Annotated in this window: 41 protein-coding genes; 26 read left to right on the forward strand and 15 right to left on the reverse strand. The window is 40.2% G+C overall.

The annotated features are described in order from the left end of the window. Nucleotides 1–161 precede the first annotated feature (161 nt). On the reverse strand, nucleotides 162–1,217 hold the full coding sequence (gene cobD, locus IM319_RS01125) for a threonine-phosphate decarboxylase CobD (protein WP_287734300.1): 1,056 nt from the start codon (nucleotides 1,215–1,217) through the stop codon (nucleotides 162–164). A gap of 233 nt (nucleotides 1,218–1,450) precedes the next feature. After that, on the reverse strand, nucleotides 1,451–1,753 hold the full coding sequence (locus IM319_RS01130; RefSeq protein WP_002778840.1) for an HU family DNA-binding protein: 303 nt from the start codon (nucleotides 1,751–1,753) through the stop codon (nucleotides 1,451–1,453). Nucleotides 1,754–2,301: 548 nt separating this feature from the next. On the opposite strand from IM319_RS01130, the gene IM319_RS01135 reads away from it, so the two are divergent. Together IM319_RS01135 and ureE are read left to right on the forward strand one after the other, a co-directional pair. Beyond that, nucleotides 2,302–2,787: a DUF4168 domain-containing protein gene (locus IM319_RS01135; protein WP_287734323.1), complete on the forward strand. Its 486-nt coding sequence runs from the start codon at nucleotides 2,302–2,304 to the stop codon at nucleotides 2,785–2,787. Nucleotides 2,788–2,864: 77 nt separating this feature from the next. Next, a complete protein-coding gene (gene ureE, locus IM319_RS01140) occupies nucleotides 2,865–3,341 on the forward strand; it encodes an urease accessory protein UreE (protein ID WP_079207696.1) in 477 nt (158 codons plus the stop codon). 482 nt (nucleotides 3,342–3,823) lie between these two features. Here the strand turns inward: ureE and IM319_RS01145 are convergent, their stop codons facing one another. After that, nucleotides 3,824–4,471, reverse strand: coding sequence for a Uma2 family endonuclease (locus IM319_RS01145; RefSeq protein ID WP_002759554.1), 648 nt, complete (start codon nucleotides 4,469–4,471; stop codon nucleotides 3,824–3,826). Between the two features lie 241 nt (nucleotides 4,472–4,712). On the opposite strand from IM319_RS01145, the gene IM319_RS01150 reads away from it, so the two are divergent. Then, nucleotides 4,713–4,994 carry a hypothetical protein gene (locus tag IM319_RS01150; protein ID WP_287685147.1) on the forward strand — a complete coding sequence of 94 codons (282 nt, stop codon included), beginning with the start codon at nucleotides 4,713–4,715 and terminating at the stop codon, nucleotides 4,992–4,994. Nucleotides 4,995–5,017: 23 nt separating this feature from the next. Here the strand turns inward: IM319_RS01150 and IM319_RS01155 are convergent, their stop codons facing one another. Further along, nucleotides 5,018–5,998: an aspartate carbamoyltransferase catalytic subunit gene (locus IM319_RS01155; protein ID WP_149976693.1), complete on the reverse strand. Its 981-nt coding sequence runs from the start codon at nucleotides 5,996–5,998 to the stop codon at nucleotides 5,018–5,020. 83 nt (nucleotides 5,999–6,081) lie between these two features. Here IM319_RS01155 and IM319_RS01160 point away from each other — a divergent pair, with 83 nt between their 5' ends. From IM319_RS01160 to IM319_RS01210, 11 genes are all read left to right on the forward strand, one after another. Beyond that, nucleotides 6,082–6,684 carry a GUN4 domain-containing protein gene (locus IM319_RS01160; protein ID WP_286826246.1) on the forward strand — a complete coding sequence of 201 codons (603 nt, stop codon included), beginning with the start codon at nucleotides 6,082–6,084 and terminating at the stop codon, nucleotides 6,682–6,684. A gap of 113 nt (nucleotides 6,685–6,797) precedes the next feature. Further along, complete coding sequence (locus tag IM319_RS01165; protein ID WP_287734301.1) at nucleotides 6,798–8,255, forward strand: efflux RND transporter periplasmic adaptor subunit; 1,458 nt, start codon at nucleotides 6,798–6,800, stop codon at nucleotides 8,253–8,255. A 5-nt stretch (nucleotides 8,256–8,260) separates the two neighbouring features. Beyond that, the gene (locus tag IM319_RS01170; RefSeq protein WP_287734302.1) at nucleotides 8,261–8,755 is read left to right on the forward strand and encodes an ureidoglycolate lyase; all 495 of its coding nucleotides are present in this window, start codon (nucleotides 8,261–8,263) and stop codon (nucleotides 8,753–8,755) included. A gap of 443 nt (nucleotides 8,756–9,198) precedes the next feature. After that, nucleotides 9,199–11,397, forward strand: a complete 2,199-nt coding sequence (locus IM319_RS01175) for a VWA domain-containing protein (protein WP_287734303.1) — start codon at nucleotides 9,199–9,201, stop codon at nucleotides 11,395–11,397. A gap of 19 nt (nucleotides 11,398–11,416) precedes the next feature. Further along, nucleotides 11,417–11,809, forward strand: coding sequence for a hypothetical protein (locus tag IM319_RS01180; RefSeq protein ID WP_287734304.1), 393 nt, complete (start codon nucleotides 11,417–11,419; stop codon nucleotides 11,807–11,809). A 23-nt stretch (nucleotides 11,810–11,832) separates the two neighbouring features. Further along, nucleotides 11,833–13,215 carry a vWA domain-containing protein gene (locus IM319_RS01185; RefSeq protein WP_287076170.1) on the forward strand — a complete coding sequence of 461 codons (1,383 nt, stop codon included), beginning with the start codon at nucleotides 11,833–11,835 and terminating at the stop codon, nucleotides 13,213–13,215. 77 nt (nucleotides 13,216–13,292) lie between these two features. Then, a complete protein-coding gene (locus IM319_RS01190; protein WP_287734305.1) occupies nucleotides 13,293–13,847 on the forward strand; it encodes an FHA domain-containing protein in 555 nt (184 codons plus the stop codon). Between the two features lie 64 nt (nucleotides 13,848–13,911). Continuing rightward, the gene (locus tag IM319_RS01195; RefSeq protein WP_287734306.1) at nucleotides 13,912–15,735 is read left to right on the forward strand and encodes a PP2C family protein-serine/threonine phosphatase; all 1,824 of its coding nucleotides are present in this window, start codon (nucleotides 13,912–13,914) and stop codon (nucleotides 15,733–15,735) included. 31 nt (nucleotides 15,736–15,766) lie between these two features. After that, complete coding sequence (locus IM319_RS01200; protein WP_287734307.1) at nucleotides 15,767–16,741, forward strand: hypothetical protein; 975 nt, start codon at nucleotides 15,767–15,769, stop codon at nucleotides 16,739–16,741. Between the two features lie 32 nt (nucleotides 16,742–16,773). Next, on the forward strand, nucleotides 16,774–18,891 hold the full coding sequence (locus tag IM319_RS01205) for a protein kinase domain-containing protein (protein WP_287734308.1): 2,118 nt from the start codon (nucleotides 16,774–16,776) through the stop codon (nucleotides 18,889–18,891). Nucleotides 18,892–19,266: 375 nt separating this feature from the next. Continuing rightward, nucleotides 19,267–21,318, forward strand: a complete 2,052-nt coding sequence (locus IM319_RS01210; RefSeq protein ID WP_287734309.1) for a trypsin-like peptidase domain-containing protein — start codon at nucleotides 19,267–19,269, stop codon at nucleotides 21,316–21,318. Between the two features lie 5 nt (nucleotides 21,319–21,323). On the opposite strand, the gene IM319_RS01215 is transcribed toward IM319_RS01210, so the two are convergent. From IM319_RS01215 to IM319_RS01235, 5 genes are all read right to left on the reverse strand, one after another. Further along, the gene (locus IM319_RS01215; RefSeq protein WP_287734310.1) at nucleotides 21,324–21,800 is read right to left on the reverse strand and encodes a hypothetical protein; all 477 of its coding nucleotides are present in this window, start codon (nucleotides 21,798–21,800) and stop codon (nucleotides 21,324–21,326) included. Continuing rightward, entirely contained in the window at nucleotides 21,791–22,252 is a 462-nt protein-coding gene (locus IM319_RS01220) for a DUF6932 family protein (RefSeq protein WP_287734311.1), read from the reverse strand. The genes IM319_RS01215 and IM319_RS01220 overlap by 10 nt, the downstream gene beginning before the upstream one ends. 51 nt (nucleotides 22,253–22,303) lie before the next feature. Continuing rightward, nucleotides 22,304–23,170 carry a hypothetical protein gene (locus IM319_RS01225; RefSeq protein ID WP_287078807.1) on the reverse strand — a complete coding sequence of 289 codons (867 nt, stop codon included), beginning with the start codon at nucleotides 23,168–23,170 and terminating at the stop codon, nucleotides 22,304–22,306. Nucleotides 23,171–23,263: 93 nt separating this feature from the next. Next, nucleotides 23,264–24,187 (reverse strand): DUF1822 family protein, encoded by a 924-nt coding sequence (locus IM319_RS01230; protein WP_287734312.1) that lies wholly within the window; start codon nucleotides 24,185–24,187, stop codon nucleotides 23,264–23,266. A gap of 18 nt (nucleotides 24,188–24,205) precedes the next feature. After that, a complete protein-coding gene (locus IM319_RS01235; RefSeq protein ID WP_287734313.1) occupies nucleotides 24,206–24,913 on the reverse strand; it encodes a sigma factor in 708 nt (235 codons plus the stop codon). A gap of 68 nt (nucleotides 24,914–24,981) precedes the next feature. Here IM319_RS01235 and IM319_RS01240 point away from each other — a divergent pair, with 68 nt between their 5' ends. The 9 genes from IM319_RS01240 to IM319_RS01280 all read left to right on the forward strand — a co-directional run bounded on the left by IM319_RS01240 (nucleotide 24,982) and on the right by IM319_RS01280 (nucleotide 35,185). Further along, the gene (locus IM319_RS01240) at nucleotides 24,982–25,119 is read left to right on the forward strand and encodes a hypothetical protein (protein ID WP_190722274.1); all 138 of its coding nucleotides are present in this window, start codon (nucleotides 24,982–24,984) and stop codon (nucleotides 25,117–25,119) included. A gap of 114 nt (nucleotides 25,120–25,233) precedes the next feature. Beyond that, complete coding sequence (locus IM319_RS01245) at nucleotides 25,234–26,001, forward strand: hypothetical protein (RefSeq protein WP_159252911.1); 768 nt, start codon at nucleotides 25,234–25,236, stop codon at nucleotides 25,999–26,001. A 19-nt stretch (nucleotides 26,002–26,020) separates the two neighbouring features. Then, a complete protein-coding gene (locus IM319_RS01250; protein ID WP_287734314.1) occupies nucleotides 26,021–26,866 on the forward strand; it encodes a hypothetical protein in 846 nt (281 codons plus the stop codon). Further along, a complete protein-coding gene (locus tag IM319_RS01255) occupies nucleotides 26,853–27,767 on the forward strand; it encodes a hypothetical protein (protein ID WP_287734315.1) in 915 nt (304 codons plus the stop codon). The genes IM319_RS01250 and IM319_RS01255 overlap by 14 nt, the downstream gene beginning before the upstream one ends. Nucleotides 27,768–27,771: 4 nt before the next feature. After that, the gene (locus IM319_RS01260) at nucleotides 27,772–30,396 is read left to right on the forward strand and encodes a hypothetical protein (RefSeq protein WP_287734316.1); all 2,625 of its coding nucleotides are present in this window, start codon (nucleotides 27,772–27,774) and stop codon (nucleotides 30,394–30,396) included. 32 nt (nucleotides 30,397–30,428) lie between these two features. Then, nucleotides 30,429–31,535 carry a hypothetical protein gene (locus IM319_RS01265; protein ID WP_287734317.1) on the forward strand — a complete coding sequence of 369 codons (1,107 nt, stop codon included), beginning with the start codon at nucleotides 30,429–30,431 and terminating at the stop codon, nucleotides 31,533–31,535. A gap of 13 nt (nucleotides 31,536–31,548) precedes the next feature. Further along, nucleotides 31,549–32,829 (forward strand): vWA domain-containing protein, encoded by a 1,281-nt coding sequence (locus IM319_RS01270; protein WP_287734318.1) that lies wholly within the window; start codon nucleotides 31,549–31,551, stop codon nucleotides 32,827–32,829. Between the two features lie 29 nt (nucleotides 32,830–32,858). Next, entirely contained in the window at nucleotides 32,859–33,713 is an 855-nt protein-coding gene (locus IM319_RS01275; RefSeq protein WP_287734319.1) for an ARC6/PARC6 family protein, read from the forward strand. A gap of 95 nt (nucleotides 33,714–33,808) precedes the next feature. After that, complete coding sequence (locus tag IM319_RS01280) at nucleotides 33,809–35,185, forward strand: serine hydrolase (protein WP_287734320.1); 1,377 nt, start codon at nucleotides 33,809–33,811, stop codon at nucleotides 35,183–35,185. A gap of 344 nt (nucleotides 35,186–35,529) precedes the next feature. Here the strand turns inward: IM319_RS01280 and IM319_RS01285 are convergent, their stop codons facing one another. The 4 genes from IM319_RS01285 to IM319_RS01300 all read right to left on the reverse strand — a co-directional run bounded on the left by IM319_RS01285 (nucleotide 35,530) and on the right by IM319_RS01300 (nucleotide 38,423). Further along, nucleotides 35,530–36,408, reverse strand: a complete 879-nt coding sequence (locus IM319_RS01285; RefSeq protein ID WP_287734321.1) for an SDR family oxidoreductase — start codon at nucleotides 36,406–36,408, stop codon at nucleotides 35,530–35,532. A 3-nt stretch (nucleotides 36,409–36,411) separates the two neighbouring features. After that, nucleotides 36,412–36,720 (reverse strand): hypothetical protein, encoded by a 309-nt coding sequence (locus tag IM319_RS01290; protein WP_002737657.1) that lies wholly within the window; start codon nucleotides 36,718–36,720, stop codon nucleotides 36,412–36,414. Nucleotides 36,721–36,832: 112 nt separating this feature from the next. Next, a complete protein-coding gene (locus IM319_RS01295) occupies nucleotides 36,833–37,894 on the reverse strand; it encodes an ABC transporter permease (protein ID WP_287675454.1) in 1,062 nt (353 codons plus the stop codon). A gap of 10 nt (nucleotides 37,895–37,904) precedes the next feature. Continuing rightward, a complete protein-coding gene (locus IM319_RS01300) occupies nucleotides 37,905–38,423 on the reverse strand; it encodes an adenine phosphoribosyltransferase (protein ID WP_008197822.1) in 519 nt (172 codons plus the stop codon). Between the two features lie 98 nt (nucleotides 38,424–38,521). Between IM319_RS01300 and IM319_RS01305 the strand changes: the two genes are divergently transcribed. Together IM319_RS01305 and IM319_RS01310 are read left to right on the forward strand one after the other, a co-directional pair. Continuing rightward, on the forward strand, nucleotides 38,522–39,148 hold the full coding sequence (locus IM319_RS01305) for a DUF3038 domain-containing protein (RefSeq protein WP_002799452.1): 627 nt from the start codon (nucleotides 38,522–38,524) through the stop codon (nucleotides 39,146–39,148). Between the two features lie 2 nt (nucleotides 39,149–39,150). After that, on the forward strand, nucleotides 39,151–39,804 hold the full coding sequence (locus IM319_RS01310) for a DUF4335 domain-containing protein (RefSeq protein WP_287734322.1): 654 nt from the start codon (nucleotides 39,151–39,153) through the stop codon (nucleotides 39,802–39,804). Between the two features lie 10 nt (nucleotides 39,805–39,814). Here the strand turns inward: IM319_RS01310 and IM319_RS01315 are convergent, their stop codons facing one another. Both IM319_RS01315 and IM319_RS01320 read right to left on the reverse strand, forming a co-directional pair. Continuing rightward, nucleotides 39,815–40,168 carry a HigA family addiction module antitoxin gene (locus IM319_RS01315; RefSeq protein WP_271971324.1) on the reverse strand — a complete coding sequence of 118 codons (354 nt, stop codon included), beginning with the start codon at nucleotides 40,166–40,168 and terminating at the stop codon, nucleotides 39,815–39,817. Nucleotides 40,169–40,183: 15 nt separating this feature from the next. Next, entirely contained in the window at nucleotides 40,184–40,468 is a 285-nt protein-coding gene (locus IM319_RS01320; RefSeq protein ID WP_149107350.1) for a type II toxin-antitoxin system RelE/ParE family toxin, read from the reverse strand. A gap of 233 nt (nucleotides 40,469–40,701) precedes the next feature. Between IM319_RS01320 and speD the strand changes: the two genes are divergently transcribed. Then, nucleotides 40,702–41,109, forward strand: coding sequence for an adenosylmethionine decarboxylase (gene speD / locus IM319_RS01325; protein WP_002759529.1), 408 nt, complete (start codon nucleotides 40,702–40,704; stop codon nucleotides 41,107–41,109). Nucleotides 41,110–41,371: the final 262 nt, after the last annotated feature.

Genomic DNA, 41,371 nt, shown 5'->3' on the forward strand with positions numbered 1-41,371 from the left:
CGGCTGACATTAGGTATCCCAATGACTTAGGAATATTAAATCAAGCCAGAGAACAAACCGAAGAAATTATCGACTCCCTCTACGAACCCATCAAAGACAAATTCCCAAAAAAACCGAAAACTTACCGAGAACAAGCCAGATAGGAAATTTATTTTGCACGACTACTTATCAGACGCGGCTAAAATACTCTCTAAAGCCGATAATAATCGTTGATTTTCTGCCGGTAAACGGACAGCGACCCGAAAATAATTGCTCCCCAATTCGGGGAAACTGAGACAATCGCGGATGAAAATTCGATGATATTTTAATAAAGCTTCCTGTAGGGGTAAACAGGAAGATTGAGATTGTACTAAGAGGAAGTTAGCGGCACTGGTTTGGGGCTGTAATTGCGTAAAATTAGCTAATCCCTGCCATAAATCCTCACGGGCCTCTGTTAACCAATCCCAAGTTTGTTGTTGAAAATCCCTATCTTCAATTCCCGCAATAGCGGCAACCACGGCCAAATTATTCACCGACCAAGGATCGCGCCATCTTTGCCATTGTAACAGGCGATCGGGATGGGCGAGGACGTATCCTAGACGTAAACCGGGGAGACTGTAAAATTTAGTTAGGGAACGCACAATCACGAGATTGGGATATTCCGGCAAGAGAGATATTAAACTCTCCTGTTGTTGCGGGGGTAAAAAATCCATAAAAGCTTCATCCACTACCACCAAACCAAATTGCGATAGATAGGGACGAATGGCCGCCACCGTCCAGAGTTTCCCCGTGGGATTGTGGGGATTATTGAGTAATAAGCCTTGTTTTTCGGGATTAACCGGCTTTAAACTGGTTAAATCTAGGGAATGTTTGCAGATTTTCCCACCAAAACTTTTTAAAGCCCGTTCGTAATCATTAAAAGCGGGTGTTAGTACATAAACACTATCAAATGCTGCTAATTCCCGACCGGCCCAGGTTAATAACTCAGCCGCACCATTGCCGGGGAGAATCCAATCTGGCCCGATATTGTGCCATTGGCCGAGGGCAGAACGCAACTGCCAATACGCGGGGTCAGGATAACGAGTCAGACTGGTTAAATGGCTTTTAATAGCGGTTAGGGCGCTTTCCGGCGGACCGAGGGGGTTGATACTGGCAGAAAAATCGAGAATAGAGGAAACCGGACAGCCGGCAATGGCGGCCGCCCAGTCAAGATTACCACCATGTTTAGGTCTAGGCAAAAGACTTACAGCGATCGAAGCTCAACAGTAATTAGGGTTTGCGGCAAAAAGTTTTCCCTGGGGGCAGGGTGTGGGGTGTGGGGTGTGGGGTGTAGGGTTTTACCTATTTTCAGGTGGTCAACTACCTAATTTTCAGGGAAAAAGTCCCTGAATTTTCCCCCCGATCACCCCTGGCTAAGGCACTCTTTGATGGGAAAAAAGTCTAAAAGTCTTATCCAACAAGGTTTTTAGATTTATTCAGCCAGCCCTAATTCTTCCTTATCTGGGGCCACTCTGTCTTTAAACAGTTTACCCGCCGAGAAAGCCGGGACGCGAGTGGCCGGAATCTCCATCTTATCGCCGGTTTTCGGGTTGCGTCCTTCCCTGGCCTGACGTTCCCGGGCCTCGAAGGAACCGAATCCTACTAGGGTTACTTTGTCCCCCTCAGAAACCGCTTCGATAATGGTTTCGATGGCGGCAGTGAGAACAGCATCTGCTTGTTTTTTGGTGACAGAGGCTTTGAGAGCGATTTGATCGATTAATTCACCTTTATTCATGCGCTAACTCCTTGTTTTGCGGTTTTTCTGAGTTTAGGGTGGTTGTCAGTAGTTTATTATGGTTCCCCTGTGGAGGACTCGCCAGGATCGAGATCACTAAATAATGCCTCAAATCCTCATTGGCTATATATTCCACTGCATTATTCTAAGCGGGAATTGTCTCGATCGGAATCGCTGAAACCTTTAATTTATCTAGATTTCCTCCTGATTCCTCGCCACTGGAGACACAAAAAGGAATAAGCGAGAGATTAACAGCGATATAAGCTAATAAAAAGAGATTAGGGGGCTAAATTGCCGATAAATATTCTCTAAAAGCGATAGGCATCCTAACTTCCCAAAAATCGTTCATCGGTTCTCTCCAAGATTTTTAACTAATTTTGCCCCTAGAAACGTTAAAAAAGTTTACCAAAGCAATTTCTGCCCAAAAATTAAGGTTCGGGCCCAGGAGATATTGGCTAGAATTGGAACTTATGATCGTTAAAAATATTCAAAAAAGCAGGATTTAACTGGAAAGTTTGCTATCATTATCTATTCAGCGACAAACTCGCATGGTGATTTACTGCTATCCCCTAGCCGATCTAGGTCAAAGCTTAAGACGTTCTTTTATTGTGACTTTTTTGGCAGTAATCGCCATTCTTGGCGGTGTGATTCCCGAATTTTCTTGGACGACGGAGGTAGTTAGTTTCCGGTCTTCCGCTTATACTCAAGATTTTACGGCTGACCAAATTAAACGTTATGCCAAAGCAGTTTTGTTGATCGAAACCGAAAGAAAACAAGCTTATCAGGCAATTTCGCAAATTTTAGGCAAAAGTCCCCCAGTAATTACCTGTAACCACCGGGAAAGCTTTAATAATCTTCCAGCTGATGCCCAAAGAATTGCCGTCGATTATTGTAATAACTCAAAAAAGATTGTCCAAGATAGTGGCTTCACCGCAGCTCAATTTAACGCCATTACTAACCGGATTCGTAGCGATGATAACTTGAGACGACGGGTGCAAAATGAGATGATTCGTCTGCAACGGGAGAATAAATAGAAAAAGTTCCTCAGTTTTTCGGGTCAAGCTGGAGTCAGGGCTACAATTAAGAATGTTTTTTCCCATTGACTACTACCATGTTAACTTTTACCGAGCGCTTACCCCCCCGTCATACCGCTAGTCCACCTCCCCCAGAAACGGTAGTTTTTAGCCTTCTACTTACGGCCGAAGAACGCACTCGCAGCCGTTATCGTCTCGACAGTCCCGAAGGTTTTTCCCTCTGTTTTCGTTTACCCCGCGGCACAATTCTACAGGATCGCGATTTCCTGCGGGGGGAAAACGGCGAAATTATTCAAATTATTGCTAAACCAGAACCAGTTATCACTATTACCGCCCCTTCAACCGATTTACTCCTCAAAGCTGCCTATCACCTCGGTAATCGTCATGTAGCCCTAGAAATTAATCCCGATTATCTGCGTCTGGCCCCCGATTCTGTCCTACAAGCAATGTTAGAAGGTTTGGGATTAACTGTAACTGAAGAAATCGCCCCCTTTAACCCCGAAATCGGCGCTTATCAGCATTATCATGACCTGGAAGAGGCAAAAAAGGGATAGTTAGCTAATCTTGCCCAATGCCCTTTCTGATTTAGAGTAAGCAAAAATCAAACTCGGTTTCGACTTACCTCTTTTCCTACCATAAATTGTAGTTTTTGGGCATTATCTTAACAAAATTTAACTGACAAGAAAACAGTAACTTTTTAACAGCCTCTACGGGATATTTTCTTAATCAAGAGGCTCTCATTCTGCTAGTTTCTAGAATTTTAATCGGCCTCGGTGAATTGATTAATTATCAAAGTAAAAATCGAACTACGAGGAATGAATAACCATGGTACTTTCAGAACTAGCACCAACGGCTGTAACCTCTGTCCTGTCTGATTTATCCACACCCACTGAGGTTAAAAAATCCCCTGCTCAAAACAATGATCTAATCTATTTTTGTGAACTAGATTCTAGTAACAAACTGAATCATTGAACCGCAAGAAGTTTATACAACTCTCGACGGACAAATTTATCTAAGTCAAAAATGTTAGGATTTTTCAACTATTATCTATATTTTCCGTCAGCCAATTTTTAAAGTTTCTGATGGCTTCACTTCTCCCCAGTTGTTGACTTTGTTTAACAAATTGATTAATTAATTCAATAATCGGAATCTGAGGAAAATTGGGACTGCTTAAAGACTCAATATATTCTCCTTCTTGTAATAAATTAATCTGTAGGCCACTTTGAGTATAACGCCACAGTTCGGGAACACCTAACTGTCGATAATTATCTAAATAGGTACGGGAAGTAATATCAATTTCTAGGACTAAATCAGGGGGGGGATCACTTTCTAAATTAAGTCTATTTTTGCCAATAACGGCTTGATAGTTTTTAATATAAAAACAGGCATCAGGTTCAACCGCTTGATTCATCCGCTCGTTTTTAAATGTTGTTGATCCTAACGGTTCAAAATCAATATTGAGTACTTCTAACAAAAACTGAACCATATAACTAATGATTTCTTTATCTTTTTCATGTTCGGGTAAAGGTACCATAATTTCTAATATTCCGTTACTGTAGGATAACCGAGAAGCACGACTTTCTCCTAATTCTGATAATATTGTCTCAAATTTTTGCCAGTTAAGCTCTTTTAAAAGTAACTGTTGACCGGGATTGACGATAATTTGTTCTAAGGCTAATTGCATGGCTTTAGCTGAAAATGTTGATTTCTTAGTTTAATTATACCCTTCCCTTGAGAACGGAATTCGGTATCGGTCAAAGTTTCTAGAAAAGCCCTAGGGGTAGCTTGAGTATTTATACTTATTGCAAAATAGGTATGCTTCCCCTAAGATAAAGTTGACTGGTAATCGTGCCGAACTAATTACCGAAAACTTGGGTCTAAAACCCTTGGAATGATGTTTTTATTGTATTCAGGAAGTTGAAAAAATGAAGACCAAATCGATCATAAGCTTACTATCCCTTAGTATTATGGGAATGTCAATCTATGCAGGTCAAGCTAATAGTAGTGATTATCGAGCTTTGACCGCAGAAGAAAAATCGCAGTTGACTGATACTTTGTTAAAACAGGGTTGTAGGAATCCTAGAGCGATGAAATTTGATGTTGAGACTAACCTATTTGAAGCAGAAGATGCTGTGTGTGACGGAGGAAGAAAGTATGATATTTACCTTGATAGAAACTTTAGGATTGTTTCAATGAAACCAGACTAAAAGAGCAAATCCCTGAGAAGCTTTTACTGGTCGCTGCGAAGATTACCGATGAGGTATAACAAAGCCATTCTGACAGCGACACCACTGGTAACTTGTTGGGAAATCAGACTAAAATCGGGATCGTCCATTAAATCGGAACTAATTTCCACTCCCCGATTCACAGGACCGGGATGAAGTACCTTAACCCCCGGTTGACAGGATTGCAAACGAGGACGAGTAATGCCAAAACTTTGATGATATTCCCGTAAACTGGGCAAAAGATTGGCAGTCATTCGTTCTTTTTGCAGTCGCAGGGTCATCACAAAATCGGCCTTTTCTAAAGCTGGTTCTAAATCCCAGTGGAGAAATAGGCGATCGCACAATTCCCCAAAATATTTCGGCAGTAGGGTGGGGGGTGCGGACAAATGTACTTCCGCCCCAGCCGTGGTTAAACTCCAGATATTAGACCGAGCGACACGAGAATGGAGTATATCCCCAACAATAGCGATTTTTTTGCCCTCTAACAGTTCTAAACGGGGATTTTCCTCATCTAACAGACAACAGATCGTAAACAGGTCTAAAAGTCCCTGGGAGGGGTGTTCGTGTTGACCGTCTCCAGCATTAAGAATACTGACCCCCGACTGCAAACGATCCATTTCTGCGGCAATTAAATCGGGAACTCCCGACTGTTGATGTCGAATGACAAAGATATCCGTACCCATGGCCACATAGGTTAAAGCGGTATCGAGAATCGTTTCCCCCTTAGTCAAACTGGAACTACCCGGGGCAAAATTGAGAACATCGGCCGAGAGACGTTTGGCCGCTAGTTCAAAACTACTACGGGTGCGGGTGGAAGGTTCAAAAAAAAGATTTGTCACCACTTGACCTTGTAGGGCCGGCACTTTCTTGGTACGTCGGGAAAGAACTTCACGAAAACTAGAGGCCGTTTGTAGCAGGGTTTGGTATTCTTCCGGTTGCCAGTCTTGCAATCCCAAAATGTGGTGTCGGATCCAAGTGAAAGCCATAGGAGTTAAGGAGGCGGTAAAAACGGCAAATTTCGTCTATGCTATTGTAGGATTTCTTTGCATCAGGTTAATAAATAGGGTTTATGAGAATTAATTTTTCCTTGTGTCAGATCACTCTTGCGATCGCTTTATTTCTCAATCCCTTGCCGGCGATCGTTGCCCAGACTGCCACCTCTGGGGAAATGGTATCACCGACCACGGGCATTAATTACACTCGCCTGAAAAATTTCCTCGCTCAACAAAATTGGCGACAAGCTAACGATGAAACCCGTAATTTAATCCTGAAAGCAACCGGACGGGAATTACAGGGCTGGTTTACCATGGAAGACCTGCAAAAATTGGCCTGTTGGGATCTGCAAAAGATGGATCAACTCTGGAAAGAAGCTTCCGGGGGTCGTTTTAGTTTCAGTACCCAATTTCGCATTTTTATCGAGACAGGTAATCGACCGGGCCGCTTAGTGGCGATCGAAAATTTTCAAACTTTTGGCGATCGAATCGGTTGGCGTAAAGATGGTGATTGGATTATTTTTAAAGAAAATCTTAACTATACCCTCAATGCTCCCGTCGGTCATCTGCCGGCGCCCCGGGACGAATACCAGATTGCCGGTGGTCGCCTAGAATACACCACCCTCGCCCAAAGATTAGTTACCTGTAATATTGTTAGCTTAGGGCAAAGCAAACAGTGATCACGGCGATCAATTCTGTAGAGTAAAATTTAAGGAAAAGCTTCTCTCCTCATCTTCATCTTCTTTTTCCGATTTACTAGCACTTTTTCTGCCAAAAACCCCCAAATTTAACAATGATTAAACGATCCGTTAACGTATCGACAGCGATCGGTTCGTCGATCGCCGTTTCCCTAATTGTAGCTGGTTGCGCCCCCCAAACCCCCCAGGCCACAGGACCGGCGGCTGTTCCCGTCAAACTGCAAACCCTCGGCACCGACAAATTAGTGCAAAGTAGCGAATTTGTGGGTACTTTGATCGCCCAACAGCGTGTTAGCGTCTCCCCTCAGATTACTGGTCGGATTCGGTCTATTTTCGTTAAATCTGGCGATCAGGTAACTCAGGGACAAAAAATCGCCGAATTGGATCCCGAACAACAACAGCAACAGGTAAACGCCGGCATCGGCCAGGTAAATTCGGCCAAAGCGAACCTCAATGCGTCTGAGGCGGATTTAAGGCAAAGACAAGCGCAAGCGAGGGCAAATCAAGCCCAAATTGCCCAGAATCGGGCAAATGTGGCCAATGCCGAAGCTAATGTTAAAAGTCAGATCGCCACCTTGAGCGCCGCCGAAGCCGATTTACAGAGAGCGAGAGCTAATTTAGATTTAGCGGAAAAAAACCTAAAAAGAGCCGAATTTCTGGTCAAACAAGGGGCACAGCCCCAACAGGACTTAGATGATCGTCGCCGCGACATTCAGGCCGCCAAGGCAGAAGTAGAAGCCCGATCTAAAAATCGTGATGCGGCCCGTCAACAGGTGACGGCGGCTAGAGCTACCCTACAGGCAAACAAAGAAGCATTAAATATCGCCATTCAAAACGAATTAGCGTCACAGCAACAGGTGGCGGCGGCAGCGGCAACGGTGAACAGTCGTCAAGCGGCGGTAGCCAGCACTGAGGGGCAATTAGGGGCGACGCGTCAGAATTTAGTTTTTAACACCATTACCGCCCCGATTGATGGTTTTGTCGGCGATTTTAATCAAAGAAAAGTCGGCGATATTATCTCCCTGGGTGAAGAATTAACCTCGTTGACTAACAATAAAACTTTGGAACTAAATGTGCAGATTCCCGTGGAATTACAACCGCGTCTGCGTGTCGGGTTGCCCGTGGAAATTATTAATCCTGATGGCAGTGCGGGGGTTCGCGGTCAAGTAACTTTTATTTCCCCCACCGTTTCCCAAGCTACCCAATCGGTTTTAGTGAAATTTTCCTTTACTAATGATGGCAGTCTTCGCAATAATCAATATGTGCGGGCGCGGGTAATTTGGGATCAAAAACCGGGGGTATTAATCCCCACCACGGCAGTGACTAGCATCGGGGCGCAAAATTTTGTTTTTGTGGCCGAAAAAGAAAAGGCTAAAGAAGGTCAAGAAAATGCCGAGGAGCGTTTAGTGGTAAGACAAAAACCAATTCAAGTCGGCACAATTCAAGGGCAAGCTTATCAGGTTATTTCTGGAGTAAATGCCGGGGAAAGAATTGCCGTTAATAATATTCTTTCTCTCCGAGATGGTACAGCTATAACTGTTAGTCAGCAGTAATTTTTATGAGTAATTCGATTACCATTCGTCCCCTGGCATCGCAACTAATTACCGCCGAGAGTTTCCGTCCCTACGGTCAATTAATAACCCCTAGTCATGACGGGAAAATATTTGATGAAAGCGATGCACAACTGCATTTAAAAAACGGTGTGCCGCGCTTTTATATTATGCGTTTACAGACTCGCGGACGTAAATTTAAGCGAATTACTCGTCATAGTCAATGTACCCAATGTCTTGGTTCTTTGGGGGGACAAGAGTGGTTTTTAGGAGTGGCCCCCCCTAGTCCTCAGACTCAACCGGATTTAGAAAAATTAAGGGTTTTTCGCATCCCCGGCGACTGTTTTATTAAATTAGAGGTGGGAACTTGGCACGCTGGCCCACTTTTTGATCAACCAGCGATCGATTTTTATAATCTCGAATTGAGCGATACCAATATTATCGATCATTTTACCTATAATTTTGCCCAAGAGCAGTCAATAGAATTTGAGATTGTTGATTGAAACAATTAATTTTTTTACCTAGGGCTTGCTGAATATCGGTGAAAGCTGACAGGGGTAAAATGTGAGTTCGATGCAGTTTAAAAAAGGCATAAGTTAGAGCAGGTAAGCTTTTTGCCTCTAAATGCAGAGAAGGCTTAATAGGATTATAAGTGTAAGCAATGAGACCCCCTAAAATGTTAACTAGAAAATTCCAGATACTACTTTGAATTGGCAATATTTGTCGATTAAGTCTGAAAACGATGACATTAGTTACGAAAAACTGATTACTTTACAAAGCTCAATTACGAGTAGTTTAGAAACACAAATCCCTGTAGAGGTTGAACAATTTACTCACTAATTGACTGTTTATTCAGCCATATCCTTTTTTTGTGTACTTTTGTGACAGCTTTGGCGTAAATCACAGGTCTTCTGGCGAATAGATAATATACTCCCCCGAAATTAAAATGCAGAACTTATTGGGCCAGATCAGGCGAAATCTCAGAAAACCCCTAATTTTTGGATTATGTGGTGCGGGAGGATGTCTGGTAGCGGCGATCGCGCTAGGAGAGGTTTTTCTCACGGTGACTGAACGTCCGCCAATTGTCGAACAGAATCCTCAATCTGTCGTAATGTTGATTGATACCTCTGGCAGCATGAACGATGACAATAAATTACAAGAGGCGAAAAATGCCGCAAAAGCCTTTATCGAGCGACAGGATCGGTCGTTTAATCGCTTTGCGGTGGTTGGTTTCGGCAGTCAGGTTCAAATTGGCACAGGACTAACTTCAGATTTAGCCACCCTCAATCAAGCCATTGACAATTTATCTGATGGTGGGGGGACAAGAATGGATTTAGGACTGGCAACGGCGATTGAGCAACTAGAGTCTGCCACATCGGATCGTCATATCTTGCTGTTTACAGATGGACAACCCGCCCCGGCTCCTTCTCCAGAACAAATTGATATTATGATTGTTCTCGACGTTACTAGCAGTATGAATGAGGAGATCGCCGGAGTACAACAAGGCATCCAAAACTTTGCCCAAGAACTCAAAAAACGGAAACTTGATGCTCAAATAGGCCTAATCGCTTTTGGCGATCGCTTATTTGGCGAAGAGCCACAAATTCTCAACTTTGATGGTTCTGTATTCACCCCTGATAGCGATCGCTTTAGTGAGCAAGTCGGCAGCATTCAACAGGTTAACGGTAATGATCCGCCAGAAAGTAGCTTAGATGCTTTGGCATTAGCTGCCCGTCAGCCTTTCCGTTCCCATGCAACCAAAGTCGTACTGCTGATTACCGATGCTCCTCCTTTAATACCCGATCGAGAAATTCCTTCTTTAGAAGCAACCACTAATGTTTTAAAGGAAAATCAAATTGCTCAACTGCACTTAGTCATTCAACCTGATGATCGCGCTACTTTTGAACAACTGCAACTCCCCGCACCTGGAGAAACCTTCTTAATCGGTGAAACCGCCGCAGGACGACAAGGATTTGAAAGTGTACTCCCCACCATCGGTAAAGCCATCGCTGAAACAACCCTGAAAGAAGAAGATCGCCAACCGATTGTAGAGGCGACGCTAAACATCGGTCAAACTGCTCTGAGCCAAAAAATCAATATTATTGCCGTCGGAACGGGAGATGCCGATCAAAACTTTCTGACTCAACTGACGGGAGAAGATAAAAAAGTCTTCTATGCTAATTCGGGAGAATTTGACCAAGCCTTTCAATCTGCGGCAAAACTCATCTATGATTCGCAGCTGATCGGAGAACAAAAGCAAAATCAAGGAATTTTATACACTTTACTCAGCCAATCTCTTCCTAAAAACCAACTGCAAACCCCTCAATTTAGATTTATCTATGATGCTTTGCGGACAGGTGGCTGGACGGCTATCCTGTCTGTGGGTGCTTCTTTAGCGTTAATTGTCGGTCAGAACCTCTATCAACGTCGTCGCCGCCTTCTTTCCCTGGGCGAGACAAGCATCGGTACGGTGGGGGGAATCGTTGCCGGATTGGTTGCTGGTAGCTCAGGACTCCTTGTCTCTCGTTTTCTCATTCAAAGCATTCCCACCCTGACCCCAGGGGGGCCACTTCTGGGTTGGACGATTTTAGGGACAATGCTTGGCGGCGGCATGGCTCATTTTGTCCCCAATCTGAAAATCGGCAGGGCGGTATTGGGCGGGTTTCTCGGTGGCGCGATGGGAGGAATGGGTTTTGTTTTGCTGACCCTTGGGCTTCTCTCAGGGCAAGCTGGAGCGAGTAATGAGATCGCCGGACGTTTAGTGGGTTCAGCGATTTTGGGTTTTTGTATTGGCATGATGATCGCTCTTTTGGAACTGCTGACTCGACAAGCTAAACTGATCGTGCATTGGAGTCCTACGGAACAACGAGAATTTTTATTAGGCTCTCGCCCGATCATTTTGGGCAGTTCCTCGGAAGCTAATATTTACTTACCCAAAAAACAGGGTTATGCCCCGATCACGGCTCAGGTTTTTCAAAAAGGGGAAATCATTATCATGCAGTATAACTCGTCCTATGGACAAGCCAAGGGAATGAAAAAACTAGCGCATCAATTAAAGGATGGTGATCGCCGGAAATTTGGACAGATTACGCTAGAGGTAAAAACATCGCCCGAACCGTCCAATCGAATACTATCAACTCATTAATCTTATTTTAGCCGCCCAAATGGTAGTCTATAAATTCTTTCTTCACCTGAAAAATTCGCCAGAAAGATATGATTATCCTCTAGATCTAACCGCCGATCAGGAAAATGATCCTGAAGCTATCTTCACCAAGGAAATTCGCCAAGCAATCCGAAAACATTTTCAGGCCAGAAGCTCATGCTCTATCAACGATCACCGTCTCAATCAAATTATCGCCGCTTGGGTCGAAGATATCCGAGAAGGCTATCGAGAAACTGTCCTGACCCTAGATTTACCGCTACTGAGCGAGTCGAACATTGAAAACATCCAAGACGAAGGAGATCAAGAGTTACCCCCTCTTTTTGCCCCCGATCTAGCGGCCATAGAACCCATGGAGGGAATGTTCCCCCCCTTAGAAGACATTTTCAACACTTAACCTGTTCTCTGAAGGAAATTTTAATGCTTAACGTATCTATTACCCCCCATCGAGAATTTTTACCGGCCGATACACCAGATCAGCGACTGTTTATTATGCTGAAGCTGCGACCCACTAGAGAAGTCGCTCAAACCCGTCCTTCTACTACCTTTGTCTTTCTAATTGACACCAGTGGCTCGATGTACGAAATTGTGGCCGGCGATTTTCAACCCACCGGCGAAACCTATATACAAGATGGGAAGAAATACACGAGAGTGGTGGGCGGCATTGCCAAAATCGACATGGTTATTGAGTCGCTTCGCACCCTGATTAATTCAGGACGCTTCACCCCGGAAGATCGGATTGCTCTGATCCAATTTGACGATCAAGCCTCTACTCTGATTGGCTTAACACCAGTTACCCAAACCCGTCAACTGGAAGATGCGATCGCTAAACTGCGAAATTTTAGCGGTGGAACTTGTATGGGGAGAGGCATTAATCAAGCCCTGGCTCTCCTAGCTAATCAAAGCATGACTAGCCGCCATACCATGATCTTTACCGATGGCGACACCTTTGATGAAGATGATTGCCAAAACTTAGCCCAACAATTTGCCAGTCAAGGGATTTCGATTACGGCGTTGGGTGTGGGCGAGTTTAACGAAAACTTGCTGACAGACATAAGCGGCAAGACGGGAGGGCATTGCCGTCACATTGTTCCAGGAACGGCTAGTGGTAACGATGTTTCTATTGCCGATCTTCCCAACCTCCTACTGGCAGACTATCAGCAAGCCCAGCAAGAAGTGATTAACAATCTTGTCCTGAGCTTAAAAACTGTTCAGGGAGTCAAACTTCTGCGCGTTACCCGTGTTTATCCCGATTTGGCAGAATTTTCCTTAAATCAAGCTCCCTATCCGATTGGTGCCGCCAAAGCAAAGGATGAAACCATCTTTATCTTAGAATTTGCTATCGATAGTCGTCCTAGTTCAAAAATTCGTCTGGCTCAACTGGGCTTGACTTATGACATTCCTGGCTTAAACCGACGGGGGGAATTACTACCGCAGAACGTTGTTGTCCAGTTTGTGCCTGGACAGGGGGGGACAGCGCAGGTCGATCAAGAAGTTATGGGATACGTTCAACAACGTAATATTTCCCAATTAGTTGACGACGCAACTCGCATGTCGGAGAGTAACCCCCAACAAGCGGAAAAACTCCTAGAAACTGCCCGTCGCATCACGGTTCAAATTGGCAATGATGCCATGCTCGAATCTCTCAATGAAGGGATTGAAGAATTACGCAAAACTCGTCAGATTTCCTCTGGAACCCGCAAAACTGTCAAAATGGGATCGAGAGGAAAAACTGTCAAGATGGGCGATGACCTCAACGACGATCTCTCGGAAGAAACTATTCGGAAACTAACCGGTACTTGAGCAGACTTCTTGCACCAAGTCAGACAACAGTGAGATTAATTTCAATCTAATTAATTCCTCAAAAAGGAGAAAAACCAATGGCTATTGTTTGCAATGTTTGCGGCTATGATCAAAACCCCCAGGGAGCAGAATACTGTGACGCTTGTGGTGCAGAATTGACCGCATCGCCATCACCTACGCCTCCAATCCCCGATCCCATCCCGGAACCCACACCCAGGCCAATTCCCCAACCGATTGCCGAGACGATAACACTCACACCAGAACCGCTGCCCCAACCGATTACTCCAGCAATAACAACAACGGCCCGACTGATTGCCAAGCACCCTAACGCCCCGGTTGCTGAATTTTTCATTGATGGTTTTACCTTGATTGGCATCTTTGACTCGGACACCGGACCTGTGGATGTGGACTTAGAAAAATTCCCCGATAACGAAACCGTTTCCCGCAACCATGCGGAAATTTATCCCGATGGAGGAACTTGGAAAATTAAAGACCTCGGTTCTCTGAATGGGGTTTTTATTAAACCCATCGGTCAAACTCGCTTTAACGCCAGAATAACTGCCCCGACCCTTCTCAGTTCTGGTGATGAAATTGCGATCGCTAAAATTCGCTTTCTTTTCCAAACTCCTTAACATTTCTTGGGGTGGTTAGCCCCACCCCGATTGTGTTCGACTAAAGTTTTAATGGCTGCCTCTCATGACTTCACCATCGACAGAAAACTTCTCCCCCCTGCTTATTCAAGAAAAAGAATCTTTTTCTATGGCAGATTACCAGATAGAAATTATCGCCTATCTAGGGTTATTAACCGCAGATGTTTATTACTTCAAAGTCAAGTTTCAACCCATTGCCGATCTCGATGGGGAAAAGGGCGAAACATCTTCTCAATTGGGACTTTTGCGTGTCGGCTCTCTTAATAGTAGTCTCGATCGGGAACTGCAACTGAGAAAAATTCTTCAAAACTACAGCTTGATCGCTCCACTTATCGCTGATATTCAAGTAGATTCAGCTATTATTAATACCCTATCAATCAAGGAAAAATCCCAGGAGGTAGATGAAAAACAAAATGAAGATATTGCCACTGAACAAATAGTCTCGGAAGATTCTGCATTTGTAAATATTACTTCAACAAAAGATGATGATTCTGGAGAAAATCAGTTCGCAGAAACAGACTATTTAGAAGAAGAATACTACCCAGAAACAGCAGTCGAAAACGAGACGAAACCAGAAAAACTTCTTCTGTTAACGCGATTTCCTCAAGAAAACTTGACTTTAGAAGCTTGGCTAAAAGCAGAACATTCTCAAGAAGAAGCACTAACGTTAGTGATTCAAGTCTGTCAGTTATTTTCTTATATAGCTAAACAAAACTGGTATTTAATCAACCTGCTTCCCCAGTTTATAGAAATAGACAAACCCCTCAAAATCTTTGACTTAACCTGCGCTTACTCAATTGAAGAAAGCCTAACTTCTGGTGTTATCGGAGATTATTGCGCTCCTGAACTTGCTTCAAGTCGTTCTATCAATGAATCAATGAGCAGTTATACGATCGCCGCTTTATTGTATCAAACTACCCATCAAAAATTACCCCAATCTGACCAGATTATTAGTTTAGAAATTGACCCGATTCCGCATCTTTATCAACTGCTGAAAATTGCCTTGTCCTCTCTTCCAGAAGAACGCTTTCCCCTGGCTCAATTTCTCAGCTTATTAATCGAAACTCGCCATTCACTGCGGAGTCTGAAAGTGCAGTGGAATATTGCCAGTTATTCAACCGTTGGACTTTCAACAGAACGCTTACAAAATGAAGATAACTACGGTGTAAGGCAACAACACCTCAGTAATTCAGAAACCCTTGTTTTAGGCGTTGTAGCTGACGGTATGGGAGGAATGTCCCAAGGAGAAGTAGCTAGTCAAATTGCTGTTAAAACTATATTACAAGACTACCTTCCTCCAGAAGTTAAAACAGTAGAACAGTGTAATGAATGGCTACTCAATTTATTTCAAAAAGCCAATATATCTATTGCTGATGCTGTTCGTAATGGCGGAACAACTTTAAGTGTTGCATTAGCGATCAATGATAGCTTAATGATAGCCCATGTGGGAGATAGTCGAATTTATTTAATACGACAAGGAAAAATTAAACAACTAAGTGAAGATCATTCACTGGTAGCTATGTTAGTGGCTAACGGTGAAATAACAGAAGAGGAAAGTTTAACCCATCCAGATCGAAATGTCTTACTCAAATCTATCGGTTCAAAAAAACATTTAAGTGAAGGTTATGTGCAGAATTTAAGTCGCACCACTAGCAATTTATCAATGACTTTAGAAAATGAAGATATTTTACTTCTCTGTTCTGACGGAGTTTGGGATTTAGTGCCGACTCAGGAACTGGCGGAAATTTTTAGTCAATTTGAATCTTTACAAATGGCAGTTGATCAAACCATTCAAAGAGTTATTAATCAAGGAGCAACCGATAATGCAACGCTTTTAGCTATGCAATGTTTTATGACTTCTGGCAACTAAACAATATTTAATCAATCAATGAGGTGTAAATATGTCTCAAAAAAACTTGAATGTTTCAGTGTTAAAATATTTTTATCCTCTGGGTAAAAAAGTTAGAAATTTGATCATTTCTCTATCTACAATCGCTGTTATTTTATTGCTAATAGATATGGTGATTCTTAATAAAGAGTGTGAAAAAAGTGGCAAGGATAACAGTTGGGCTTGTGTGATATCCCCTATATGTGTTGAATTTTATGCTTCTATTTTTGTTTTAGCATTTACTTTATCATCTATTGAATTAGCCTTTCGCAACGAGATGCTGGAAGAGATACAAACAATATTTCAGTCGAGCGAAGCTACTAAATATCTAAAAGCAGTTCATCCTAAAGTAGCTATTCATAGAGAAATGGTTAGAAGTAATTTAAGACAACTTGATGCCCATGAGCAAATAAAAATGCTTTGCTTATCAGAAACCGTGAGAATTCTGAATGATGATGAGATTGGCAAAAAAGTAATTGTCGAAAAATTACAAAATAATTGTCAATTTAAAATTCTCACTCTCCATCCAGACTCCCTACTTTTAGATTGTTTGAATAATGTTAAATTTAACAGAGATAGACAAAACCTAGTCAACAATCTCTCACCTTTATTAAAAGAGCTATCTAGAGAATTGCCAGGGAAAGTATTGCAAGGTTCTCTAGAAGTTCGTCTGCACAAAGATGTTTTCTCACCCTTTTGTTATTTTTCAAGCAAACAATTAGAACTGATCTGGATTTACTGTTTAAATTCGGCAGGTTTTGAATATCCTGCCTTTGAGATTTTACATATTGATATTATCAAAGAAATTTCGGAACACTTTGAGACTATTTGGTCAAAAAGTTCTAGTTCAATTCTTTTTAAATTTGAAAAAGGAGAGATTATCGTTGATAAAGTCGATCATTATTTACATGGTATACAACCAGAAGATGAACAAAAATCTCAAAATAGAGAAGCAAGAGAAAATGCTGAGAGTAATTTCCCTAACTAACAATAATTATAAGTCTCAAAGACAATAAAAATATGTCTATCCTCTGTCCAAGCTGTCTAACTGATAATCCCGATGGAACACAACAATGTATTAGTTGTGGTTTTAATCTCACCCCTGTATCCCCTGACAAAACTACCACATCACTCCATCATCTAAGCATCGGAACTTTACTCAAACAGGGACAATATCAGATCGAACAAGTTTTAGGTGAAGGTGGGTTTGGCATTACCTATAAAGGAATTTATCGAACGAATAATGCTCCTGTCGCTATCAAAGAACTTTGGCCAGAAAAATCTGCTAGACAAGGGAATAAAGTTATTTGGCCTGCCTCTATTTCTCCTCAAATAAAACGACAACAAATAAGTAAATTTAAGCTAGAAGCTAACCATCAACAAAAATGTAATCATGCCAATATCCCTAAAATTTATGATTGGTTTGACGAAAACGATACAGTTTATATTGTCATGGAATTTATTGCGGGAAAATCTCTTTTTAAAATCCTGACCCAAGAAAAAAAGCTAACTGAAGAGCGAGTTAAACGCTATTTTCTGCAAATTGCTGATGCCTTAAAAACCGTCCACAATAATAATTTTTTACACCGGGATATTAAACCTGACAATATTTTAATTGATCCTCAAGATAAAGCGATTTTAATTGACTTTGGTGCAGCGAGAGAATTTATCGCCGGTCAAACAGGAGACATGACCAGAACCTTAACCCCGGGTTATGCTCCTTATGAACAATATAGTCAAAGGAGTAAACGTTTTCCTGCCACAGATTTTTATGCTTTTTGTGCTTCAATCTATGAACTTTTAACTGGGCAATTACCAGTTGAAGCACCGGATAGAGCTAGTGCATTATTGCAGCAACGTTCATCAGATCCCCTCATTCCACCCCGACAACTCAATCCAGATATTTCTAATTTAATGGAAACTGTTATCCTAACCGGAATGAGAATTAATGTTGAGGATCGTTTCCAAACTGCTGACGAACTGATTGATGCGCTCAAAGGTCAATTTGTTTCTCCTTTACAAAAAAAAGCAAGAGAGTTAGTTAAACAAGGAAAACTTGTCGAAGCAGTTCAAAGTTACGAGAAATGTTTAAGCAACGAACCCAATAATGGTGCAGCTGCGGTTGAACAAGCGTTATTGCAAATCCATCTTAATGATACTCAAGCTGAAATTGCTGCCCAAAAAGCAATTCAACTAAACCCTAATGATGGTAGAGGGTACGGAGTTTTAGGCTTGGTATATTGCCATCAAAATAACTGGGAATCCGCCGTACAACAACTACAAAAAGGGGCTAAACTTTCACCTCAAGCTCTTTGGATACAAGTTAATTTAGCCTGGGCTTTCGGTAAAATTGGTCATTGGCAAGAAGCGGAATCCGCTATCAACACAGCCCTAAAACTTGATAGTAACAATCTCTTTGCTCTCGGAATTCAAGCTTGGATTACCTTCAATCAAAATCAATTTAAAGCCACTATTGGTGCTGCTAGTAAAGCAATTACTAAATCCAAACAAAACCCCTCCCAAAAGAATCAACAAATTCAATATTGGGTTTATCCCTACCTGCTTGCCGCTCTTGACAAAGCCACCACTAGCCAACAAAGCCAAGATTTAGACCGGCGCATTCAAGACTGTCTGACTCAAATTCAAGACCATCCCTTTGCTTGGGGTTTCAAAGGTTGGAAACAAGCTCAACAAGGGTTATGGAGTCAGGCTCTTCCTTGCTTTCAACAAGCTAGTCGTCACCCCAACGCAGCCGCCTGGGTGCTTATCAATACGGCTATTAGCCATGAGCATCTCAACAATCCCTCGGAAGCCCTTCAAATTTATCAAGCTTACCTACAGAAAAATGGTGAGGAGCCTTTTATTGCCTATCGACTAGGAATATTACTCGCTCAATTGGGACAATGGAAGCAAGCGAAAACTCATCTGGAGCAGGCGATTCAACTCAAACCTGACTACCCTGAAGCCTACCACAATTTAGGCTGGGTATTACTTAATCTAAAAACTTCCGATGGACAAATCCAATATGCCCGGGAACTCTTATCCTACTACCGTCAAGCCATTGCTCTCTACAATCAACAAGATAAATCCCATCTAGCCACAATGCTCGCTCAAGCTTTAACAGAGGCTGACGTTTAAAGGCTAAGAAATGTAAAAATAACTTGCTTTGGCGAAGTTAACCTACTATAATCGCAAAGTGACTGTTTTACAGTTTCCTCCCAAGAGCTATTTTTCTACTTCCCTAACCGCCACGACTTCGTTGATTGTTATTGTTTTTTTATGTTAGTAGTTTTGGCTCTTCGGTTTGTGTTATGCAATGGACGGGGTTTATAAGCGATGTAACCCTTATATAGAAAGGCATTTAGAGATTTTTGTCAATTATTTTCGATCTAGAGCGAACTAATCAATTAAGTCTCTTGCCAGATAAAGATTTTGTCGATTTATGCCCCCCTATCGAACCATACCAAGTAACGAAGAGCCGTAGTTTTCGAGTTTAGCTAATTGATTTGAATCATGATTAAATACGTTATTCTCAATTTAGAACGGAGCAATGATAAAATTCAATGTTCTCTGCAAATAAAATATTTATCAACTAACCCATTGCGAGCGTTAATCTTTGATCAGGCTATTCAAAAGTTGTATAATTTTTTTGGTCGAGAAAAATTTATACTTGATTATCCTACCGAACTGATTAATCAATATAATAACTGGAAAAATCAATACAAGGACTTGCAACAACTAGGACTTAATCCTAGTTCGGCAAATAGCGATTTAGATAGATCTGCAAAACAATTAGATCGTAACCTAGAAAATTTTAATCAAGAATTAAATACATGGTTAGAATCTGTTCCTAATAAAGTCAAAGAAAAAATAGAGAGAAATTTCTCAAGTAATCTTGAAAAAATTTTGGACTCTGATACTAAAGTAATCTTTGTCATTGAAACTGAAATTCTGGAAATTCAAAAGCTGTTTTGGCATCAGTGGAAATTACTCAAAAAGCATTCTGAAATTAGCCTTATATTTGGGATAACACAACCAAAAAATAAAGTTAAACAAGAATCGTATGTTCGACCGTATAATAGGGAATTGAAAGTTTTGATTATTTTCGGAGATATAACCGAAGAAAAGATGAAAGATGAAAAAAATATCTGGGAAAAATCAACTTCGATATGTCATAATCTGGGTATTAAGTTAGAGTTAGAGTATTTGAAAAAACTTAGTTCTACAAAGATAAGATCACTTATCGAAAGGGGGCATCAATTTGAAGTTATTTACTTCTTGGGACATAATCCAGACGAGGAAGAAGGCAATGGGCAAGAAGACAACAGGATAAAAATTAGTGAAAATGAATATTGGACAAATTATAAATTTTGCGAATGTATTAATATTCAAAAAATAAAAACTGTAAAGCTAGTTATTTTAAACTCTTGCTATTCCCTAAAGTTAGCAAAAGCTCTCATTAACGAGGCAGAAATTCCTCAAGTTATTGCGATGAGAGAGTCTATCTTTATGGATTTTTCTCGAGAATTTTTAGTGGTTTTGTTGATCGATTTACTGCGATATAAAATTTTACCTTTTGCCCTTAAAGAAGCTCAAGAAAAGATAGAAGATAATGACGATAATAAAGGATGGCAAAGTTCTGCTTCAGTCGTTGCTCTTTTACAAAATCTTAACAAAACTCCTTGGACATGGCCTAATAATAAAGAATCTCGCTTCAAAAAGAATCTATTTCCATATTGCTCAGGTTTTTTGTCTTGTTTATTCATAGGTATAGGTTTTTTACCGATAATTTCTGCTTTGAGCAAGAATAGATTGATTAATCTTCCCGGACAGATTAATAAAATATTCCCTCCGTCAGAAGCTGAAGTAGAAAATTTATTAAAAGAAAGTACGGTAACTATTAAAGTTTATGACCCCAACACAAAAAAATTTAGTTTTTTTGCGGGTATTATTTTTGCTTATGACAAGAAAGCAGACAAATCTCATCCTCAACAAGATACAACTTATTATATTCTAACCACCGCAAAATTATTAGAAAACAAAGAAAATCGTCAAATTGTTATATTCATTAATAAAGAACGAGAAGATTACAAATACGACAGATCTATTACAGAGGTGAGTCAGCACTTAGCTATAATGACTTTTAACAGCAATAAAACATACAAAATCGCTCAACTGAGCAAAGATAAGGCTGCATTAGAAGAAAAAGTTTATATGGCTGCTCAACAGTCTCCTGAAAATCCTCATTCAACTCCCGATTTAATTGATGGTAAAATTACCGATCTAAATCCAATGCAACGAAATCAAACTTATAATTTTTTCTACAACAGTTTTAATAGTACAATTAAACCAAAAGCTGAAGGAAATCCTATTATCAATCAATATGGCTGCTTAATTGGAATTGATTTAGGTATTTCTAAGTTGCCTAATCAGAATTTAGGAATTGGTATTCCTGAAGATACTCTTCTAGAGGTAAAAAAGCTTAAAAATCCCGAGGATACATCGATAAGTAACATAGAAGAATCAAAGTTTTCATTCTATACTGAATCTTGTCAGTATGAATAACAAGGCTATAAACATTCTTTTTCCAGCTTACGATATTGAAGCTTGAACAGCGATAAAAACCACTGCGATACCGTTTCTTTATTAGGATTGTATTGATCGATTTTATCAAATACTTGCTTCAAAGTTTGCTGCCATGCCATTCCAGAAATATCCGGGGAAGAACTATAGATATTTTGATTTTGTACTTGATTAGATTCTTGAATTTTATTAGTTAATTTCGTTAAACTTTTATATCTTTGCTGACTAATTTTTGGATAATTTTTAGCAGCCAAAGCTAAACTTTCTAACTGTTTATTTTCATATTCTGCAAGTTCTGTATTGATTCTCGCTAACAAAGTCCGTAAAGAATTTTCTCTTGCTTTTAAGATTCTTGAATCGATTTCAGGATGTTGAATTGCATAGTCAGAAAATTCTGCTATTGCTTTCTCAAACTCTTGAGCTTGAGCTTTTCTAAGTTCATATCCCTTTTCGTTCAAAACCATAGCTGTAAATCCACTAACTGTAACTCAACGCAAACAATACCTTTAGTAATTCCTCTTTCTATATCTATTGTATAATAACCATAAATCGTTTGACCATTTACGGCTCTCGTATCTGCGGTTAATAATTCTCCTCCATACTTTTTCTTTTGCTCTCCACATCCTTCTAAGGAAGTATCCAGCAGGATACTATCAAGCTTTTCTGGATTTACTTTCTCGCTTTCCCAAAAACCATCATAATCATTGGGTTTTCGCTTTTTAGTCACAAAACTACCATCAAGATAGACTTTTTGGCAACCTGCTTGTTGAAGATTTAGCAATACTTTTTTTAGTCCGACTAGAAGACGTTGTCTTCTTCGAGTTGTTCCAAATCTTTCTACAAGCTCTTTCCAGCTATCTAATTTATGTTCTCCCGGCGGCAAAAAGCCGTGTTTATTAAAAGGAGGAATTCCCATGTTTTTAATATTAGATAATTTATAAGCAAGCTAGGCATTGCCCAATAAAAACTAGGGTCGATTAGAGCCAATTGAATGACTATCTTGATAAGATTGGTTTAAGGGATCTCTGTAAGTTAGGTAAAGTTTTAGAGGAATCGGTGGACTCTGAATCAACGCTAGATGATAGTCCTCAACAACCTGCATAGCTTCAGAAGTAGATAAGGATTTATCGTAACGAAGATCGGCGCATTTTTGAAAAGTATTTTGAGCAGATAATTTCAGATCTGAATACTTTTTCCAAAGCAGTAATATATCCCCAGATAGGATAAAAGAAATAGCTGTTAATGCTGCCTTAACTGCCCACTTTACCACAGTCATATCTTGATTTTCTTGGCTGATTGTAGCCGGAGAAGTTGCAAAGTCTGCAAAATAAATAATTCCTGATAAAATTGAAATTGAAATAACTAAAAATACCAGTAAATAATTGACCACTTTTGTTGCTAAAAACTCAGTAAAGTAAGCAGATTCTGTTGTAATATCCATTAATCTTTGTGGACTATTAGATAGAGAAGATGAATAATAAGGATAAGTAAAAGGAGCTTGTTGTAATTGAATTCCCGTTGTCCAAGCTCTAACCATAGCTAACTCATGGCTCGGAATATCTTCTCCTAAACTATCAGCATATAAAATCATTCTTCTACATTTATCAGCTTTTTGTGTCAAGTTATTAGCCCATTCTCGCAACCATGCTACTGCTATTGGAGTGATTAAAGCAAGAAAACCGGCAATAGCTAAAAGCCACAATTTATTGTTGACTGTCGCAATTAATGCTAAAACTTGAGCGCATAAAGATAACAACAAGCTGTACCACCATCTCACTTCAGCTTGATCGTAGAGATAATTGCGAATATCCGACAAATCTTTTTGGTTTGACATAGCTTACTTGAGAAGAGATATAAGATAAAATTTTTAACAATTTATCTAAATTTTAATCAGAAATTTAGATAAATTATCCCGTTAAAATAGGGTTTAGTCAAAAGAAAATTGTTCTGTGTGAATTTCCTCTGCTCGCTTCACTTGTATTTGAAAACTCTCTCCCAATTGAAGGGTATATTCCAAAGAGATATAATCACCTCCTTTTGTCAGATTTGCCTTCAAAGTTTGATCGGATAAAGATAGTAGCTTCAAATTCAAATCAGATGGAATTCTTTCCCCTCTATAGGATTGAACTTCCACGAGAAGTTGAAACTTTCCTTCTTTTTCAGGGGTTATCCTGACGAATAGGATAAATGTCCGTCTTCTCAGAGTAATGTATTTAGCCTTATAGAGAGGAGAGGTGATAGATTTATCAATTGTAGGTAAAGCGGGATCATCTAGGCAAACAAAATTTTGCTGTTTAGCATTAAGAATTTTTGCTGATTCATGCTCATCCCAATTCTTGGCAAAAGTTCTTTCGAGAAGTTGTTTGTTTTTAGCCAGAAGAAGTAAATCAACTAAATTGTCAATATCCGGTAATTGAGCTAATAGTAATTCGTCAGTTTCTATCTGCTCGACAAATCCAACTAAAATAGCTTTCTTCGCTTCTTCATCAATTTCTACCACCACATAACCCACATAACCCACTCTATCTGACCATACCTCGGACGGGACATAACAGATATTTTCATTTGGCAAAACTGGACGACATTCTAATTTACCGAGAACATCGATCTTTAAATCAGCACTATCCATTAAAATTCGCTGATTATAATGCCCAATAGTGCTTTCCTCTAAATTTGTTTCTACTTTCAAACACTGGCAGTAAAAGTTAACAGCAAGCACGGCTAAAGTATTTAGAAAAACCTGTTGACTTTTATCGGAATTTTTCTGCTCGCTACTAAACTTTTGAGCTAATTTAAAATCAGCACCGCTCAAGGGGACTGTAAAAGTTAAACGTTCAGCTAGTGGCATCATGGTTTTTGTCTCCTATTTCTAAAAATATTCTTGAAAAATTGGTTGCAATTTTTCAACGCTGCGTTGATAAAAGCTGCTTAAAGTTGCTAAGGAAATTCCCCATTCTGTTGACATTTCCTTCCAAGATTGTCCATTAAATCGCCTTATACAGATTGCTTGAAAATTAGCCTCCGGATGCTTTTCTATGTGAGTCTGTCGAAAACAATCTCTAGGGTCTTTTTGGATAAAATCCCATAATCTCTCCCAATCTTTTTGGGGGGACATAGATTCAGGTTGCTGGATTATATCAAGCAAGGAAATATCTGAGGCATTAGTCCAGCTTGATTGCTCCGACTGGAGAGGAACATCCAAAGATTGCTCATAAATTCTGACTCGTTTGCCGTTATTTTGTCTATGTCGCAGTTTTAAATGTTCCCTGACAGCATCGATAAATCGCTTATCGAGCAAAAAACTTACCCATGCCAAGACATTACCTTTACTTGGGTCGTACAGATCAATTTTTTCAAAAATCTCTAAAAAAGTCTGCTGTAGAGCTTCGTGAAAAATATCCTGATAGACAGACTTAGGAAAATTATAGATATTTTTACAGTACACTTTATTAGAGTTTTGAATCTCATTGGTTAGTTTTGTTAGCCATTTTTGTCTCTCCTTGCTGTTTGCAGGGGAGCTTTTAGCCAAAAGTGCTATTTCTTCAAGAAGCTTAAGTTTGCTGTCTGGGTTACTCATCGGAGAACTCTCCTTGCATTTTCTAGATCACTACCCCTTTCATCTACTCGTCAGGTTACTGGCATTTTATGCAAAAACCGATAATTAAAATTCTTTTTTGTGAGGAATTGTCGAGGGAATTGCGATCTCGCTCCCGGACTGCCTTCGGTATCGCAGCCAGAGTGGATGTGGCGCGGGGTACTATCGAGAATGTAAATTTATGTTAAGATGAACCCAAATTTTGCATAAAAAGCAGCCATCGCTACGAGAAAGTAATGTAAAACCGGAACTAAACACGATCGCTGTTTGGTTGCTATCAATCAGGACTCATTGATCAGGAGGTGGAGTGCTTGGGAGTTATTTATATTGGCGATCGCGAAACAGGTAAAACTCACCTAGTCTTGGAATTAGCTAACCCCAGGGGAAATTATGTCAAAGTTACTTATCCCGATTATCAGTATCTCAAAGGCATTTTATATCTTCCAGAACAGGGCAAAACTAGAGCAACAGATGATAAGCAAGCAATTTATGAGCAGTACATAGAAGTTAATGTCACCCTTCCCACAGGAGAGAAAATGATTGCCTTGGATTGGTTGGACACCCCCGGTGAAATCTGGCGAAAATCTTGGCAAGACAAACAACCCGATGAATGGAAAGGATTTCTCGAAACGATCAGAAAAGCTGAAGGAATTATGTTGATTTTACCGCCCTATCGGGACATCATTAAACCGACCGGTCAAGTCAACAAAGATGACTTTATCACCACAAAACAATGGTGTAATCGTTTTGACCGTTGGCTTGAATTTTTCCAGCAAGATTGTCCGAAAATTCGACATCTTCTCCTCTGTTTAAATAAAGCCGATTTACTCCCAATCGATCTCGAAGAAGAAGCCAGAAAACTCGCTTTTAATCCTGATTTCCAACCCATAACATGGCAAGAGAGAGATAACTATGTTTTTCAGCGTTATTTTCGACCGATTCACCCTCAAATCAATCAACTTAACCGTAGTATTCAAGGGTTAACAATTAGATGTTTCATTACGAGCATATATAATCGAAAATTATTAGAACTACCCTGGATTTATTTGGGCAGTCATCTCGCAAAGTAAAGTTAAAATAGGAGTAAAAATGACCAGTGGAAATATTGTTGTAATTGGACCGACAGCAGCAGGAAAAACCACCTATTTAGCGGCTTTATCCTACTTCAAAGAACACAAACAAGGCAAAAAACTATTTACTGTCAACCCCCAAAATCCTGCCACAAGAATACTTGCAGAAAAAGCTGAAAATATTCTCAAACAGGCGGCCGATCTAGATAGAACTGTCATCGGACAAGAGATTGAGTCAGTAGATGACTTACCCTTTTATTCCTTTGGTATCACAGCCAAACCCTATTGGTATAGTTCCACGGAGACTTTTCAATTAACCGCTAGAGATTATCCCGGAGAAGTCTTTGAGGCAATTGCCAGTCCCAGTGCAAGAAAGCCTATCCATGAAGATTTTATTAATGAATGTTTTACCGATGTCATCGGCTGTCTAATTATGCTAACAGGATGGGAACCCGGAACTGATAACTTTTATAACAGAATCATGAAACAATTCCTTAAATTAATGGATGAGCGGGGTCGTTCTCAGAATTTGAAGTTAGCAATAGTTATGAGTAAATGTGAAAGAGGAGAAATTTGGCCCGGTAGGCTTGACCCAGAAATTGATTTGTTCGGTGTCCATTTACGAGAAACTACTAAAACCTTGCGAGAAAAAGTTATTCCCCAGAATCTGCGTTTTTTTGCCCTTTCTACCTTTGGCGTTTTAGGCAGAGATAATCCCCGTCCTAACCGAGAAGATCGGATGAAAGGAGAAGAACCGGCTTCGGTGATTAGACAACCAAACTCATGGCAACCTTATAATCTAATTGAACCTCTCTATTGGCTCAGTAAAAAACCAAATCAAGGAGCCAAAAATGAAAGCGTTTGACTGGTTAAAACCAAAAGCTCCTGAATTAAAAGATGCCAATGCCGAAATACGGGTTATTGGCGATCGCAGTGCTGGTAAAACCGCCTATATGGCTTCCCTCGCCTATTGGCCAAATGCTAAGGCCGATAGTCCAGTTCAATCGGTGACTCCAGTGGGGAACCAAGAAGCCAGCGCACAACTGATGAACATGGCACAGAACATCTTGGAACAGGGACTAGAATTAGAACCAACTCCCCTAGAAGCCACCGTTGATGAAGTCAAAGATTATGGATTAAGTATTGTTCTCAAAGAACAATTTTCTTTGAAAAATCTGCAAAGAGGCCTATCTTCTAGCGCAATACGTCTCAATGTTAACTGTAAAGATTATTCCGGCGAGTTTCTTCGGGATCTCATTAACAAAACCGGCGATCCGCGCTTAGTTGACTATCTCGAAGACTGTGTGGTGGCTACAGGTCTTTTATTGTTAGTGGATGGAACCTCTCACCGCAAAGATAAAGACTATGCTATCGGACTAGAAAAGTTTTTAGCGGCTTTAGACAGGGTGGATATTAATCCCAAACAGCGCCGCGTTGCTTTTGCGGTTAGTAAGTGCGAACTGAGTCAACTGTGGGTGAGTCGTCATGAACCGAGAAAATTGACACAAAGACGCTTTCCTCTGATGCAAAATAAATTAGAAAACTGGGTAGATAGGGGAGGAGGTGAAGTGGACTATTTTGCCACTTCTGCCTTTGGTACGTTGGGAACAAATTATCCCGAACCCAACTCGATCGAAAAACAACGCGATCGCCAAGGAACAACTTCTATTATCCGCGATCCGAAGCGGTGGCGACCCTTTGGTTTAGTTTCCCCGATTTACTGGCTTTGTACCGGTCAACATCACAAAGAATTAGATAAGGATTAAAACAATGACTACTATTCACATTCATGAATTTAGCACGGGTATTTTAGTCGATGGCACTGGCGGTGCTGGTGAGTGGAGGTCGCGGGGTTTTTCGGGAGAGTACATGAACTCAACCCTTGCTGAAATTCCTAGACCTGTACAGTTAGCGATCAAAAATCGGGAATTTGCCGTTTCTGAAGGCGCATCTAGCCAAAATCCCGCCATTATTGGACGGGAAGTGGAATATCATGGAGAGGCTTGGTCAGTCATTGCCGTCGTCACACGGGGGATGGATGAACGGGGACGGGGTGCATCTCTCTATCGCTATTTCTTGTGTGAGGGATTGGATAAATTACACCATCTTTTATATTGGCACACCAGAAACGGAAAGCCTAGTTTTAACCCCTCCGATTATAGACAAGTCGGTCGGTTTACAGAATATAACGATACTGAAACTCAAATTAATGACCATATTCCGCCTGAGTTGGATGGGATTTGGGAAGGAAAAACACCGATAATTATTACTCAAAAACAGCCACCATATCCTGCTTTAATCATTCATAAAATTGCCTCTAAAACTGACCCAGCAAGATATAATGAATTGATTTCTTGGGCCTGGAATGTGGAGGCTTTAGAGAAACCAAATCGCTTTTTAGTCATTCATCCCGCCAGTGCAAAAGCAGAGGAGAACATAAGAGCCACAATAAACAGTATTCCTCAACTTCCCCCGGCTATACCCGAAGAACCCCTAATTAGAACTGCTATTAAGAATTCCTGCCGGACAGGAAACTTTCAAGAAAATTTAGCCCCTATCGAAAATGCTTTGAACAATCCTAAAATTCAACAGGATTATAAAACCTTTTGGAATTGCATATTTGAAGGACAAGGCTCCAAAGATGCTTATGAGCAACAAATTTATGATGACTTTAAAGTACGTCTTTTGACGCTACAAGCCATCATTTGCCCTGAAAAGCTGCCAGATTTTGTCGCTTGGATAATGAAAAAAGAGAAGGATTATTATCCAATATCTCAGAGGTTTCAAGGGGAGATTGTAAAAGCTATTACTCAGCGAAACTCATTAATATTTAATCAAGTTAAGCAAGGTATTAATATACTTATTCTTCATATCATTAAGCAGCCAGAATTGATAGATGCTACAGCTAAACTCTTATTAGATGAAGTCGGACTCTGGGGAGTAACATATAAAAGTTACACAAGTGTGGGATTGAAACAAGATTTAAAGAAAAAAGCAGGTTATCTAAGCACGGAAACAGAAGGTTTAAAAGAAAAAGAGTTTTATGTATTAAATGATGTACATTGGCAAGAAATTATAGATGACTTAAGGAAAGTTTGGAATCGTCCTTTTTATCCTGATAAAACAACTCAAAAATACATCCATCTTGCTCACCTATTTGATAAGCTAGAAGTGCCTTCAAATGACAATAAAGATAGTTTAACCATTTTCTTTTATCATCTCGCTCAAGGAAAGATTCCTAGTGACGTATATAAACGCCATGGATTAAAGGGAGATGAAGGTGATAATTTTGGTATTAAAGTTCAAAGAGATATACCTTGGCAAGAACCAGTATTTAGAGAAATAAAAGAAACAGCAATATTTCTCCTATCTTTGGTGTTTAAAGGTGGAGCATCTGGCTGTTTTATTGCTATTATTTATTTTTTGCTTATATTCACTTTAGGAGGATTTTTCTTTCAAAGATTATTGAATTTAACTAATTTATCTGTATCCGGTTTACCCGGAGGATCAAACACTTCAGAATCGCCGATTATTAAAAAAGCGTTCGTAAGCTTTTCAGCCACTAAAAAATCATTAAAGCAAATTGAAAATGACTTGATGAAAACCCCTAGAGCAGACGGTTCCGAACCTAACAAGGATGAGATTGATAAAGCTATTTCAAAAATTCTCGATCCTACCTATTCTTCCAATGCTGGTAAACCCTCTACTTCTAATGACTATCTCAATCTTAAAACTATAGACAAAAATAAAGACAAGTGGATTCAGGCAATAACATATTATCAATTTTACAAAGTTACACCATCTAATTCTGATGATGTTGATGGCATTATTGATAAGGATGGAAACACTTATCAAGCTCTAAAATGTAATCTACTTCAAAATATGAAACTGCAACCAAGTCAAGGAACTGCTGACAATTGTAAAAATATGGGATTTTCCAAAGTTAAAGCCTCCTCAAATCAAGTTAAATCTCCTTCTCCATCTCCGTCTCCAACAGACGAAGAAAATAAAAAAGCTAATGCAATCAAAGAGTTTGATAAACCACAAAAGACAAAATTTACTTTAGAAACTTTAGTAAAAGAATTGGATGACGCTTTTACTCTTTATACTTCATCATCTGTAATTAATGTTCTTGATCCTAGTAATGACATTGGACTTGTCTTTTCTAATATGACTGAACCAGCAGATAAAGAAGCTTGGGTTAAAGCTATTTTTAAATATCAAGAAAGTCTTAAATCTAGAGTTAAACCAGGGCAATCTATTAATATTGATGTTGATGGAGTGATTAACTATGAAAGGAATACCTATAACCTTTTGAAGTGTGATGTAGCTGCTCAACTAGGTCAAACATTAAGTAATACACCAATTTGCGGTAAAGTAAACCCAATTGATTAATCAACTCCCCCAAGAGGATAGTTTTTAAACCTATGAGAATTTGGCTTTACATACTAGCAGGAATAACCTCGGCTTTAATTGGCTGGAATATCGGTCAGATTTTCTTGACTGATTTAAAAATCCTGTCTCGGTTTCCAGAGGTGGTTCTTTTCCCCTGCGTCGCTATATCCTTAGCGATTGGGATGGTAATGAATGAAATATTTATTAGTAATCCCACCCGTCCTAAACTCAACTTTCGGATTGCTTTAATTCCCCTATTAATTGCCACCTTAATCGGATTGATTGTCGGATTAGCAGCGGGTGGAATCTTTCAGCTATTAATTCAATTTGGAGTTGCTGAATTTCTCGGTAGATTTTTGGGTTGGCTTTTTGTCGGTGCAGCCGTCGGATTAGCCGAAGGACTAACTTGGCAATTTTACAGCATGGAGGCTGGCGATCGCGATCGTTTTCGACAACGGTTATATACTAGCATCATCGGTGCGGTTGTTGCCAGTTTCGTAGCGGTGGTAATCTTTGAATTTATTCGCCAATGGTTAGGCACTTCAGAAGCATTTATAAAAGCAGAAGATCCCCTCGGATTTGCCATTTTAGGCTTGTTGCTTGGCCTAACCTTTACAATTACTAATTCTCCTAGCTATATGGCAGCACTGAGAGCCGGTAAAGGATTCGAGTACAGAAAAAGCAGTCCCGAACTCGAAAGCATTGATCCTCAATTTACATCCATAAATTCAGTCTTTCCTAACATCCATAAAACGCTCAAATTTGTCAGTGAATCGGATGCGGAAAAAATCGAAGAGGGACTGTCGATTCAACTTCCCGCCAAAGGAATCATCAAAATTGGTTCTGTCCCCAAAACTAAAGGTTCTGATGGTGTAGAAAGAGGATCGGATATTTATCTCCCCGGACTCCCCCCCCATATTGCTGACATCAAAATTACCCGCCGTGATGCCATTTTAGATCCTAACCCAACATTTTACAACCTTATTGAACTCAATGGCAGACGTTTAACTAGCACCAAAGAAATTACACTTAAACACAATAACCTGATAACCTTCCATGTTAAAGATAACCACAACCCCGATGAACCCAAAATCTATCGTTTCGTCTTCTACAATCGCTTCCTTGACCCACAAGCTTAGTTTATCAATGATTATGTTAAGCGCTCTTATTACCCCAGCTTGGGGAATTAAACCTGAAATCACAGATATTGAGGACATCGACGATAAAGTGACTCTTCAAATTCAAGTGACAGGAGAAGAAAGTAAACCGATTATGGGTCTAGCTGAAAGCGATTTTCAGCTTAAAGTTCTTGATAAAAAAAACAACAAAACTTATCAAGGAAAACAACTGCCTTTTGACTGGAAGTCTCCCCGAGAAACGACTCCTCCTGATGCTTGGATTGTCGTTCTCATCGACTTTAGTGGCAGTATGAATTGTTCTCAGGCTCTCAACACAAAATGTGATGCCAAAGCGGTTGCTAAAGGAAAGCGAAAATTAGATGCAGCAATTAACGCGCTGGGAACATTTATTAAATTAGCCTCAGAGCGTAAAGGCAAAACCTATTTATCTATTGTTCCCTTTGGGGTAGAAGGTAAAAATGACAAGCCTGGAGCCTGTGATTATTACCCAAAAGTTACTTCAGAAACTCTCGATAAGTTTAATTTCGTGCAAGATGTTAAACAAACTAATTTTCTAGGTCTAGATCGTTTTTCTGATAAAACTCCTTGTGCAACGACCAACTTCTATCAAGCTCTCAAAGAAACCGTCAATTTTTTTAAAAACGATAAAGAAGGTCGTTTTTATCCTAAAGATAAAGAAGGAAAACCTTTAAAACCTCAACCACGACTCTCAATTATTCTCCTTTCTGATGGCTTTGATAATAATAGTAATTATCAAGAAGTTCAGAAAACTTTAGCAGTTCTTCAGAACAATAAAGATATTGTTGTTCATACCCTAGGATATGGCTTAACCCCACAACAATTAGGCAAAAAATATTCCTTAGGTAAACCTGCTGTTCGTCGAGATATTAATAACCCCAAATTATCCCAAGCAACTAGAGAGCAACTAGAAAAAGAATTTGTAGATCAAAAACAGTTAGCGGAAATTGCAAAGTTAACAGGAGGAGTTACTGAATTTGCTGGTGATGCTGATGAAATTGCCGAGAAATTAGAAATTTTCCTTGATGCGATTCAAGGACGATACGAAATCAGTTATATACAACCCAACGTTCGACGAGGAGGCGAATATGTAGCCACAGTTTCTACTCAAAAAGTAGCATCACAATCTAAACCTTATACCCTTGATTTTTTTGGGCGTACACTTCCCTTAGAAACCAGAATATTAATGCTTATTTGTATTTTTCTTGCTCTTGGTTTGGGAGGAGTTATTCCTTTTTATTATTGGGGAAAATGGTTAAAAGAAAAACAAAACTAATACTAAATATTTTCGGCACTTGTAAAGTTATGAAACAAATCCTGATTTATTCATCTCTCTTTCTTCTCAGTAGTTGTAATTTTCAGTTTAATCAACCTCAAAAAACTTCAGAATGTCCTCAAAAACCCACAGCTATTCTCATTGCAGAAAATCTAGAAAATGTTAACCTAACAACTAAAACTATCACCAAATCTAATCAGGTTAGTTCTACTAAAGCTGTCGGATACACCTTTAAAGGAAAGTCAGGACAAACCCTTAGCTATAACACAGATGATGATATCTGTGTGTGGCTTTATAGTCCAGACAATCAAATTTTACAAGGAACAAAATTGCCAGAAGATGGAAAGTATTTGCTGCAAATTGCTGCCCCCAAAGGTTCTAAAACCTTTAAGATAGAAATGAGTTTAGAAACGCTCGCTTCTTCCCCGACACCGACACCAAGACTCTCTCCATCTCCCTCACCTTCCCATGATCTCACACAAGATGAAGCAGAAAAACTTGTTAAACGTTGGTATGAAGTTAAAAGACAGGCTTTCGGTTCTTCTTTTGACGACACCTTAGTAAAGCAATACGCCACCGGACAACTTTATTCTAACACCTTAGAAAAATGTAATGATGGAATCTGCGGGGGGACAGTGGGTTGGCTGCGCTCTAAAGGCTGTTATTATACTTATGATTTTTCCAATATCAATGAGATAGTCTCTTTTGCTCCTTCAGGTTCGTCACCTTCAATAACGGTCAATGTCACGGAACAACTTACACTCCATGGTCCCAGAAGTGCTGGATGTGGAACCCCAACCCAAACTTATCAAAAAAATGTTACCTATTGGTTTCAAAAAAATAACGGTGTTTGGAAAATAGAAAAATATAAGGTAGGAACCTAATCATGGAAAGAAAAAGAAGAAAGTCAATAAAAGTCAGAACACAATCGAAAACCTACCATATCCAGTGGTCTAGGTTTTTGCCCATCTTAATTTCTTTGTTTATAACATCTGCAATCACTCTATATTTTATCTTAAACTCCTCCAAAAACGAATCCTGTACAATAACTAAACTATCGTTAATTGACAGCGTTCCTAAATCTCTAGAAGGTCGAGTTTCTCCTAATCGAGTCCAATGCTATAAATTTCAAGGCATTCAAGGACAGCAATTACAATTAACAACTAATAAAAAAATAAGCTTGATTTACCCAGGTAATCAATCTCAAAATCTCCAAGGCGATTATCAAACGATTCTGTCCGAAACAGGTGACTATTCGCTAGTCATAGAGACGCAAGAAGATAACTTAGATTATCAAATTAACCTGATAGTAAGCTCGCAAAATACAACTAATCTGCCTAGAAAAACGCCCGTTACTGATTTTTCTTTAATACCTTTAACACCTCAACTTCCTAGTCAGCCTAATCGGCTAACTTATAACATTCAACAGTCGCCTACTTTTTATCAAGATCAAGAATTGCAGAAAATCGTTGACAATATTGTAAGTTTAGCTCAATCTAGAAAGTTACCAATAGATAAATTGTCTATCAGTTTAGTTGACTTAAATCAATCTGAATGTTGCGCTTATGCTGCTTATCAAGATAGTGAATTTAGATATCCCGCTAGTATTGTCAAGCTTTTCTGGCTGGTAGTTCTCTATAGTCAATATTATTATCAAGGAATTGAGCCGAATCAAATTCCTCCAGAAAAACTAAAAGTTATTTCTAAAATGATTAAAGATTCCGATAATGAATCAGCGAGTATCATTGTTGATGAAATTACTCAAACCAAATCGATTCAAAAAGACCTCGCACCAGAAAAACTCAAAGTCTGGATTAGCAAACGTTACGCTCTTAATGATTTTTTTGCATCCTATTTTGTTGATTCTGTTAATTACCCCCTGAATATTAGTCAGAAAACTTTCCCTATTCCCAATCTACTCGAAGATCCAGCAGGACCAGACCAACAAATTCGTCAGCTTAACGGCAAAAACTCACCACCGAGACGAAATTATTTAAATACCTATAGCGTTGCTAGATTGGTGCTCGAAATTGAACAAGGAAAAGCCATTTCGCCAGCTTATAGCCAAGCGATTAAAGAATTAATTAAACGAGATTTACATCCTCAAGCGTGGAAAGAAAAACCTTTTAATCCTATCCAAGACTTTTTCGGTCAATCTCTCCCCGTTAAAACTCAATTTTATGCTAAAATGGGCTGGACATTTAATAATCGAAATGATGCGGCTATTATCGTCAGTCCTGATAACAAAGCTCATTATATTTTAGTTGTCTTTGGAGATGAAAAAAAGTTTTATCAAGACAAAGAGTTTTTCCCGATTCTTTCACGACAAGTTTATAACCAAATGCTTAAAAAATGACTTAAGAAAAGACTAGAATAGGAGATAATTCGGGAGAATAAGTAGGTAAATATGCCGATTAAATTGCAAAGGGTAGTTCAAATGATTCTGGTTCTGATGGAGTTGCCGCCAAGATTATATACATCTGTACTGAATAAAAAAAGTGCAGGACTTTTAGGGTATTTTACCTTTTTCCTATGGGCATTTCAGGCTTTTTCAACATACCCTACTTAACTTTTCGCAATCCTTTAGAAAGATAAGCAACGAAAAAAGCTAACACTCCTGTCATCCCTACCTCAAAATAATTAGTCATGAGAATAGCGGTAAAAAAAAGGAGCAAGATAATTAATATAGTTCGCTTTGGTTCAGATAATTTCATCTCTAATTGCCTCTAATTCGGTTTTAATACTTAATGGTTGATAACCCAAAGAAAAAGCGAGAGAACTATCAAGAGAAACATCCTGCGGACGCGGCGCAATCATGGGAACATCGGACTGTAAACAGGGTTTTATTTGTTCCCTAGTAATGTTAAAAACTGCCGCCATTAGTAAACCAAATTGATAACGAGAAACTCTTTCTTTACCCCCTAGATGAATAATACCTTGCACTTTTTCTAGAGCTAAAAGTAAACCATTCACCGCACTATTAACCCCAACAGCAGTACGATATTCGTCAGTAAATAGAGATAATTCTTTTCCCTCTTGGAGGGTTTTTAAAAAGGGTTGGAGAAAACTATTAGCGGTGGGAGAAGGGGAACCAAACATCAAAGGCATTCGACAGATAGCCGCCCAAGGATATATTGCTAAAATACCCTTTTCTGCCGCTACTTTTTGCTCACCATAGATACTCAAGGGAGAAACCGGATCATTTTCGGAATAGGGGGCATTTTTACCATCAAAAACTAAATCGGTAGAGGTAAAAACTAGCGGTATTTGATATTGACTACACAAACGGGCAATTTCTAGAGAAGCTGTCAGATTAATTGCCTCGGATGCTTGGGGAAATTCTTGACAGAGATTCGGTTTTGATTGGGCAGCCGCATGAATTACTGCGTCGGGTTTAATCTGTTGAAAAAGTTCTTTAACTGCGGCTAAGTCTGTTAAGTTAATTTTAATTAAATTTGGGTCATTACTATTGACATTGTGATTAAAATATGTACCGAAACTGGCCCAGGATGAGCGAGTTTTTTGGTAAATATGCCAACCTAAAAACCCACTAACTCCAGTGATTAACAGCGTTTTCATAGTTTAGAGATTAAATCCTTTTTCGTAGGCTAAAAACTGTACCTGTGGTTCCAACGGTTCACTAACTAAACCAATTCCTGCAAATCCCCATCGCTGCATCAGTCCCTTTAATTGTGTTCCTGAGAGAGTTTCCACTGAAAAATTATTGGCTAAATCCTGAGCATGGGTATTGATATAACTTAAAGCATCGTAGGATTCTTTAAACAGAAGCAGATAACTAGCCGGAGTTTCGCTTTCACCTTTTCTCAGACGCGCCACTAGATATTGTCCGTCTTGTTTTGACCTGAGTAAATAATGTGTAGTTGCTAACATATTTTGTTAAGTAAAAAGTGAAAAAAGGGGTTGGGGGTTAGGGGTTAGGGGTTGGGGGTTGGGTTTTGGGGTTTTAGGGTTTTGGGGTTTTAGTTGAATTTCCCCATTTCCCCTACTTTAAATCCTCCAATTTAATTCTAGGATCTACAGCTTTGAGAAGTAAATCAGCCAGGAGATTACCGATAATCAACATAGTAGCACCCATCATTAAACTGCCCATAACTAAATATAAATCTTTAGCCGTCACAGCTTGCAGAATTAAACGACCTAATCCGGGCCAGTTAAAGAAAAATTCGGCGATAAATGCCCCACTTAACAAACTGGAAAATTCAAAGCCCAAAAGAGTTATCAGGGGATTAATAGCATTGCGTAAAGCGTGGACATAGATAACTTTATTTTCCGGTAAACCTTTCGCCCTCGCGGTTTGAATATAATCCTGTCGAAGAACATCTAATAATTGTCCCCGCATCAATCTTTGTAATCCAGCAAAACTGGTAACTGTCAGGGCAATAGTTGGTAAAATCATGTGCCAAGCGATATCTAAAACTTTACCGATAGGGGAATATTCCGAATAGTTAATACTGGTCATATCACCCACCGGTAAAAGCGGCGAGACATTTTGGGCGAGAATTAGCAGTAAAAGGGCAGTGATAAAACTGGGGAAACCTTGACCAACATAACTGATAACTCGGAAAAATTTATCGATAAATTGGTTTTGTTTGACGGCGCTGAGAATGCCCAAGGGAATCGCAATCGCCCAGGTTAAAATGATGGAAGTCAAAGACATTAATAACGTCGCTGGAATTCTCTCTAATAATAGGGAAGACACGGGACGAAAATAGGTAAAACTCAGACCAAAATTAAACTGAGTTACCACTTGCCATAACCATTTAAAATACTGGACAATCGGCGGGTCTTTTAAACCAAAAAGGGCAATATATTGTTCTTTAGTTTCCTGACTAATCTTGGGATTAAGGTCAAGCAAAGCCAGAAAACCGCCGGGGGTTAATTGGATAATAGCGAAACTCAAAGCCGAGGCCAACAACAGAGTTAATAAACCCTGGAGAACACGCTTGACAATATATAAAAAAGTTTCGCTAGTTAGGAGAGATTGTAACCCATTAGCACTCGATCGAGCGGTTGCATCCTTATAATTATCATCAGTCGCCGTCATAGAAAAAAACCTAATAATCGATGAGGGTAATAATCGGTAAATCGGGTAATTTTTCCCGACCACCGAGGTCGATTAACTCGATGATAAAAGCAAATCCTAAAACCTCGCAACCAATTTTTTCTAATAAATCGGCCGTCGCTTTCGCCGTCCCTCCCGTCGCGATCAAATCATCGACAATTAAGACTTTATGATGGGCCGCCACCGCGTCTTGATGAATTTCGAGGCTATCGCTTCCGTATTCCAAATCATACTCGATACTGTGAACGGCGGCGGGTAATTTGCCCGGTTTCCGGACAGGAATAAATCCCGCTTCTAATTGGTATGCTAAAGGAACACCAAAGAGAAAACCCCTGGATTCCATACCGACAATGTAATCAGGGGATAAACCGTAATCGCGACACTTTGCCGTTAGGGTATCGATCGTGTAACGTAATCCTTGGGGATGATTGAGTAGGGTAGTAATATCGCGGAAGACAATACCCGGTTTGGGAAAGTCGGGAATATCGCGAATAAGTGATTTCAGATCCATTCGGTTTCCTTGTCTCGTAAAATGGGGGACAGCTATCTATACAATACAATTTACAATATCCTGACTCGATCGCCCTTGTGTTTTAGTTCTCCTATATCATGACCTCTACTAGCCTAACGCCCGAATCTACAGCATCAGCCCCAGAAAAACCAGTTATTTTAAGCGTTTTACCCGATTTTCCGATTGCCAGTCAGCAATGCGCCCTACATCTCCAACAGCATATCGATTTAATGCTATTAGCGTTGGAATCCTTAGAAGTCGGTGCCGGGGAAGCCCTGTTAGCCCTCTGTAAAGAACTAGGACTCGATAAAATTGTTAAAAACCGGATTATTTTCTGGCGCTTACGCTGTACTAATCCATGGCGAATTTCCTACACCCTCGACCGTCTCACCCTTGACCAAGCAAAAGCTTTAGTTATCATTGCCAGTTATCGGGCCAAACCTCTAGCTATATCCATCCGACAATTACTGTTAGCGCGGCAACAGATGGAATCAAAGGGTTTACCCGTGGATAATAATTTTCTTTTATCAGAATACCTAGAAAGATTTCGCTCCAATTTTCGCAGTCGCATGAACCCCCGCCGGGCCAAAGTATCGGTTTATCTAGCCGATGAAAATGCTTTAAATGAACTGGCTTTATCCCTCCTCGATCAGTTATTATTTTGTACTGGTACGACGGGAATGCAGCGGTTTTGGATTAGTTTATTTGATGGGGAGATCGTGTAGAGATGAGAAGACAGTATAGCTTGCCCAATTGTACCCTGATTCTCGATGGTTTCGGCGATGATTTCGCCCCAGCTAACCCCAGTGATAGCCGACCTTTACTCTCAATTTTGACTAACGTAGAATGTCGGTTAATCGGGGCCAATAAAGTCCTGCAAGGTGGTCGGGTTTTCTTGGAAAATTTAGTACAAGCGGTCAGTCAGTATGCCCAAGAATTTTTGAGTGGTGTTCGTCATCCCCAAGACCCCGTCCATGAACCAGATCATGTGTACCTAGAAAAGATGGACCAGAATCTCCATCGTCTGGTTTGGTATCCATCAACGGACTTGAATATCCCGGAAAGTCCAGTCAAGATAGAAATCAGTACCGTGCAGTTATTCGATTTAATAGAAGCGATTGACCAATTTTTTGCCGATACTCGCACTTTACCCGACCTAACCCTGAAATTACAGCCAGTTTCCCGTCGCTACCATAAGGTTAATGAATCGGTGGCCAGTCGAACAGTACCTTTTTTGGCAGGATTAGGCAGTCTTGTCGCTTGCGCCCTACTTTTCTATCTGTTACCCGTCCCCCAAGTCCGTAAACCCGAAAATCCCCCCATTCCTGCCGATTCTCCCAGTCCCACCGTCCCCACTAATCCCGTCCCCCCTCCTAGATAAAATTAGGACCCTAAGCTACATCTATAAATGGAGTGACGGGAATATGGCTATAAACTTCGGCATTCTTTGCCTGAGCTTGACGGAGATCGTAGTCTGTTTGAAGATTCAGCCAAAACTGAGGACTGTTACCAAAATATCGTGACAGACGCAAAGCTGTGTCCGCAGTGATACTACGCTTACCGGCTAAAATCTCACCGATACGAGTTTGAGCTACGCTTAAATCTTTGCTCAGTCTGTAGGGGGTAATATTGAGCGGTTCCAGAAAATCTAACTTGAGGATTTCACCGGGATGGATATTTGGCAAACGGTGGAACTGAGCTTTTACATTGAGCCTGTCGAAATGTGTCGAAGTGTTGCTGTTCATTGCATTTAGCTAATTTTAGTGGTAGTCCACTATCTCTACCTGATCAGCATTGCCTTCATCAGTCCAAATGAAGCAAATTCTCCATTGGTCATTAATACGGATGCTGTACTGGCCCTGACGATCGCCCTGCAACTTCTCCAACCGATTACCCGGTGGGACACGCAGATCATTGATCGATAACGCCGCTGCAAGGATTAGCAGTTTTCGTAGAGCGACCGATTGAATATCAGGGGGATAGTGACGAGACTGAAACCCCTCGAAAATGAGCTTAGTCTCTTCGGACTTGAAATTGACGATCATAACTGATAACTGATTAACTGATTAACTGATGATCAAATCCTAACGCCTAACGATACTATTGTCAAGCAGAAGTAAGCCCCACACCCCACACCCCACACCCTTCTCCCCTGCTCTGTCCCAGTTTTTTAGAGAAAGTAACCGAGAAAAACCAGATCTTTTTTGCACAAGTTAGAAAAATTGTGTTATACTGGTAAATCTGTGAAGGTTTTTCGATAGGGAGTATTGAAAAAAAAATGACCAAACTGGGAACCCATTTGATTGTCGATGCTTGGCAAGTACCTGCTGACCTCCTCAACGATCCCGAGCGCATTCGCCGCGCTATCCTCGATGGAATTACGGCAGGAGAAGCAACGCTGATCGATTTGTGTGTCCACCAGTTCAGTCCCCACGGAGTTACCGCGACGGCGACTTTAGCTGAATCTCATATCGCGATCCACACCTGGCCTGAACACGGCTATTTCGCCGCTGATTTATTCTTCTGTGGTGCGGGTAAACCCGTGGTTGCCATGGAAATTTTGACCAAATCCCTGCAAGCAGGTGAGATTAAAGTGCGGGAACTAACCAGAGGATTCCCCGGTCCTGGGGCAGTTTATGAAAGCAAAAAGGAAGAACCCCTTAAATCTTCCCTGGTTATGGCCTAATTTCTAGGGACTGCCTCGATAATAAGTTAGCATCACTGGCGATCGCCTAAACTGAAATCGTGATCAGGATAACCTTTGTTTTTATCGAAAATTTGGGTTAAAACCCCGTCGTTTTACGACGGCTTTAAGCTACAATGGAAAAAGCGATAACCAAGCTAAGCTAAAAACTGAACCTTGACAACAGATAGTAGGGGGTTTCGTTCAGAAAAGACTTCAAATTCGGCCTTGAACGAGTAAAACTTTCTAGGAAATAAGGTGGAAC

It is taken from the genome of Microcystis sp. M113S1 (assembly GCF_020246945.1).
GTDB lineage: Bacteria > Cyanobacteriota > Cyanobacteriia > Cyanobacteriales > Microcystaceae > Microcystis.

Coding starts and splice junctions, on each gene's coding strand:
- IM319_RS01175 (WP_287734303.1), top strand. CDS start 9,199: ATGCAGAACTTATTGGGCCAGATCAGGCGAAATCTCAGAAAACCCCTA.
- IM319_RS01210 (WP_287734309.1), top strand. CDS start 19,267: ATGATTAAATACGTTATTCTCAATTTAGAACGGAGCAATGATAAAATT.
- IM319_RS01225 (WP_287078807.1), bottom strand. CDS start 23,170: ATGTCAAACCAAAAAGATTTGTCGGATATTCGCAATTATCTCTACGAT.
- IM319_RS01190 (WP_287734305.1), top strand. CDS start 13,293: ATGGCTATTGTTTGCAATGTTTGCGGCTATGATCAAAACCCCCAGGGA.
- IM319_RS01320 (WP_149107350.1), bottom strand. CDS start 40,468: ATGATCGTCAATTTCAAGTCCGAAGAGACTAAGCTCATTTTCGAGGGG.
- IM319_RS01215 (WP_287734310.1), bottom strand. CDS start 21,800: ATGGTTTTGAACGAAAAGGGATATGAACTTAGAAAAGCTCAAGCTCAA.
- IM319_RS01220 (WP_287734311.1), bottom strand. CDS start 22,252: ATGGGAATTCCTCCTTTTAATAAACACGGCTTTTTGCCGCCGGGAGAA.
- IM319_RS01255 (WP_287734315.1), top strand. CDS start 26,853: ATGAAAGCGTTTGACTGGTTAAAACCAAAAGCTCCTGAATTAAAAGAT.
- IM319_RS01260 (WP_287734316.1), top strand. CDS start 27,772: ATGACTACTATTCACATTCATGAATTTAGCACGGGTATTTTAGTCGAT.
- IM319_RS01250 (WP_287734314.1), top strand. CDS start 26,021: ATGACCAGTGGAAATATTGTTGTAATTGGACCGACAGCAGCAGGAAAA.
- IM319_RS01195 (WP_287734306.1), top strand. CDS start 13,912: ATGACTTCACCATCGACAGAAAACTTCTCCCCCCTGCTTATTCAAGAA.
- IM319_RS01290 (WP_002737657.1), bottom strand. CDS start 36,720: ATGTTAGCAACTACACATTATTTACTCAGGTCAAAACAAGACGGACAA.
- IM319_RS01300 (WP_008197822.1), bottom strand. CDS start 38,423: ATGGATCTGAAATCACTTATTCGCGATATTCCCGACTTTCCCAAACCG.
- IM319_RS01305 (WP_002799452.1), top strand. CDS start 38,522: ATGACCTCTACTAGCCTAACGCCCGAATCTACAGCATCAGCCCCAGAA.
- IM319_RS01145 (WP_002759554.1), bottom strand. CDS start 4,471: ATGCAATTAGCCTTAGAACAAATTATCGTCAATCCCGGTCAACAGTTA.
- IM319_RS01135 (WP_287734323.1), top strand. CDS start 2,302: ATGGTGATTTACTGCTATCCCCTAGCCGATCTAGGTCAAAGCTTAAGA.
- IM319_RS01205 (WP_287734308.1), top strand. CDS start 16,774: ATGTCTATCCTCTGTCCAAGCTGTCTAACTGATAATCCCGATGGAACA.
- IM319_RS01155 (WP_149976693.1), bottom strand. CDS start 5,998: ATGGCTTTCACTTGGATCCGACACCACATTTTGGGATTGCAAGACTGG.
- IM319_RS01240 (WP_190722274.1), top strand. CDS start 24,982: ATGCAAAAACCGATAATTAAAATTCTTTTTTGTGAGGAATTGTCGAGG.
- IM319_RS01170 (WP_287734302.1), top strand. CDS start 8,261: ATGAGTAATTCGATTACCATTCGTCCCCTGGCATCGCAACTAATTACC.
- ureE (WP_079207696.1), top strand. CDS start 2,865: ATGTTAACTTTTACCGAGCGCTTACCCCCCCGTCATACCGCTAGTCCA.
- IM319_RS01275 (WP_287734319.1), top strand. CDS start 32,859: ATGAAACAAATCCTGATTTATTCATCTCTCTTTCTTCTCAGTAGTTGT.
- IM319_RS01235 (WP_287734313.1), bottom strand. CDS start 24,913: ATGAGTAACCCAGACAGCAAACTTAAGCTTCTTGAAGAAATAGCACTT.
- IM319_RS01270 (WP_287734318.1), top strand. CDS start 31,549: ATGTTAAGCGCTCTTATTACCCCAGCTTGGGGAATTAAACCTGAAATC.
- IM319_RS01185 (WP_287076170.1), top strand. CDS start 11,833: ATGCTTAACGTATCTATTACCCCCCATCGAGAATTTTTACCGGCCGAT.
- IM319_RS01315 (WP_271971324.1), bottom strand. CDS start 40,168: ATGAACAGCAACACTTCGACACATTTCGACAGGCTCAATGTAAAAGCT.
- speD (WP_002759529.1), top strand. CDS start 40,702: ATGACCAAACTGGGAACCCATTTGATTGTCGATGCTTGGCAAGTACCT.
- IM319_RS01150 (WP_287685147.1), top strand. CDS start 4,713: ATGAAGACCAAATCGATCATAAGCTTACTATCCCTTAGTATTATGGGA.
- IM319_RS01160 (WP_286826246.1), top strand. CDS start 6,082: ATGAGAATTAATTTTTCCTTGTGTCAGATCACTCTTGCGATCGCTTTA.
- IM319_RS01295 (WP_287675454.1), bottom strand. CDS start 37,894: ATGACGGCGACTGATGATAATTATAAGGATGCAACCGCTCGATCGAGT.
- IM319_RS01285 (WP_287734321.1), bottom strand. CDS start 36,408: ATGAAAACGCTGTTAATCACTGGAGTTAGTGGGTTTTTAGGTTGGCAT.
- IM319_RS01310 (WP_287734322.1), top strand. CDS start 39,151: ATGAGAAGACAGTATAGCTTGCCCAATTGTACCCTGATTCTCGATGGT.
- IM319_RS01130 (WP_002778840.1), bottom strand. CDS start 1,753: ATGAATAAAGGTGAATTAATCGATCAAATCGCTCTCAAAGCCTCTGTC.
- IM319_RS01265 (WP_287734317.1), top strand. CDS start 30,429: ATGAGAATTTGGCTTTACATACTAGCAGGAATAACCTCGGCTTTAATT.
- IM319_RS01180 (WP_287734304.1), top strand. CDS start 11,417: ATGGTAGTCTATAAATTCTTTCTTCACCTGAAAAATTCGCCAGAAAGA.
- IM319_RS01200 (WP_287734307.1), top strand. CDS start 15,767: ATGTCTCAAAAAAACTTGAATGTTTCAGTGTTAAAATATTTTTATCCT.
- IM319_RS01230 (WP_287734312.1), bottom strand. CDS start 24,187: ATGATGCCACTAGCTGAACGTTTAACTTTTACAGTCCCCTTGAGCGGT.
- IM319_RS01165 (WP_287734301.1), top strand. CDS start 6,798: ATGATTAAACGATCCGTTAACGTATCGACAGCGATCGGTTCGTCGATC.